Annotated in this window: 46 protein-coding genes and 2 pseudogenes (2 of these 48 only partly in view); 26 read left to right on the plus strand and 22 right to left on the minus strand. The window is 69.9% G+C overall.

Going from position 1 to position 57671, the window contains the following annotated elements; genetic code table 11:
- Positions 1 to 1915, plus strand: partial view of an AfsR/SARP family transcriptional regulator gene (locus PV679_RS04460; RefSeq protein WP_319678589.1) — the 3' portion only. The gene continues 1496 nt to the left of window position 1, outside the view; the window shows 1915 of its 3411 coding nt (coding positions 1497-3411); the start codon falls outside the window, past its left edge; the stop codon is at positions 1913 to 1915.
- A 74-nt stretch (positions 1916 to 1989) separates the two neighbouring features.
- On the opposite strand, the gene PV679_RS04465 is transcribed toward PV679_RS04460, so the two are convergent.
- The 3 genes from PV679_RS04465 to panB all read right to left on the minus strand — a co-directional run bounded on the left by PV679_RS04465 (position 1990) and on the right by panB (position 4997).
- The gene (locus PV679_RS04465) at positions 1990 to 2844 is read right to left on the minus strand and encodes an ABC transporter permease (RefSeq protein WP_319678588.1); all 855 of its coding nucleotides are present in this window, start codon (positions 2842 to 2844) and stop codon (positions 1990 to 1992) included.
- Positions 2841 to 3869 (minus strand): ATP-binding cassette domain-containing protein, encoded by a 1029-nt coding sequence (locus tag PV679_RS04470; protein WP_319678587.1) that lies wholly within the window; start codon positions 3867 to 3869, stop codon positions 2841 to 2843. The genes PV679_RS04465 and PV679_RS04470 overlap by 4 nt, the downstream gene beginning before the upstream one ends.
- A gap of 252 nt (positions 3870 to 4121) precedes the next feature.
- Complete coding sequence (panB, locus tag PV679_RS04475; RefSeq protein ID WP_319678586.1) at positions 4122 to 4997, minus strand: 3-methyl-2-oxobutanoate hydroxymethyltransferase; 876 nt, start codon at positions 4995 to 4997, stop codon at positions 4122 to 4124.
- Positions 4998 to 5181: 184 nt separating this feature from the next.
- On the opposite strand from panB, the gene PV679_RS04480 reads away from it, so the two are divergent.
- The 4 genes from PV679_RS04480 to PV679_RS04495 all read left to right on the plus strand — a co-directional run bounded on the left by PV679_RS04480 (position 5182) and on the right by PV679_RS04495 (position 10283).
- The gene (locus PV679_RS04480) at positions 5182 to 6789 is read left to right on the plus strand and encodes an MFS transporter (RefSeq protein WP_319678585.1); all 1608 of its coding nucleotides are present in this window, start codon (positions 5182 to 5184) and stop codon (positions 6787 to 6789) included.
- A 153-nt stretch (positions 6790 to 6942) separates the two neighbouring features.
- Entirely contained in the window at positions 6943 to 7551 is a 609-nt protein-coding gene (locus PV679_RS04485; RefSeq protein WP_319678584.1) for a TetR/AcrR family transcriptional regulator, read from the plus strand.
- A 279-nt stretch (positions 7552 to 7830) separates the two neighbouring features.
- On the plus strand, positions 7831 to 8856 hold the full coding sequence (locus PV679_RS04490) for an endonuclease/exonuclease/phosphatase family protein (protein WP_319678583.1): 1026 nt from the start codon (positions 7831 to 7833) through the stop codon (positions 8854 to 8856).
- Positions 8857 to 9026: 170 nt separating this feature from the next.
- Positions 9027 to 10283 carry an MFS transporter gene (locus tag PV679_RS04495; RefSeq protein ID WP_319678582.1) on the plus strand — a complete coding sequence of 419 codons (1257 nt, stop codon included), beginning with the start codon at positions 9027 to 9029 and terminating at the stop codon, positions 10281 to 10283.
- Here PV679_RS04495 and PV679_RS04500 read toward each other — a convergent pair.
- The 5 genes from PV679_RS04500 to PV679_RS04520 form a co-directional block, all read right to left on the minus strand.
- Positions 10249 to 12009 (minus strand): NAD+ synthase, encoded by a 1761-nt coding sequence (locus PV679_RS04500; protein ID WP_319678581.1) that lies wholly within the window; start codon positions 12007 to 12009, stop codon positions 10249 to 10251. The genes PV679_RS04495 and PV679_RS04500 overlap by 35 nt on opposite strands.
- Before the next feature lie 202 nt (positions 12010 to 12211).
- On the minus strand, positions 12212 to 12631 hold the full coding sequence (locus PV679_RS04505) for a CBS domain-containing protein (RefSeq protein WP_319678580.1): 420 nt from the start codon (positions 12629 to 12631) through the stop codon (positions 12212 to 12214).
- Positions 12632 to 12775: 144 nt separating this feature from the next.
- Entirely contained in the window at positions 12776 to 13465 is a 690-nt protein-coding gene (locus tag PV679_RS04510) for a DUF305 domain-containing protein (RefSeq protein ID WP_319678740.1), read from the minus strand.
- 5 nt (positions 13466 to 13470) lie between these two features.
- Positions 13471 to 14118 (minus strand): DUF3105 domain-containing protein, encoded by a 648-nt coding sequence (locus PV679_RS04515; RefSeq protein ID WP_319678579.1) that lies wholly within the window; start codon positions 14116 to 14118, stop codon positions 13471 to 13473.
- 91 nt (positions 14119 to 14209) lie between these two features.
- Complete coding sequence (locus tag PV679_RS04520) at positions 14210 to 14590, minus strand: hypothetical protein (RefSeq protein WP_319678578.1); 381 nt, start codon at positions 14588 to 14590, stop codon at positions 14210 to 14212.
- A 322-nt stretch (positions 14591 to 14912) separates the two neighbouring features.
- Between PV679_RS04520 and PV679_RS04525 the strand changes: the two genes are divergently transcribed.
- Together PV679_RS04525 and PV679_RS04530 are read left to right on the plus strand one after the other, a co-directional pair.
- A complete protein-coding gene (locus PV679_RS04525; RefSeq protein ID WP_319678577.1) occupies positions 14913 to 15473 on the plus strand; it encodes a MarR family transcriptional regulator in 561 nt (186 codons plus the stop codon).
- A 380-nt stretch (positions 15474 to 15853) separates the two neighbouring features.
- Positions 15854 to 17215 carry a glutamine synthetase family protein gene (locus PV679_RS04530; protein ID WP_319678576.1) on the plus strand — a complete coding sequence of 454 codons (1362 nt, stop codon included), beginning with the start codon at positions 15854 to 15856 and terminating at the stop codon, positions 17213 to 17215.
- Positions 17216 to 17453: 238 nt separating this feature from the next.
- Here the strand turns inward: PV679_RS04530 and PV679_RS04535 are convergent, their stop codons facing one another.
- Positions 17454 to 18503, minus strand: a complete 1050-nt coding sequence (locus PV679_RS04535; RefSeq protein WP_319678575.1) for a beta family protein — start codon at positions 18501 to 18503, stop codon at positions 17454 to 17456.
- Between the two features lie 297 nt (positions 18504 to 18800).
- Here PV679_RS04535 and PV679_RS04540 point away from each other — a divergent pair, with 297 nt between their 5' ends.
- Positions 18801 to 19994, plus strand: coding sequence for an esterase-like activity of phytase family protein (locus PV679_RS04540; RefSeq protein ID WP_319678574.1), 1194 nt, complete (start codon positions 18801 to 18803; stop codon positions 19992 to 19994).
- Between the two features lie 292 nt (positions 19995 to 20286).
- Here PV679_RS04540 and PV679_RS04545 read toward each other — a convergent pair whose 3' ends face one another.
- The 3 genes from PV679_RS04545 to PV679_RS04555 form a co-directional block, all read right to left on the minus strand.
- Positions 20287 to 21171, minus strand: a complete 885-nt coding sequence (locus PV679_RS04545; protein ID WP_319678573.1) for a GNAT family N-acetyltransferase — start codon at positions 21169 to 21171, stop codon at positions 20287 to 20289.
- A 110-nt stretch (positions 21172 to 21281) separates the two neighbouring features.
- Positions 21282 to 22079, minus strand: a complete 798-nt coding sequence (locus PV679_RS04550; RefSeq protein WP_319678572.1) for an SDR family oxidoreductase — start codon at positions 22077 to 22079, stop codon at positions 21282 to 21284.
- A 195-nt stretch (positions 22080 to 22274) separates the two neighbouring features.
- Entirely contained in the window at positions 22275 to 23294 is a 1020-nt protein-coding gene (locus PV679_RS04555) for an aldo/keto reductase (protein WP_319678571.1), read from the minus strand.
- Positions 23295 to 23488: 194 nt separating this feature from the next.
- Here PV679_RS04555 and PV679_RS04560 point away from each other — a divergent pair, with 194 nt between their 5' ends.
- Positions 23489 to 24085: a TetR/AcrR family transcriptional regulator gene (locus tag PV679_RS04560; RefSeq protein ID WP_319678570.1), complete on the plus strand. Its 597-nt coding sequence runs from the start codon at positions 23489 to 23491 to the stop codon at positions 24083 to 24085.
- Positions 24086 to 24208: 123 nt separating this feature from the next.
- On the opposite strand, the gene PV679_RS04565 is transcribed toward PV679_RS04560, so the two are convergent.
- Both PV679_RS04565 and PV679_RS04570 read right to left on the minus strand, forming a co-directional pair.
- On the minus strand, positions 24209 to 24820 hold the full coding sequence (locus tag PV679_RS04565; RefSeq protein ID WP_319678569.1) for a TetR/AcrR family transcriptional regulator: 612 nt from the start codon (positions 24818 to 24820) through the stop codon (positions 24209 to 24211).
- A 371-nt stretch (positions 24821 to 25191) separates the two neighbouring features.
- Positions 25192 to 28038 (minus strand): M4 family metallopeptidase, encoded by a 2847-nt coding sequence (locus PV679_RS04570; RefSeq protein ID WP_319678568.1) that lies wholly within the window; start codon positions 28036 to 28038, stop codon positions 25192 to 25194.
- Positions 28039 to 28382: 344 nt separating this feature from the next.
- On the opposite strand from PV679_RS04570, the gene PV679_RS04575 reads away from it, so the two are divergent.
- The 5 genes and pseudogenes from PV679_RS04575 to PV679_RS04595 all read left to right on the plus strand — a co-directional run bounded on the left by PV679_RS04575 (position 28383) and on the right by PV679_RS04595 (position 34575).
- Positions 28383 to 29441, plus strand: coding sequence for a helix-turn-helix transcriptional regulator (locus tag PV679_RS04575; protein WP_319678567.1), 1059 nt, complete (start codon positions 28383 to 28385; stop codon positions 29439 to 29441).
- Positions 29442 to 29630: 189 nt separating this feature from the next.
- A complete protein-coding gene (locus PV679_RS04580; RefSeq protein WP_319678566.1) occupies positions 29631 to 30038 on the plus strand; it encodes a hypothetical protein in 408 nt (135 codons plus the stop codon).
- A gap of 256 nt (positions 30039 to 30294) precedes the next feature.
- On the plus strand, positions 30295 to 33297 hold the full coding sequence (locus PV679_RS04585) for a bifunctional [glutamine synthetase] adenylyltransferase/[glutamine synthetase]-adenylyl-L-tyrosine phosphorylase (RefSeq protein ID WP_319678565.1): 3003 nt from the start codon (positions 30295 to 30297) through the stop codon (positions 33295 to 33297).
- A pseudogene (locus PV679_RS04590) lies at positions 33290 to 34207 on the plus strand (transcriptional regulator); the annotation flags it as partial. The gene PV679_RS04585 and the pseudogene PV679_RS04590, both read left to right, overlap by 8 nt.
- A gap of 2 nt (positions 34208 to 34209) precedes the next feature.
- Positions 34210 to 34575, plus strand: a complete 366-nt coding sequence (locus PV679_RS04595; RefSeq protein ID WP_319678564.1) for a hypothetical protein — start codon at positions 34210 to 34212, stop codon at positions 34573 to 34575.
- A gap of 77 nt (positions 34576 to 34652) precedes the next feature.
- Here PV679_RS04595 and PV679_RS04600 read toward each other — a convergent pair whose 3' ends face one another.
- Both PV679_RS04600 and PV679_RS04605 read right to left on the minus strand, forming a co-directional pair.
- Positions 34653 to 35471 carry a phosphatase PAP2 family protein gene (locus PV679_RS04600; RefSeq protein WP_416069647.1) on the minus strand — a complete coding sequence of 273 codons (819 nt, stop codon included), beginning with the start codon at positions 35469 to 35471 and terminating at the stop codon, positions 34653 to 34655.
- 289 nt (positions 35472 to 35760) lie between these two features.
- On the minus strand, positions 35761 to 36816 hold the full coding sequence (locus PV679_RS04605; RefSeq protein WP_319678562.1) for a LacI family DNA-binding transcriptional regulator: 1056 nt from the start codon (positions 36814 to 36816) through the stop codon (positions 35761 to 35763).
- 325 nt (positions 36817 to 37141) lie between these two features.
- On the opposite strand from PV679_RS04605, the gene PV679_RS04610 reads away from it, so the two are divergent.
- The 8 genes and pseudogenes from PV679_RS04610 to PV679_RS04645 all read left to right on the plus strand — a co-directional run bounded on the left by PV679_RS04610 (position 37142) and on the right by PV679_RS04645 (position 47060).
- Positions 37142 to 38416: an extracellular solute-binding protein gene (locus tag PV679_RS04610; protein WP_319678561.1), complete on the plus strand. Its 1275-nt coding sequence runs from the start codon at positions 37142 to 37144 to the stop codon at positions 38414 to 38416.
- Between the two features lie 19 nt (positions 38417 to 38435).
- Positions 38436 to 39446: a sugar ABC transporter permease gene (locus tag PV679_RS04615; protein ID WP_319678560.1), complete on the plus strand. Its 1011-nt coding sequence runs from the start codon at positions 38436 to 38438 to the stop codon at positions 39444 to 39446.
- Positions 39440 to 40321, plus strand: a complete 882-nt coding sequence (locus PV679_RS04620) for a sugar ABC transporter permease (protein WP_416069638.1) — start codon at positions 39440 to 39442, stop codon at positions 40319 to 40321. The genes PV679_RS04615 and PV679_RS04620 overlap by 7 nt, the downstream gene beginning before the upstream one ends.
- A gap of 114 nt (positions 40322 to 40435) precedes the next feature.
- Positions 40436 to 42127 (plus strand): glycoside hydrolase family 13 protein, encoded by a 1692-nt coding sequence (locus tag PV679_RS04625; protein ID WP_319678558.1) that lies wholly within the window; start codon positions 40436 to 40438, stop codon positions 42125 to 42127.
- Between the two features lie 139 nt (positions 42128 to 42266).
- Positions 42267 to 43643 (plus strand): annotated as a pseudogene (locus PV679_RS04630) (alpha-amylase); the annotation flags it as partial.
- Positions 43644 to 43778: 135 nt separating this feature from the next.
- Complete coding sequence (locus tag PV679_RS04635; RefSeq protein WP_319678739.1) at positions 43779 to 45875, plus strand: regulator; 2097 nt, start codon at positions 43779 to 43781, stop codon at positions 45873 to 45875.
- Between the two features lie 52 nt (positions 45876 to 45927).
- Positions 45928 to 46611, plus strand: coding sequence for a DUF4230 domain-containing protein (locus PV679_RS04640; protein WP_319678557.1), 684 nt, complete (start codon positions 45928 to 45930; stop codon positions 46609 to 46611).
- A 131-nt stretch (positions 46612 to 46742) separates the two neighbouring features.
- Positions 46743 to 47060, plus strand: coding sequence for a hypothetical protein (locus PV679_RS04645; protein ID WP_416069637.1), 318 nt, complete (start codon positions 46743 to 46745; stop codon positions 47058 to 47060).
- A 41-nt stretch (positions 47061 to 47101) separates the two neighbouring features.
- On the opposite strand, the gene PV679_RS04650 is transcribed toward PV679_RS04645, so the two are convergent.
- A complete protein-coding gene (locus tag PV679_RS04650) occupies positions 47102 to 49036 on the minus strand; it encodes a hypothetical protein (protein WP_416069636.1) in 1935 nt (644 codons plus the stop codon).
- An 87-nt stretch (positions 49037 to 49123) separates the two neighbouring features.
- Between PV679_RS04650 and PV679_RS04655 the strand changes: the two genes are divergently transcribed.
- Entirely contained in the window at positions 49124 to 49564 is a 441-nt protein-coding gene (locus tag PV679_RS04655; protein WP_319678556.1) for a hypothetical protein, read from the plus strand.
- Positions 49565 to 49580: 16 nt separating this feature from the next.
- Here PV679_RS04655 and PV679_RS04660 read toward each other — a convergent pair whose 3' ends face one another.
- Together PV679_RS04660 and PV679_RS04665 are read right to left on the minus strand one after the other, a co-directional pair.
- Positions 49581 to 51050 (minus strand): DUF1996 domain-containing protein, encoded by a 1470-nt coding sequence (locus PV679_RS04660; RefSeq protein ID WP_319678555.1) that lies wholly within the window; start codon positions 51048 to 51050, stop codon positions 49581 to 49583.
- A gap of 175 nt (positions 51051 to 51225) precedes the next feature.
- Entirely contained in the window at positions 51226 to 51876 is a 651-nt protein-coding gene (locus PV679_RS04665; protein WP_319678554.1) for a response regulator transcription factor, read from the minus strand.
- Between the two features lie 181 nt (positions 51877 to 52057).
- Between PV679_RS04665 and PV679_RS04670 the strand changes: the two genes are divergently transcribed.
- Positions 52058 to 52507: a DUF4259 domain-containing protein gene (locus PV679_RS04670; protein ID WP_319678553.1), complete on the plus strand. Its 450-nt coding sequence runs from the start codon at positions 52058 to 52060 to the stop codon at positions 52505 to 52507.
- An 87-nt stretch (positions 52508 to 52594) separates the two neighbouring features.
- Here PV679_RS04670 and PV679_RS04675 read toward each other — a convergent pair whose 3' ends face one another.
- Positions 52595 to 53581, minus strand: coding sequence for an NAD-dependent epimerase/dehydratase family protein (locus PV679_RS04675; RefSeq protein ID WP_319678552.1), 987 nt, complete (start codon positions 53579 to 53581; stop codon positions 52595 to 52597).
- Positions 53582 to 53696: 115 nt separating this feature from the next.
- Between PV679_RS04675 and PV679_RS04680 the strand changes: the two genes are divergently transcribed.
- Both PV679_RS04680 and PV679_RS04685 read left to right on the plus strand, forming a co-directional pair.
- Entirely contained in the window at positions 53697 to 54389 is a 693-nt protein-coding gene (locus tag PV679_RS04680) for a hypothetical protein (RefSeq protein WP_319678551.1), read from the plus strand.
- A 56-nt stretch (positions 54390 to 54445) separates the two neighbouring features.
- Positions 54446 to 55924, plus strand: a complete 1479-nt coding sequence (locus PV679_RS04685; RefSeq protein WP_319678550.1) for a PepSY domain-containing protein — start codon at positions 54446 to 54448, stop codon at positions 55922 to 55924.
- 73 nt (positions 55925 to 55997) lie between these two features.
- Here PV679_RS04685 and PV679_RS04690 read toward each other — a convergent pair whose 3' ends face one another.
- Positions 55998 to 56609 carry a winged helix-turn-helix domain-containing protein gene (locus PV679_RS04690; protein ID WP_319678549.1) on the minus strand — a complete coding sequence of 204 codons (612 nt, stop codon included), beginning with the start codon at positions 56607 to 56609 and terminating at the stop codon, positions 55998 to 56000.
- A 367-nt stretch (positions 56610 to 56976) separates the two neighbouring features.
- On the minus strand, positions 56977 to 57671 hold the 3' portion of the coding sequence (glnII, locus tag PV679_RS04695; protein WP_319678548.1) for a glutamine synthetase. The gene runs 325 nt beyond the window's last position; the window shows 695 of its 1020 coding nt (coding positions 326-1020); the start codon falls outside the window, past its right edge — the gene reads right to left on this strand; the stop codon is at positions 56977 to 56979.

Below are 57671 nucleotides of genomic sequence, written 5' to 3' on the forward strand. Positions count from 1 at the left end.
CGAACTGGCCGCGGCCCGGCTGCGTATGCTCACGCCGCGCCGGATCGCCGACCGCCTGGACGACCGCTTCCGCCTGCTGACCAGCGGCAGCAGGACCGTACTGCCACGCCAGCAGACCCTGCGCGCCGTCGTCGACTGGTCCTGGGACCTGCTCGACGCGCCGGAACGCGCCGTGCTGCGCCGGCTGTCCGTCTTCGCCGGCGGCTGTGATCTGACGGCCGCCGAGTCGGTGTGCGGAGACGGCACGGCGGACGCCGCCGTCGGCCCTCGCGAGGTCGCCGGGCTCCTCGGCGCACTCATCGACAAGTCTCTGGTCGTCGCGGCGCCGTCGCCGGACGGCGACATGCGTTACCGGCTGCTCGAAACCGTCGCGGAGTACGCCGCGGAGCGGCTCGACGAGGCCGGCGACCGTGCCGCCGCCGAGCGCCGGCACCTTGTCCACTACCGGGAGCTGGCCCGCACCACCGACCCGGTGCTCCGCGGCGCCGGCCAGCGCGCCGGGATGGCCCTGCTCCGGCTGGAGCAGGAGAACCTGCGCACCGCGCTGCGCCGCGCCGTCGCCGCCCGCGACGAGGACGAGGCGCTCGTACTCGTGCTCTCGCTGGCGTGGTTCTGGCAGATGATCGATCTGCTCGCCGACGCGCGGCAGTGGTCGAAAGCCGCCGCGGCTCTCGGTCCCGATCCATTCGCACCGCCGGCGCGGCCCGCGCCGCCGCTGCCCGAGCGGTGCACGGACGCGCCGCCGCCGCTGGCCCCGGAGATGCTTCAGGAGGCCCGGCGCCAGGTGCGGCTGATCGAAATGGTCTCCCTGGAGCGTGAGGCGCACGACTGGACCTCGCCGGAGCGGCTCGCCTGGCTGAGCGCGGTGGCCACGGTCTACCGGCCGGGTCTGCCGCAGACCTGCCGCTTTCCCGGCACGCTGTGGTTCTTCGTGCTCATGTTCACCGGAGAGGCCGAGCAGCTCAGAGGCGTCCTGGACGAGACCGTGCGGGCCTGTGAGGAGTTCGGTTACGACTGGGAGCTCGCCGGAGCGCTGCAGATGCGGGCCAATATCCTGGCCAACCGCGTCGCGTCGGCGGGCGACGCGAGCCGTGACGCAGACCGGAGCCTGGCCATCTACGACCGGCTCGGCGACGCCTGGGGCACGGCGGAGGCGCTGGCGGCCCGGGGCGAGGCACGGGAGAAGCGCGGCGATTACGCTCTCGCCGCGGAGGACTACACGGCGGCCATCGGTCATGCCGAGGGGCTCGGCGCGCAGTCCCAGGTCGCGGTGCTGCGGTCCCGGCTGGCGTCGGCGCTGATCGAGACGGACCGGGGTGACGAGGGCGAGCGGATCCTCCGTGAGGTGCTGGCCGAGGGCCGGGACGGGGCCCATGAGGCGCTGGCCGCCGCCCGGCTCTTTCTCGCGGTGCGGCTGGGCCGTACCGGGCGCGGGGACGAGGCCCGGGAGCAACTGGAGGTGCTGATGGAGGTGTTCCGCTCCGAGACACTGGCCGTCTTCGGTGGCTTCGTGCGGGGCATCCTGGCCTGGCTGGACTGCGAGGACGGCCGGTACGCGGAGGGGCTGGAGGGAGCGCGCGCCGCGCTGGAGACATCGCTTTCGCCGCTGTCGCGGATGATGGCGCCGGAGATGGCCGCGCTCGATCTGGTGACGGCCGCCTGGGCGCTGAGCGGCCTGGCAGGCGAGGACCGGGAGCGCGCGGCCGGCCGGCCGGACCGGGCGCGGGACGCGGCGCGACTGCTCGGTGCCTACGAGGTACTCCTGCCCGAGGGACACTTCCGGGCCTCCATGGAGCGGGAGTTGCTGACGAAGGCGCGGAAGAGCGTGATCGCCGCGCTCGGCGAGGCCGCGTACGAGGCGGGACGCGCCGAGGGCGGCGGCCTCACGATGGAGGAGGCCGCCGCCCTCGTCTGAGCCGCCGGGCCGTCGGCGTACGCCGGAGCACCTCGCATCCGCTGTCCGGCCGGCCGCGTCCGTGCCCGCCGCTCTCAGGACTTCTTACGGAACCTGGCGACGGCCAGCGGGGCCGTCACCACCGTGATCGCCGCGGCCCACGCCAGCGTCACCCATATCGAGTGCGCGACCGGACCGCCGTTGATCAGATTCCGTGCCGCGTCCGCGAGGTTGGACAGCGGGTTGTAGTCCGTGAAGGTCTGCAGCCAGCCGGGCATGGTGGCCGGCGGAGCGAAGATCGACGAACCGAACTGCAAGGGCATCAGCACCAGCATGGCCACGCCCTGGACGGCCTGCGCCGTCTTCATGGTGAGACCCAGCAGGATGAAGATCCACATCAGTGAGGCGCCGAACACCAGCGAGAGACCGACGGCGCCGAACAGCTCCAGCACCGATGTCCTGATCTCCATGCCGAGCAGAAAGCCCATGCCGAGCAGGATCGCCGTGGCGACCAGCATCCGGCCGATCTCGACGACGATCTTGGCGATCAGTACGGAGGACCGGGCTATCGGCATCGTACGGAACCGGTCCATGACGCCCTTGCGGAAGTCGTCGTTCACACCGGTGCCGACCGCCATGGCGATGTTCATGCCCATCATCGCCATCAGACCGGGGACCACGTAGTTCACATAGGCGTCGCGGCTGCCGCCGAGGCTCGCGCCGACGGAACCGCCGAAGACGTACACGAACAGCAGCGTGAAGACGATCGGCATCAGCAGGACGTCGAACATCGACTCCGGGTCCTGCTTGATCTGGAGGACGTTGCGGCGCGCCAGCGCGCCGATGTGGCGCAGATTGGCGCGCACTCCGATCCGTGCGTCGTCGTCGGCGGCCGAAGCGGGACCGGGCGTCCGCGTGGGAGCGGAGGTGGGCAGTGTGGTCGTGCTCATGCCGCGATCTCCTCGGAGGTGGTGTCGGACGCGTGGCTGGTCTTCTGGCCGGTGACGGCCAGGAACACCTCGTCCAGGCTGGGCAGATGGGTGCCGATATGGGCGATGCCGAAGCCGCGTTCGCCGAGCAGGCCGATGACGGCGGTCAGTTGCTCGTCGCTGAGGATCGGTACGTACAGCAGACCCTCGTCCGGCACGGCCTGGGTGCCGGACACTCCGTCGAGTCCGGTCTCGGCGATCGCCCGTGCCATCGCCGGCAGTTGCGCCGGATCGGCCGGCCGGATCTGCAGCGTGCGTCCGCCGACCTTCGCCTTCAGCTCGTCCACACCGCCGTTGGCGATGACCTTGCCGCGGTCGATGACCGTCAGCTCGCTCGCCAGTTGCTCGGCCTCTTCCATGTACTGGGTGGTGAGCAGGACGGTGGCGCCCTCGGCGACCATGCGCTGCACCTCGTCCCAGACCTCGTTACGGGTACGGGGGTCGAGGCCCGTCGTCGGCTCGTCCAGATACAGCACGGACGGGCGGCCTATCATCGAGGCGGCCAGGTCGAGACGGCGCCGCATACCGCCGGAGTACTGCATCGCCGGCTTCTTCGCCGCTTCGGTGAGCGAGAAACGCTCCAGCAGCTCGTCGGAGCGGCGGCGGGCGTCCTTGCGGGACAGATCGAGGAGCCGTCCGATCATGTAGAGGTTCTCCCAGCCGGAGAGCTTCTCGTCGACCGAGGCGTACTGGCCGGTGAGGCCGATGGTGCGGCGCAACTGCCGGGGCTGGCGCAGCACGTCGTATCCGGCGACCATCGCGGTGCCGGCGTCCGGCTGGACGAGCGTGGACAGAATGCGTACGAGCGTTGTCTTGCCGGCGCCGTTGGGTCCGAGCACACCGAGGACGGTGCCTTCGCGCACATCGAGGTCTATTCCGTCGAGGGCCCGGGTGCCCTGGGGTCCGCCGTACTGCTTGACCAGTCCCCGCACCTCGACGGCGTTGCCCGAGCGGCTGCCGTTGGGGTTCTTGTCGATTCGCGTCATGCCACCATTTGACACGCCGCCACCGACAATCCGCCGACAATCCGCCGACAGCGGCCAACGACTCCCGACACTCCACCGACAGGCGCGCACAGGCACCGCACGAGCACCGGCCGGCGGGCCCGGGACGCGCGACAGCCCGCCGACGGGGGAAGATCGGCGGGCTGTCGTTCGTGCGGGCAGTGGCTCTGGGGGAGGCCGCCGCGCGGCGGCCTCCGGGCGTACGGCGCTGTCCGGCGCCGCGCCGGACACGACCTAGTGGAAGGTGTGCTCCTCCTGCGGGAACGTTCCGCCGACGACCTCGTCGGCGAACGCCTTCGCCGCGTCGCCGAGCGTCTGCCGGAGGTTCGCGTACTGCTTCGTGAAGCGCGGCACCTTGCCGCCGGTCAGTCCCACCATGTCGGTGTAGACGAGCACTTGGGCGTCCGTCTCGGGACCGGCGCCGATACCGACGGTCGGGATCTGCAGGACCCTGGTGACCTCGGCGGCCAGCTCGGCCGGTACCAGTTCGAGCACCACCGCGAAGGCGCCCGCGTCCTGCACCGCCTTGGCGTCGCGGAGGAGCTGCTGAGCCGCCTCCTCACCGCGGCCCTGCACGCGGTAGCCCATGGCGTTGACGGACTGCGGAGTGAGGCCTATGTGCGCCATCACCGGGATACCGGCCTGCACCAGCAGCTCTATCTGGGTGTGCGAGCGCTCGCCGCCCTCCAGCTTGACCGCGCCGACGCCGGCCTCCTTCACCAGGCGCGTGGCGCTGCGCAGGGCCTGCACCGGGCCTTCCTGGTACGAGCCGAACGGCAGGTCGCCGACGATCAGAGCGCGCCTTGTGCCCCGGACGACCGCGGCGGAGAGCATCGTCATCTCGTCCAGCGTGACGGGGACGGTGGTCTCGTAGCCGAGATGGCAGTTGCCCATGGAGTCACCGACGAGCATGACCGGGATGCCCGCCTCGTCGAAGACGGAGGCCGTCATCGCGTCATAGGCGGTGAGCATGGGCCACTTCTCGCCGCGCTCCTTGGCGGCGGCGATGTCGTGGATCGTGATGCGACGGGAGCTCTTGCCGCCGTAGAGCGCCTTGGCGCTGTCGGCGGGACCGCCGGTGGCCGGCGTCCGCTCAGCCTGAAGAGTCATGGCCAATGGCCCTTTCGTCATCTCGAGGCACCCTGACGGTGTCCCCGGACCGTATCCATGGTGGCATCCCGAGGCCGTCCACGGGAAGTGGGCCCGGCGCCGGACCCGGCGCCGCGGTCGCCGCACGGTAAAGACTTTCCAATACGAGACGGTCTCGTATCGGAATGCACCTAGTCTGTACGCCATGTCCACACCGTCCGGCGCCCCTGCCGCCGCACCTCGAATACCCGAAGCCGTCCACCGTCGCCGCTGGGCCATCCTGGGCGTCCTCATGTTCAGCCTGCTCATCGTCGTGCTGGACAACTCGATACTGAATGTGGCGGTCAAGACGATCGCCGCTCCCGCACCGACCGGCATCGGCGCCACGCAGAGCGAGCTGGAGTGGGCGATCAACTCCTACACGCTCGTCTTCGCCGGGCTGCTCTTCACCTCGGGCCTCCTCGGTGACCGCATAGGCCGCAAGAAGGTGCTGCTCTTCGGCATACTCGTGTTCGGCCTCGGCTCGGCGCTCGCCGCGATGTCCGGATCGCCCGCCGAACTCATCGGTTACCGCGCCCTGATGGGCTTCGGCGCCGCCTTTGTGATGCCCGCCACTCTCGCCGTCCTGATGAATGTCTTCGAACGCGACGAGCAGCCCAAGGCCATCGGTATCTGGGCCGGCAGCGTGGGCCTCGGCATCGCCATCGGCCCGATCACCGGCGGACTGCTGCTGGAGCACTTCTGGTGGGGCTCGATCTTCCTGGTCAATGTCCCCGTGGTCGTCGTCGCACTGGTCGCGATGGTGCTGCTGGTCCCGGACTCCAGGGATCCCAGGCCGGGCCGGCTCGACCCGCTCGGTGTCGCGCTCTCCGTCGTCGGACTCGTCCTGCTGGTGTACGGCATCATCCGGGGCGGCGAGCTGGCCGACTTCACCGAGCCGACGGTGCTGCTCCCGCTGCTGGGCGGGCTGGCCGTGCTGGCGGTCTTCGTCTGGCACGAGAAGCGCAGCACCCATCCGGCCATCGACGTCAGCTACTTCAAGAAGCCGGCCTTCGCCGCCGCGGTCGCCGCCATCGCGCTGGTCTTCTTCGCGCTGATGGGTGTGACCTTCTTCTCGGCCTTCTATCTGCAGAGCGTGCGCGGCTACAGCGCGCTCCAGTCCGGCCTGCTGATCCTGCCGCTGGCGGCGGCCCAGATGATCTTCGCGCCGCGCGCCCGGCTGGTCGTGGACCGGTTCGGCGCCCGCGTGGTCTGTACGGTCGGCATGCTGCTGGTCGCGGCCGGCCTCGCGGCGTTCGCGCTCTTCGACACCGGCACACCGGTCTGGGTCCTGTGCCTGGTCTTCTTCGTCCAGGGCACCGGAATGGCCCACATCATGCCGCCGGTGACCGTCGCCGTGATGCAGGCCCTGCCCCGCGAGAAGGCCGGTTCCGGCTCGGCGATCAACAACACCTTCCGCCAGGTCGGCGGCGCACTCGGGGTCGCGGTCCTCGGTTCGGTGCTGTCCGCGACGTACCGGGGAGAGATCGAGGGACACCTCGGTGCCGTCCCGGCCGCCGCGCGTGACGCGGCGGGCGAGTCGATCGAGGCGACCCTCGGTGTCGCGGCGAAGCTCGGCCCGGCGGGCAAGCCGCTGATCGGCTCGGCGTACGACGCGTTCCTCGACGCCATGCATGTCACCGCGCTCGGTTCGGCGGCCGTCGCGCTGATCGGCGCCGTGGTGGTCGCGGTGTTCCTGCCGGGACGGCCGCCGGCGGCGAAGCCGGCCGAGGCCAGTGAGGCGCCCGCACCGGCGGAGGCCGCCAGCCACTGAGGCCCGCTCACCGGCGCCGCCGTTCCCGGCCGTCCGTCCCGTGGCAGGGCCGGGACGGACCGGCCGGGACCGGACACCGCCGCTGTGTAAGAGAATCGTCGCAGCGAGTAGTGCGGCGAACGGGCGCGGTGGACGGCAGCGAGAGGGAAACACGTGCAGGAGCATGATCACGAGAAGGAGCACCGCCGCGGCAGGCCACGCAGTGAGGCGGCCGAGCGGGCGATCCTGGACGCCGTCGTGACCCTGCTGGAGGACGGCGTACCGCTGGGCACTCTCTCCATAGAGCGCATCGCCCGCACCGCGGGCGTCGGCAAGGCCACCATCTACCGCCGCTGGCAGGGCAAGGAAGAGCTCTTCGTCGATGTCCTGCGGGAGATCGAGCCGCCCGAGCCCGAGCTGCCCGGCACCTCCGCTCTGGACGATCTGACCGTCATCCTGGAATCACTGCGCAGGCGCGGACTGGCCCAGCGCTCCTCCGTGCTGCTGCACAACGTCTTCGCGGAGATGAAGAGCCGGCCCAAGCTGTGGGGCGAGTACCACAGGATGGTCATAGAGCCACGGCGTATGGCCACGCTGGCCGCCATCCGCCGAGGAGTGGCCACCGGGGAGCTGCGCGACGACCTCGGCGTGGACCTGATGAGCGACATGATCGTCGGTCCGATGCTCGTCCGCACCCTGCACCGGCCCGAGGCGCCGCTCGACGACGATCTGGCCGAACGCATGATCGATGCCGTGCTTCAGGGCCTGACACCGCGGAAGTGAGGCATCCGGGGCCTCCGGCACATACGGGCGTGAAAACGGCGGAACCGGCTTCGTACGGACGGCGAAACGCCCGGCCGGTGCGGCCGATCGTGCCGGAACCGGGCCCGTCCACGCCGTACGCGTTGTGTCACAGCCGCCGGTCATTCATCCTTGATCGGAACCCAGGGCCCCGTCGCTCTCGTCTGTGGCGGTACGGCCGTCCCCCCGACGGCGGAGAAGCGCCCGTACATCGCCTAGGGTCGGTGGCGGGCGTGCACGGCAAGGCAGTGAGGGCAACAGATGACGCAGGAGTACACGGCGCAGTCGGTGACGGCCGGCGGAGAAGACAACCGCTCCGGATCCCGCGTCAGAGCCCTGCTCGGCCGCTGGCGCCGTGATCCGGGAATCTGGCGGCGCGGCGTCGTCCTGGCGGTCCTCGCGGTGCTGGTCGCGCTGCTGATGACCCTGCACGCCCAGATCCCGAACAAGATCGGCAACCTGGGCAGTCTGACCGAGACCTTCCTGCCGTGGCTCGGGCTGTTCGTCCCGCTGCTCCTGGTCCTGGCCCTCGTGCGGCGCTCGGCCACCGCGCTGATCGCGCTGCTGCTGCCGGCCGTGGTCTGGGTCAATCTCTTCGGCGGGCTCCTCACCGACAAGTCCGGCGGCGGCGGCGATCTCATGGTCGCCACGCACAATGTCAACGCCGAGAACCCGGACCCGGAAGGCACCGCACGCGCCATCGCGGACTCCGGAGCGGATGTCGTGGCGCTGGAGGAGCTGAAGGACAGTGCCGTACCGGTGTACGAGAAGGCGCTGACCGGGAAGTACCCGTACCACTCCGTACAGGGCACGGTCGGACTGTGGAGCAGGTATCCGATGACCGCCGCCCGGTCCGTCGACATCCGGCTGGGCTGGGTGCGCGCGATGCGCGCCACGGTCAGCACGCCGCACGGTCAGATCGCCGTGTATGTGGCGCATCTGCCGTCCGTACGGGTCAAGCTGCACGCCGGATTCACCGCCAACCAGCGTGACGACAGCGCGGACGCGCTCGGTGAGGCGATCGCCGACGAACCGCTCGACGAGGTGATCCTGCTCGGCGACCTCAATGGCACGATGAACGACCGGTCGCTCAACGCCGTCACGTCCCAGATGCGCTCGACGCAGGGCGCGGCCGGAGACGGCTACGGTTTCAGCTGGCCCGCGTCGTTCCCGCTGGCACGGATCGACCAGATCATGGTGAGAGGCGTCGAGCCCACGTCGTCGTGGAGCCTGCCGGCGACGGACAGCGACCATCTGCCGCTCGCGGCCCGGGTCGAGCTGCGCTGAGCCTGTCTGGCCGCCAGGCAGGCCTGGCCGCCGGCCTGTCCTCGCGGCGGGTGTTCCCGGAGCGTCCGCCAGTCGCGGAGGTTTGACGCAATCCGGTGTTCATCTGCCGGAACAAACGGCCTGAGAGACTTTGTTCCGTGGAGGTACTTACTACGGAGAGGTCTGTTTCCATGCCCCTGGCCCTGCTGGCCCTAGCTGTGAGTGCCTTTGGCATCGGGACCACCGAGTTCGTGATGATGGGCCTGCTGCCCAATGTCGCCGACGATCTGGGCACATCCGTCCCGACGGCCGGTTATCTCGTCTCGGCGTACGCGATCGGCGTCGTCATCGGCGCCCCGCTGCTCACCGCCGTCGGCTCCCGCATCCCGCGCAAGCGGATGCTTCTGCTGCTGATGGGTTTCTTCGTCGTCGGCAATCTCGCCTCCGCGCTCGCGCCCGGCTTCGGCTGGCTGCTGGCGGGCCGGCTGCTCGCCGGACTGCCGCACGGCGCGTTCTTCGGCGTGGGCGCCGTCGTCGCCGCCAGGCTGGTGAGCGAGGGCCGGCAGGCGCGGGCCGTCGCGACCATGTTCCTCGGGCTGACCGTCGCGAACATCGTCGGTGTCCCGGCCGCCACTCTGCTCGGCCAGCATCTCGGCTGGCGGGCCACCTTCCTGGTCGTCACGGTCATCGGCCTGGTCTCGATGCTGGCGCTCGCCCGGCTCGTCCCGTACGTGCCCGTCGACGCGCGCCAGAGCGTGGGCCGGGAGCTGCGGGCCCTCGGCAACCGCCAGGTGCTGCTCGGACTGGCGACGGCGGTCTTCGGCTTCGGCGGTGTCTTCGCCGTGTACTCCTATCTCGCCTCGATGACGACCGAGGTCATGGGCTTCGGTGAGTCCTCCGTGACGCTGGTCCTCGCGCTCTTCGGCATCGGTATGACACTGGGCGCGCTCGCGGCGGGACCGCTCACGGACCGCGCGCTGCGGCCCACGCTGTACGGCTCGCTCGGCACGCTCGCCGTGGTGCTGGTCGCCTTCCGTTTCACCGCGCAGGTGCAGTGGGCGGCGCTGGTGACGGTGGTGGTGCTCGGCGCGGTCGGCTTCATGACGACCACTCCGCTCCAGATGCTGGTCATGCGGAAGGCCAAGGACGCTCCGACGCTCGCCTCCGCCTCCAACCACTCGGCCTTCAACCTCGCCAACGCGGGCGGCGCCTGGCTCGGCGGCGCGGCCATCGCGGCGGGCTGGGGCTGGATGTCTCCGACGCTGGTCGGCGCGGTGCTGGCGGTCGTCGGGCTGGCCATCGCGGTGACGGCCGGGCTGCTGGACCGAGGTGGCGCGGGCGAGCGGGAGACGACGGCGGGGGCCTCCCGCGTGGTCGCGGAAGGCCCCCGGCCGCAGGAGCGGGAGAGCGGGATCAGCTCGTTGTCGACTCCCGCCAGTGGTTCGTGATCGGCAGTCGCCGGTCCTTGCCGAAGCCCTTCGCCGAGATCTTGGTGCCCGGCGGGTACTGGCGCCGCTTGTACTCCGCCGTGTCCACCATCCGGAGCGTCTTCGTGACCATCTCTTCGTCGAAGCCCGCCGCGACGATCGCGTCCTTGCCCTGGTCGCGGTCGACGTACAGCTCCAGGATCCGGTCCAGTACGTCGTAGTCCGGCAGCGAGTCCGTGTCGACCTGGCCGGGCCGCAGCTCGGCGCTCGGCGGCTTCGTGATGGAGCTCTCCGGGATCGGCGGGATCTGGCCGCGCTCCTCGGCGGCGCGGTTGCGCCACCGGGCGAGCCGGAAGACCGCCGTCTTGTAGACGTCCTTGATCGGGCCGTACGCGCCGACGGAGTCTCCGTACAGCGTCGAATAACCCACCGCCAGCTCGGACTTGTTGCCCGGCGCGAGCACGATCTGACCCTCCTGGTTGGAGAGCGCCATCAGCGTCGTACCGCGCAGCCGTGACTGGAGGTTCTCCTCCGCGAGTCCGGTGAGCGCCAGCGAGTCCATGTACGCGTCGAACATCGGCTCGATCGGCACCGTACGGAAGTTGAGCCCGGTACGGCGGGCCAGCTCGGCGGCGTCACCCTTGGAATGGTCCGAGGAGTACTTGGACGGCATGGACACGCCGTACACGTTCCGCGCACCGAGCGCGTCGCAGGCGATGGCGGCGACGAGCGCCGAGTCGATACCGCCGGAGAGGCCGATCAGGACGGACCGGAAGCCGTTCTTCGCGGCGTACGCGCGCAGCCCCACGACGAGCGCGGAGTAGATCTCCTCGTCGTCGTCGAGACGGTCCGCGTAGCCACCGGTCAGCTCGGGCTCGTAGGCCGGCACGGGATCCTCGGAGAGGACGACCCGGTCGATCCGGAGACCGTCGTCCACCACGCCGGACGGCGGCTCGGCGGCGGCCGCCGGCAGATCGAGATCCAGGACGACACAGCCCTCGGCGAACTGCGGCGCACGGGCGATGACTTCGCCGTCCTTGTCGACGACGATCGAGTCGCCGTCGAAGACCAGCTCGTCCTGGCCGCCGATCATCGCGAGATAGGCGGTGGTGCAGCCGGCCTCCTGAGCCCGCTTGCGCACCAGCTCAAGGCGGGTGTCGTCCTTCTCCTTCTCGTACGGCGAGGCGTTGATGGAGAGCAGCAGCCCGGCCCCGGCGGACCTGGCGGCCGGCACCCGGCCGCCGTCCTGCCAGAGGTCCTCACAGATCGCGAGCGCGATATCGACACCATGGACCCGGATCACCGGCATGGTGTCGCCCGGCACGAAGTACCGGAACTCGTCGAAGACGCCGTAGTTCGGCAGATGGTGCTTGGCGAAGTTCAGCACGACGGCGCCGCGGTGCAGTACGGCGGCGGCGTTCCGCGGGGCACCGGCCGGCTGGCCGTACCGCGGCTGGGCCGTCTCGGAGCGGTCGAGGTAGCCGAGGACGACGGGGATCTCTCCGAAGCCCTCCTCGTCCAGCCGCGCCGCGAGCGCGCTCACGGCGGCCCGGGACGCCTCGACGAACGACGACCGCAGGGCCAGATCCTCGACGGGGTAGCCGGTCAGCACCATCTCGGGGAACGCGATGACATGCGCTCCCTGCTCGGCGGCGTGCCGGGTCCAGTGCACGATCGCCTCGGCGTTCGCGGCGAGATCGCCGACGGTCGAGTCGATCTGATTCAGAGCGAGGCGTAGTTGAGGCACGCGCTCCAGTGTAATCGTCTGTCTGACGCGATCTTCCGGCCCGGCGATGTGGTCCGTCCCACTCGCCGGCGGTCACGGACACAGCGGCCCGGAGCCGTGACCGCCGTGCCCGTGACCGCCGTGCCCGTGACCGCCGGGTCCGCGGACGGCCACGGACGGTCAGTCACGGGCCCCGGGCCGTACCGCGCCGAGGTGGCGGCGGTCAGTCGTTCGAGTAGACCCGCTCCGCCCACCCGGCGATCTGGATCTCGGTGAGATGGCGAGCGAGATCGGCCTCGCTGATGATCCCGACGAGACGCTTGTCCTCGATCACCGGAAGCCGGCGGATCTGATGGCTCTGCATTTCCATCAGTACTTCGTCCACGTCCGCGTTCGAGTCGATCCAGCGCGGTGTGCCCTGCGCCATCTCGCCCGCGGTGATCTTCGACGGATCGTGGCCCTGGGCCACACAGCCGACGACGATGTCGCGATCCGTGAGGATGCCGGTCAGCCGCTCGTCCGAGTCGGCTATCGGCAGCGCGCCCACATCCAGCTCGCGCATGAGCTGAGCGGCGCGGTCGAGGGTCTCGTGCGCGGGGATCCACTGGGCCCCGGGATGCATCATGTCTTTGGCGGTGGTCATGGGTCCGTACCTCCAGAGTGGCGTCACCCCCGAGCCAAATCCATCATCGTAGGGCCGTTCGGGTGACGCGACTCGTGGCGACCGAACGGGTGAGCGATCCGGGACGGAGGCCGCCGGTTCTCTCGAACCGGCGGCCTCGCCTGGTCAGCCCTCGCGCGGCTTCGCGCCCCGCTCCTTCAGCAGGTCGGCCATCAGACCGAGCTCCGCCTGCTGAGCCGCGACCATGCCCTCGGCCAGATTCCGCTCCGTACCGACCGTGCACATCCGGGCACAGCCCTGCGCCATCGAGACGCCGCCCTTGTGGTGGTCGGTCATCAACTGGAGATAGAGGATCTCGGCCTGCTTGCCACGGGCCCCGCGGAGCCGCTCCAGCTCCGTGTTGGTGGCCATGCCCGGCATCAGTGAGCCGTCGTGGGCCTGGTGCCCGGCCTGTCCATGGTCCATCCCGGCGCCGTCACCCGGCCCCATGTCCATGTCCATCGGCATCCGCATCCAGGCCATCGGCTCCTGGTCCGCCTGGACCTTCGGCAGTCCCCACATGTCCAGCCAGCCCAGCAGCATGCCGCGCTGGTTGGCCTGGGTGTTGGCGATGTCGTACGCCAGCCGGCGCACATCCTCGTCGTCCGTGCTGTCCCGCACGATGAAGGACATCTCCACCGCCTGCTGGTGATGGACCGCCATGTCACGGGCGAAGCCCGCTTCCACGGAGTCCGCCGCCGGGTCACGGGGCGCCGCCGGGCCGTCGTCACGTCCGGCGCCGACCACTGTCGCCGTACCGGCGAAGAGCAGCGCCAGCACGACGGCGGTGATCGCGGCCCACTGCGTGCGCGTCACGGCGGTCACTGCGCGCCCATTCCACCCGTGCAGGCGGCGCCCGGCTCAGGAGTCCCGGGGCCCTGGACATGCTTCGTGAGGAACTGGTCCACTCGCGGGTCCGAGGCGCTGTCCACCGAGACCTGCTTGCCCCACGCGCTCAGCATGATCACACCGGACTGGTCCTTCACCGGGCTCATCAGCGAATACGGGGTCTTCTCGACCTTCGAGCCGAGGGCCTTCACATCGGCGTCGCCGGCCTTGTCGTTGTACGTGACCCAGACGGCGCCGTGCTCCAGCGAGTGAACCGCGTTCACCTCGGGGATCGCGTCCTTGTAGACGTCACCGTCGCAGTTCATCCAGACCTGGTTGTGGTCACCGCCCACCGGGGGCGTCATCGGGTACTTGACCGCCTCGGTGACATGGTTGCGGCTGAGCTTCTTGGCGTCCCAGGACTTCTCGTCCTTTATGGGCGCCTTGGCCGCCGCCTGCTCCTGCTCCTTCTTGTCGGACTCCTTGTTGAGGACGAAGGCGCCGAAGCTGACGAGGCCCGCGACCACCACGGCGCTCACCGTGATCGTGATGATGCGATTGCGCCGCTCGCGGGCCTGCTCGGCGCGGCGCATCTGCTCTATTCGGGCCTTGCGCTCGGCCGACTGGGACTTGGAAGCCATGGTGTGTGTCCTTCTGCGATAACTGCGGAACGCGGATGACCGCGGAACGGAAATCTGGAGATTCGGGAACCCGGTGCGGGTGCGGGCCCGGCTACGTCCGCAGTACTTGAAGGACGTGGAGGTCCGGCGCGCGGATGAGCGGGCCGGAGCGGGGCACCTGGCCGGTGCGGTACGGCGGTTCACGGTGCGGAAGCGGGACATCGGTGGCCGCCGGAGCGGCCGGCGGCGGTACGGTGAGCACGGCCGGGCTGAGATGCGGGAAGAGCCCGCAGTCGCCGTTGTCGTACGGGCAACTGAACTCGGCCTCCGCCTGCGCGGGAGCGACCGAGACGAGGCGGGAACGCTCCTGGTGATGGGCCTCTCCGGTACCGGTGTCGGGGCCCAGACAGACAAAGAGCGCGGCGAACAGCGTCGCCACGGCACTCACCAGTGCCATGGGACGCGTGATGCCTGTGCGACGCGGTCTCCCCATGAGCGCAGATCGTAGTGGGCGCATCCCTGTCGGCAGCAGGGAGGAGCCGCCTCACCGGCTGGATCCGGCCTCCGGGCCGCCCGCAATCCGGTATAAACCGGACGCAGGTGCGATCCGAACCGGACACCGGCGCGGCACGGTCCTGGCACCGCCGTCGTACGGACCCGTCGACTCGCGTCCTGAGGACGGGCGCCGACGGGGTGCGGACCGGGCGCCGACGAGGTACGGACCGGACGCCGACGAGGTACGGACCGGTCGCCGACGAGGTACGGACCGGACGCCGACGGGGTACGGACCGGTCGCCGGCACGGTACAAAGAGGCATGGCCGATCATCCGGAGTCACCACCGACGCACTCCCCGGCGCCCGCACAGGGAAGCACGGACGACGTCGACGCGGTGACCCATGCCCTGCTGACCGCCTCCCGGCTGCTGGTCACGGTCTCCGCCCGCTCGCTCTCGGCGGTGGCGGACCGGGTCACTCTGCCGCAGTTCCGGCTGCTGGCGGTGCTCGCACGCCATGGCGACGCCAAGCTGGTGGAGGTCGCCGAGCGGCTGGGCGTCAACCCTTCCACCGCCATGCGCATGCTGGACCGGCTGATCGTCGCGGGCCTGGCGACCCGGCAGAGCAACCCGGACAACCGCCGCGAGACGATGCTGCGACTGACTCCGGACGGCCGAAGGCTGGTAGAGGACGTCTCGGAAGCCCGCCACCGCGAGATCTCGGCGATCGTCGAGCGGCTGGATCCCGGGCAGCGCGCGGCTCTGGTCGGAGCGCTGACCGCGTTCACCGAGGCGGGCGGCGCGCCGGCCGTCCCGGACGACGACGCGGAACCGTACCCGCTGGGCTGGTCGGACACTCACGCACGCCACCACGACGGCTGACGGCGACCGGCGAGAAACGACCGGCGAGGCGGCTGGCAGGAAATGACCGGCGAGAGCAATCGGCGAGAGTGACCGGCGAGAGCAATCGGCGAGAGCGGCCGACGAGGCGGCCGGCGGGAAACGACCGGCGAGAGCGGCCGATATGTGGACGGAAGCCTTCCACGCGCCGGGTTCAGGACCATGGATTGCGGTCACCTGTTACATGGGCAGCGGACGTACAGGCACTATGGGCAGAGACTCGTACACGCGCGCGACGCGAAGCGTTGGACGAGGGTTCGCAACGCGCCGGAAATCGTGTGGTGGGATGCTCGTGTGCCCCAGGGTGCCCCGCGGCATGGGAGCAGGTGGCCTGACCAGCAAGGATGGGTAGGACAGCAGATATGGACAAGCAGCAGGAATTCGTGCTTCGTACGCTTGAGGAGCGCGACATCCGCTTCGTGCGCCTCTGGTTCACCGATGTGCTTGGCTTCCTGAAGTCGGTCGCCGTGGCGCCCGCCGAGCTGGAGCAGGCCTTCGACGAGGGCATGGGCTTCGACGGCTCCGCGATCGAGGGATTCGCGCGAGTGTACGAATCCGACATGATCGCCAAGCCTGATCCGGGCACCTTCCAGATCCTGCCCTGGCGCGCCGAGGCTCCCGGTACGGCCCGGATGTTCTGCGACATCCTGATGCCCGACGGCTCGCCGTCCTTCGCGGACCCGCGCTATGTGCTCAAGCGGATGCTCGCCAAGACCTCGGACCTCGGCTTCACCTTCTACACCCACCCCGAGATCGAGTTCTTCCTCCTGAAGGACAAGCCGGTCGACGGCACCCGGCCCACACCTGCCGACAGCTCCGGCTACTTCGACCACACTCCGCAGAACGTGGGCATGGACTTCCGGCGCCAGGCGATCACGATGCTGGAATCCATGGGAATCTCCGTGGAGTTCAGCCACCACGAGGGCGCGCCGGGCCAGCAGGAGATCGATCTGCGATACGCGGACGCGCTCTCCACCGCGGACAACATCATGACCTTCCGCCTGGTCATGAAGCAGGTGGCGCTGGAGCAGGGCGTGCAGGCCACCTTTATGCCGAAGCCGTTCTCGGAGTACCCGGGCTCGGGCATGCACACCCACCTCTCGCTCTTCGAGGGCGACCGCAACGCCTTCTACGAGTCGGGCGCGGAGTACCAACTCTCCAAGGTCGGCCGGTCCTTCATCGCCGGTCTGCTCAAGCACGCCGCCGAGATCTCGGCCGTCACCAACCAGTGGGTCAACTCGTACAAGCGCATCTGGGGCGGCTCCAGCCGCACCGCCGGCTCGGGCGGCGAGGCTCCGTCGTACATCTGCTGGGGCCACAACAACCGCTCCGCGCTGATCCGCGTCCCGATGTACAAGCCCGGCAAGACCGGCTCCGCACGCGTCGAGGTCCGCTCCATCGACTCCGGCGCCAATCCCTATCTGACCTACGCGGTGCTGCTCGCCGCGGGCCTCAAGGGCATCGAGGAGGGCTACGAACTCCCGGCGGGCGCCGACGACGACGTCTGGGCCCTCACCGACGCCGAACGCCGCGCGATGGGCATCGAGCCCCTCCCGCAGAACCTCGGCGAGGCGATCTCCCTGATGGAGCGCAGCGAACTGGTCGCCGAGACGCTTGGCGAGCATGTCTTCGACTTCTTCCTGCGCAACAAGAAGCAGGAGTGGGAGGAGTACCGGAGCGAGGTCACGGCCTTCGAACTCCGCAAGAACCTCCCGGTGTTGTAGCCGCCCGGCCACAACACACCGGCGTTGCTCCGGGCCGGCGGTCGTGCACCGTCGGCCCGCAGTCGTATCGTTCCCGACGTCACGCGGCCACGTTGTCCTGGGATCCGGGAAGCCAAGTGCGGCAGCGGCTCATCAGCCGATAACTCGTCGGCGACCCGCACCCGTCGCGGGGCCGAAGGGCTGCGACCTCGCACTGGCGTCTTTGCTCTCCCAGTTCCCTACACGGTCCTCGCGTTGTTCAGGGTGTCCCCAGGGAAGCGAGTGAATTGGCCACCACCGCCAGGTGGTGCGACGTGGCCCATGCGCGCCACTCTGAGGCGGCTCCTGCCTTGGCACGGTGGCCATGGGCGCAGAGAGCGAACTGTTGATCTCCCCAAGACGTGGCTTCGCCCTGAGCGGCCCAGTGATCGGACTCCAGTAGGTGCGCGCAGAGGGCGAAGAAGTCGTCATTGCCCGGCCGACGTTGGGACGCCACGTAGACCTGCCAGTCTTCGCCCACCGTGTACCGAAGATTCGGAGAACCTCGCCAGCCTTTCGCCGGCATCGCCGGATGGCTGACGCCGTAGTCCCCGAAGACCGGGGGAGTGCCCTCGAAGCTACGGGCGACCTTGTGCCACAAGGCGGTCTCCCAGCGATGAAGCCGATTTGGGCGGTCGCGGGGCAGCCGAGCGAGAGTCTGAGGGAAGGACCCGCCGGCCGTCACCACCTGGCGCCAGGGCGCGGTGCGCGCCCAGTCCAAGGCATGCAGCATGGCGGGCACTGCCTGGGCGACCGCGACGTCGGAAGGGACATAACCCGCGTCCAGCACAAGGTCCACCTGTTCGGGAGTGATCCCGAGCGCGTGCAGTGCGCGGCGCACTTCGTGTGAGATGGCGGACGAATCCGCCGGGAGCGCGACGATGTCGAGCCGCAGCATGGCTCCTAGGCCGTGGGCGCGGTGGACGTCTCGCACTTCCCTCAAGGCTCCCGGAGGATCAAAAACACGGAAGACAGGCACCATGGGAAGAAGCCATGCGCCGAATGCCTCGCTGAGCCAGTTCATCGAGTGCCCGGTGAAGAATCCTCCGACCGGACCAGCATGCCAAAGAGCCCCGCAATCCACGGCGACTTCGAGTCCCTTCGGTAACTCTTTCCAGGCATGTTTTCGAAACGTCTCCAGGACATCTCGCCGACCTTCGTCCGGAACGACTTCGAGCACGGGACGGATCTGTGCCTGAACCTCCGGTGCCACCTTGCCAAGTGCGGTGAACTCGCCTCGCTTGCCTTTCAGGATCGGTACGTACGTCATCGGCCGCCCCCCACCGAGCCGCTGCGCCTACCCCTGCCGGGGTTCTCTCTCAGCGTGACTTCGGAAGTGAGCACTGAACAGAGCGCGAACCAGACAGACCGTCATCAGACGGCGGAAGGCGAGGCCGACGTCGCGTAGCGGCGCGTTTCTCCGCCTCGTGCTTCAGATCGCGCGGCCACGCGTCCAGTGGGCACGCCGGACTTGGGGCCCGCCGAGGACGGAGGGGCCGTATGCCGGTCGTACTCGGGTCGCCTCCTGTTGGGTCGTCCGTCATGCGCCACCTCTACCGTCCGCCGCATGAAGAAGCTTCTGATCACGCTGAGCGCTGCCGCGCTGACCATGGGTCTCGCCGCTCCGGCGATGGCCGACCGCGGCCACGCGGACTTCGGCCAGGCCACGCTGACCGGATTCGCGTCGCTTCCGGCCGAGACGTTCGTGCCCGGCAGCGCGCCGTCCGGTTCCGCTCTCGGAACCGCACCGAACAACGGGATCACGGCACCGTTCGCCGGCCAGCCCGTGCAGGGATTCAGCGGGATCCTCAACAGGCACGACGGCACCTTCGACGTGCTGTCCGACAACGGCTACGGCAACAAGGCCAACAGCGCCGACTTCCTGCTCCGCGTCCACCACATCAAGCCGGACGCGCGGAGCGGAAAGGTCAAGGTGCTGGGCGGTTTCAACCTGAGCGACCCGCACCGCCGTGTGCCGTTCGCGCTCACACGGGCCGACCGGGTGCTGACCGGCGCCGACTTCGACGTCGAGTCCATCGTGCGGGCCTCAGACGGTACGTACTGGATGGGCGAGGAGTTCGGCCCGTTCCTGCTGCACTTCTCGTCGAAGGGACAGCTCCTCCAGGCCCCGATCCCGCTCAAGGGCGTGCGGGCGCCGGAGAATCCGTATCTGAACGGCGACAAGCCCAACCTGGCGAGCAGCAAGGGCTTCGAGGGCATGGCCCGCTCGGTCGACGGCCGCCACCTCTACCCGCTGCTTGAGGGCACGGTGGACGGAGACGAGCCCGGCGACCTGCGCCTGAACGACTTCGACCTCCGCAAGGAGCGTTACACGGGCAAGCACTGGGTCTACCGCCTCGACTCGCCTTCGAACGCCATTGGCGACGCCATCGCCGTGGACAGCCACCGCTTCCTGATCATCGAGCGTGACGGCGGTGAAGGCGATGCCGCCGCGTTCAAGCGCATCTACCTGGCTGACAACCGCGACCGCGACCACGACGGCGTCATGGACAAGACGCTGGTGGTCGATCTGCTGAACGTGGCGAACCCGAAGGGGCTCGGCGGCTTCGGAAAGACCTTCCGCTTCCCGTTCACCACGATCGAGGACGTGGTTCTGCTCGACGACCAGACGCTGGCCGTCATGAACGACAACAACTTCCCGTTCTCCAACGGCCGTACGCCGGGCAAGCCGGACAACAACGAGTTCATCACCGTGCGGCTCGCACACCGCCTGGACGCCGACAGGCGCGCGTTCAACTGATACGCGTTGTCCGGCCGTCGGCGGCCACCGTGCGGTCTTGGCGAGGCGAGAGGATCGTCGCCTCAGGATCGCGCGGTGGCCGCGTGTCATTGCGCGGGCGGCAGCCGACTCCCGGCCGGGGGCCGGGAGTCGGCCCACTGGGCGGCGTGGCGTGATGCTGTGGTGCAACAAGACGGTCTGGGCCGAGGTTGATCTTGGCTGTTGAGCCCGTCCCACCGGATCGAGGTCTCCGCGACCCGGCGCTCCAGGACCCGGACCGGCCCGACCTCAGAAGCTTCAAGAAGCGGACCGGTCACTCCTCCGGCCGCGCCTCCATGAATGTGGCGGCATGGCGGAAGCCCAGCCGGGCGTAGATCCGCGCCACTGTCTCGTCCGTCGCGCACAGAAACACCGTCTTCACGCCGAGGCCGCGCGCCTCGGCCGCCAGCGCCGCGGTGACCGCGAGCGCCAGGCCCCGGCGGCGGGCGGCCGGGAGTGTGGCGACGGCACACAGCTCGGTGACGCCTCCGACGGGCCTTGGGAACAGGCCCGAGCAGAGCGCGAGTCCGTCCTCGATCGCCGCCACCACCGTGGTGCGGCCCGCGCGGATACGGTCCGCCGTCCTGGTGATTTCGGCGGTGTACGCGGGAATCGCCTCGGCCAGTTCGGCGGCGCCCGTCTCGCCGATGTGCGTACCCAGCTCGGCGAAGGCCAGCCATGGAGTGGTGACGGCGCTCGGGAGGCAGGGGTCGTCCGGTGTCAGCGTCCGGACGGCTGTCCCGGTCGGTACGGTACGGGCCGCCGGCACCGGCGCGGCCTCGGGAAGCACCAGCAGCGGGCGCGCCTCGACCCGGAGTCCGGCCTCCTCGGCGGCTTTCCGCAGGCCGGGCGTGGTCTGCGCGACCCATTCGAAGGTTTCCGGTAGGGACAGCTCGCGCTGGCGGGCGCGCACCCGCCGGACATCGGCGGCGGTGACCGGGCTGCCCGGCCGACCACGGGTCGGCCGGGCATGGAGCGGCGGGCCCGAGCCGTCGCGGACAAAGAGAGTCAGCGGCCCGAAGTCCTCGGCCCGCGCGTCCGGCCGGTGGAGAGCGTCCTGATAGTGGTCGATACGGTCCAGCAGAGCGTGGTCGTGGGCGAGGTCACGGCCGCTGCCGCTGTTCGTATCGCTGTTGCTCGTGCGGTTCGCGGTGGTCACGCGGGCAGACAATCACCTTGTGCACATCGCGACCACTGAGTTACGCGACCACTGAGTTATGGGAGCCCTGAGCTACGGGAGCCCTGAGTTACGCGACCACTCACTCCGGCTCAGGCGTCGTACCAACCGCCGTCGATCCGCAGGGTGGTGCCTGTGATGTATTCCGACATGGGGCTGGCCAGATAGGCGACAAGGCCGGCGAAGTCGCGCGGTCGGCCGATGCGTCCGACGTCGTTGGGCGAGAGCGCTTCGACCAGGTTGGGCTCGATCTGCTCCCAGGTGTCGCCCCAGCCGTTCTGCTTGCCCATATGGGTCAGGGCCTCCCGCACCGCGGGGACGAGGATGCCTCCCGCCGCCACCGCGTTCGATGTCACTCCGGAATGCTTCACATCACGCGCGAGAGACTTGGCCAGGTTGTTCCGGGCGGCATTGGAAGCCGCGTAATGCGGCTGGCTCGACTGCGGCAGATGGCCCGTGACACTGCTGATCTGGATCACTCGGCCCCAGTGCCGATCACGCATTCCGGGAACGATGCGCTGAATCATCCGGACACTGGAGACAACATTGATGTTGTAAATGTCAGCCCATTCTCCGGGTGAGGTGCTCTCCCATACCGCGGTGGGTTTGTAGACGCCGACATTGTTCACAAGAATGTCGATGGGACCGGCCTTGAGCGCCGCGGCGGCGACCGTGTCGGCGCCTTCGTCCGTGCCGAGATCACCGATCGCGACGGTTGCCTCGCCGGCTGCCTCGCGGATGGCCTTGGCCACCGCCGCGGTTCTCGCCTCGTCCCGTCCGTGCACGACGACGGAAGCGCCCTCGGCCGCCAGCAGCCTGGCGATTTCCTCGCCGAGACCGCTGCTCGATCCTGTGACCAATGCCCTCTTGCCGGCGAGCTGAAGATCCATCTGCTTCTTCCTTCCTTCGGCGCACCACGCGCGCGGTGCTCCACGGCATGGGCCCGAAGGGGTTTCCCGCAGGTGGGATGCCTCTGTTCGGCGGGGCCGTGCCTCGCGTCCAAAGTGCACTCCAAAAAATAGACCCGCAAGTCCAAAAATCAGGATCCGGCCCGTGTCACCAGTTCCAGCGGCGACTCGACGCGCTCAGCGGCGCCGCAGTGACGGGTCCAGCAGCGCGGGCGGAGTGTCGTGCTTCTCGTGTGCGGCGAGATCGGTACCCGGAGGGACGATCGCGTCGATCGCGTCCAGTACGTCGGCGGAGAGCACGGTGTCCGCGGCGGCGAGCTGTGAACGCAGGTGGTCCAGCGTGCGCGGACCGATGATCGCGGCGGTCACGGCGGGATGCGCGGTCACGAAGCCGAGCGCGAGCTGGATCATGGTCAGCCCGGCCTCGTCGGCGACCTCGGCCAACCGCTCGACGGCATCGAGCCTGGCCCGGTTGGAGGGAATGGCGGTGTCGAAGCGCTGCGGCATGAACGTTGAGCGGCTGGTGGTGATCTCCTGGCCCGCGCGGATCGCGCCCGACAGCCAGCCCGAAGCCAACGGGCTCCACGCCAGCACACCGAGCCCGTACTGCTCGGTCACGGGCAGAACATGGGTCTCGATACCGCGCTGCAGGATCGAGTAGCTGGGCTGCTCGGTGACATAACGGCTCAGGTGATGCTCGCGGGCGGCCCACTGCGCCTGCACGAGGCGGTAGGCCGGGAAAGTCGAGGAGCCGAAGTAACGGATCTTTCCCGCGCGCCGCAGGTCGGTCAGCGCCGACAGAGTCTCCTCGTCGCTGGTGCTCGGGTCCCATCGGTGGATCTGGTAGAGATCGACGTGGTCGACACCGAGGCGGCGCAGGCTGTTGTCCAGCTCGGTGACCAGCCAGCGGCGCGAACTGCCCTGGTGGTTGCGCTCCTCGCCCATGGGCATGTTCGCCTTCGTGGCCAGCACGATGTCGTCGCGGCGGCCGGAGATGGCTTTGCCGACCATCTCCTCCGACTCGCCGTCGCCGTATATGTCGGCGGTGTCGATGACATTGATCCCGGCCTCAAGAGCGGCATCGACGATGGCGGTGGCCTCGTCCTGGGTGGTGCGCCCGATCTTGCCGAAGTTCATCGCGCCGAGCGCGAGAGAGCTGACCTGCACGCCGGTGCGGCCCAAAGTGCGGTACTGCATGACTGTGTTCCTCCGTCGCGGATGAAGCCTGGTGGCATCGCGTGGTGGCAATGCGAGGCTTGGTTACCGGGCCCGTGCTCTGACATCATGGGCAAGCGGAACCTTGTTCCGGTAACGATACGGAACGTCGTTCCGTTTGGCTAGCCCGGCAGCGGAACCCGGCAGCGGAACCCGGCAGCGGAAGGAGTGGCGCGGTGAACGACAGCGACGAGGGCGCGGGGCAGGCGGCCCGGTCCAAGCGGGCGGACGCCCGGCGTAACAAGGAGACGCTGCTCGACGCGGCCGCCGCGGTGTTCGTCACGTCAGGCGTGGAAGCGCCGGTACGTGACATCGCGGCCAAGGCCGGTGTCGGGATGGGCACGATCTACCGCCACTTTCCGACGCGAGCGGATCTCATCATCGCCGTCTACCGGCATCAGGTGGAGGCATGCGCCGAGGCCGGTCCAGCCCTGCTGGCGACCAGCGCGACTCCGCACGCGGCACTGGGACGATGGATCAACCTCTTCGTTGATTTCCTGGTCACCAAGCACGGACTCGCGGCCGTGCTGCAGTCCGACAACGCCGGCTTCGACGCGCTGCACACCTACTTCCTCGACCGCCTCGTGCCCGTGTGCACTCAGTTGCTCGGCGCCGCGGTCGCCGCCGGCGACATCCGCTCCGACACGGACGCCTACGAACTCATGCGCGGCGTCGGGAACCTCTGCATCGGCGGGGACAACGATTCCCGCTACGACCCACGCCACATGGTCGAGCTGCTTGTCGCGGGACTGCTTCAACCGCGCTCGGCCTGATCTGATGCCCGTGGACGCGGCCGCGCCCATGGCGCCGAATCGGCCGACCGCCGGTCATGACCGACGAACAGGTGCGTCCGGACGGACGCAGCGTTCCGTCCGCGTCGGCGACCGGTGCGGCGATCAGTCCGCGACGGGCCGGCCGGTCGCCTGAAGCTGCCTGATGCCCCAGTCGAGCGCGGCCTTGAGATGGGTCGGCTCTCCGGTGGACAGCATGATCGACACTCCGCCCTGGATGCCGGCGAGAAGCGCCGCGGCGGCCTCGTCCACGTCGAGCGACGCCGACAGATGACCCTGACGCCGCAACGACCGGATCCCGGTGGCGAGATACTCCTGCCACTCCCGCATGAGCTGGATGACGATCGCACGGGCCCCGGGCGTGGAGCGTCCGACGTGCGCGAACAGCGAGCCCAGCGGGCAGGTGTCGCCCTGTGCCGTGTACCTCTCGACGACGACGTCACGCCACCGGTACCACGCCTCCCAGGAGTCGAGCGCTCCCAGGTGCGGCTGCTGGTCGTCCAGCACCCGGTCCGCCTCGTACCGCGCGGCGGCGAGCAGCAGGTCCTCCCTGCCGCCGGGAAAGTAGTGAAAGAGCTGGCCCTTGCTCGTACCGGTGCGCAGACAGATGTCGTCCAGGGTCGCCGTGGCGACGCCTCTCTCCAGCAGGACCTCGGCGGCACCGGCGACGATACGCGCCCGTGTGGCCTCGCCCTTCGCCGTCAGAATCCGGCTCAACGACTCCACCTCACTTCCGGAAGAGCCCTCACTTCCCGATCACTTCCAGAAGGCTCCACTGGTTCAGCGTACTCGCGGCGCCGCGCCTGACACCGTCGTCCACCTGACCGCACGGATGCTCCCGGACCCTGCCTGAGCTGCTGAAACGCCGAGGAAGCCGACCGTATCCGCCACTATGCCGAAGCGAGCCGAAGCGAGCCGAAGCGAGCCGAAGCGAGCCGAACCGAGCCGAACCGAGCCGGGCCGAGCCGAACCGAACCGGGCCGAACCGAACCGGGCCGAACCGAGCCGGGCCGCGACTGGGCGAGCCGCCCTCCGCCACAGGGGAGGTGGCGGAGGGCGGCTCGGTCAGGGGCGTCGGTCCGGTGGTGTCAGCCGCAGCGGCCGGCCGGCCGGGCGCGGGTCACCAGGTCGGTGTCGCTGGTGGTGCCGTCGATCCACACCACGCGCCTCCCGGTGTCCGAGGCCGCGAACATCTGCAGGCCGCGGTTGCAGGAGACACGGCCCAGCGGCTCGCCGTCGAGGCCGTACTGCTGGAGCTTCGGCGACGTCTCGTTGCGGTAATCGGTGTCGGGCAGCAGGGTGGTGAGCGTGAGCGTGTCGTCCGAAGCGGTCATGTCCATCGCCCAGACCGCGTCCGCGGCGGACTCCGGAAGGACATCGACGACGTTCTTGCCCTTGAGGTCGGCCCTGCGCACCGCCGTGTGATTGTCGTCGTAGGCGGTCTCGTCGATGATCCAGTAGACGGACTTCGGAGTGAGGACGGGCTGGCCGATGCTGTACGGCGCGCCGGCCTCTCCGACCCGGGTCACCTTGCCGGTCTTCACATCGAGCAGCTCGACGCCGATGGTGGTCCATCCGTTGTCGTCCGCGTAGGACCTGGCGTAGGCGAGCTTGCCGTCCTTGAGCGTGGGCAGCCGGGAGTCGGTGATCCAGTGGGAGTTCGGGTCTTCGTCGACGGCCTTCGGGAGCTTGTCGCCGTCCCGGAGGTAGTTCACATGCCAGATGCCGTAGTCGTCGAGGAGTTCGAAGGCCACCGTGTCACCGGAGACGCGGAGATTCTGGATGTCGTAGTAGTAGGAGGTGAAGAGCGTCTTCGGAACGCCGCCGTTGATCGGGCGCGACATGATGCTGACGCCCATGGGTCCGTAGGCGGCCCACACCACACGCTTGCCGTCGGTGACCGGGTAGACGTTGTAGTAACCGTTGTTGTCACTGATCTGCTTGGCCGCGCCCTTGCCGTCGGTGCGGCCGGCGAAGACCGTGTACGGCGCGGAGCCGTCGTCGTTCGACTTGGACGTGGTCCACCAGCCGGCGTCGGCGTCAGCGCCCGTGCCGCTGATGTTCAGCTTGCCGAGCAGTGTGTCGGTGTCCATACCGAGCGCCTTCTCCCAGCCCGGCACGATGCCGTGGGCGTCGAAGGACTGCTTCACGGTCTTCAGTTGCGCGCTCTTGACGTCGAGGTCCTTGGCGGCCGCGATCACCGCGGCGCGTCCCTCGGTGAAACCGTCCAGCGGCGTCATGTACGAGGTGAGCGCACGGTAGATGATCTTGTCGGCGAGCTTGCCGCCCAGGTCCTCACGCATGTCCCAGAGCGCTCCGCCGAAGATGGTGGAGTTCAGGTGCACGGCGCCGCTGTCGATCTGGAACGACAGACCGAGGAAGTTCTTGGACGTGGTGGCACCGTCGTTGAGATCGCGCAGCGCGCAGTCGCGCGGCGCGGCGGTACGGCACAGGTCCTCACCGATCAGACCGGCGTTCGGGTCCGTCATCGCGACACCCGAGGCGGTGACGTCGATGGCGTTGCCGAAGTAGTCGGCCAGCGCCTCGTTCATCGCGCCCGACTGGCCGGCGTAGACGAGCGCGGCGGAGTTCTCGACGACGCCGTGAGTCATCTCATGACCGACGACGTCCGTGTCGGCCGCCATGGGCCGGTACTGCGAGTCGCCGCTGCCGTACACCATCTTCTGGCCGTCCCAGAAGGCGTTCACGAACGGGCTGCCGTACTCGGTCACGCCGACCAGGGAGTCGATGGCTCCGCCGCGGCCGTCCAGGCTGTCCCGGTCGTGCTGCTGACGGTAGTAGTCGTACACCTGGCCCGCGGCCCAGTGCGCGTCGACCGCTCCGGCCTCGGTCGCGTCCGCCGCGAAGGCGGGCGTGGGCGACGAGAAGAGCGCGATGCCCTCGGGCCAGACACCGGACGCCTGGGTGACATCGACATTCGACGCGTCCCAGGTCGAGATGGCCGCCTTGGAGGTGGCGCTCATCCGGCTGTAGTCCGTCATCACATACTGGCCGCTCGACGCGTCCTGCCGCAGGCCCAGCGTCACCTCACGGCCGTTGACGATCTTGCCGGAGCCGGTGACATCGGCGGGAGCGGCGCTGCCGCCGCTCTTCGGCGCCGCGCTCGCGGTGGCCTTGCCGGCCTTCTCGGCCGGGACGACACCCTGCGCCGCGAAGGTGCGCAGACCGCTGTACTGGAGGACCGGGAAGCCCGACTTGGCGTCGACGTACACCTCCTGCATCAGAGGCTCGCCGGTCGTCGGACTGGTCCCGGTGACCCGCACATGGCGGGTGAGCACACCGGCGCCGCGCGCGAGCACGACCAGGCCCTTGTCCACGCCCTGGAAGGTGCTCGCGGCCTTCGCCGCGCCGTTCTTGCGTACCGCGGTGCCCTTGGTCAGCGTGGCCGAGGAGCCGCGCCTGACGGCCTCGACGGCGCGGCTGACGGCGGTCTTCTCGGAGACGCTGGGCGTGGTGCCGACCGTGAGATCCGTGAAGTACTTGCCGGAAGTGCCGGTGACGGTGCGATTGCCGTTCTTCCGCTCCATGCGGACGACATACTGGCCGCCGAGGACCTCCACACCGCGGTGGCTCTGCTGGAAGCGGACGGTCTCCTGACCGCCGCTCTCCTCGGCCACCTCGGCGGTGCTCAGGTCCTGGTCCGGGTGCGGGATGGCGTACCGCGCGCGGCGGTCCACCAGATGTTCACGCGCGGCGTCGTCGGCGTCGGCGGACGCCTCGGCGGGCTCCGCGATCCCCTCGACGAGCGCGGGCGTCCGGGTGTCCGTGCCCGGTACGACCTCGATGGCGGGCGGCTGTTCGGTGCCGGCCGCCTGGGCGGGCAGCGCGGGAACAGCCATGGCGGCGGCGCCGGCGAGCGCGATCGCGAGGGAAACGCGTCTCTGTCTGGATATCCGGGCGTCGAGTCGTGGCACAGGGGCCTCCAACGAGCCGAAGTGACTTCGGCTCACGATGAGTTGACCAGGGGGAGTGGCGCGTCATTGCGCTGCGGCTCGGGCTCACCTTCGCCGCCGCGTATGGCGCCGGGCAAGGCCCGAGGGAGGGCGGGTCCGCGCACTTGCGCAGATGAGAAGCGCCAGCCGAGGCGCACTCCGGTCGTACGGCACAAGTCCCTCCGGCGGAACGGCGGATGTCTCCCGGACGCGGCGGCGATCGGCTGTAACAGGCCGCGGTTACGCTTCCTCGACGCTGGAGATCACTCATCGACGGCTGTCGGTTTACGTACCATCAGCCCCACGTTCACCAGGGGGGAGACGTCGTGGATTCGTCATCCGACGCGGCATGGGGAGCGGTCGGTCTGGCTCCGCTCACGGGCCGGATCCTGGAGCATCTCATCGGCCGTCCCGTACTGACCGAGGACGAGATAGCGTCCGCCGTGGAGTACCCGGCGGAGGAGATCGGCGAGGCGCTGCGCGCGCTGGAGAGCGAACACCTCGTGGTGCGGACGGGTATCCGGCCGACCCGCTGGGCCGCGGGCCCGCCGCGCTCGACGCTCGGAGCGCTGCTGGCCCGGCGGCGGCAGGAACTGGCCAGGACCGAGCTGTACATGGAGCGGCTGCAGGAGGCGTACCGCTCGGTGCCGTCCCGGCGCGTCACCTCCGACCTCTTCGAAGTCGTCGAGAGCGCGGATCAAGTCGCCGCGCGTTACGCGCAGTTGCTGGCGTCCAGCAAGCGCGAGGTGCTGCATCTGGCCAAGCCTCCGTATCTGCAGCGGTCACCGTCGCCGGTCCGCGCCGCCGGCACGGAGCCGGTCGCGGGCCCGCAGCCGAAGCCGGATCCCGACCCGCAGCCGCCGGAAGGCGTACGGCTCCGGTCCGTGTACGACAGCGACGGATTCACGGACGCGGTGTCCCTCAAGACCGCCGTACGCGGCACGGCCCGGGGCGGCCGGCTCCGGCTGCTGCCCGGACTTCCCATGAAGCTCGTGGTGTTCGACGACACCGCGGGCATGATCCCGCTGAGCAAGGCGGACCCGGCGGCCGGGTCCGTCATCGTGCACGCGTCGCCGCTGCTGGACGCGCTGACGGCACTGTTCGAAAGCCTGTGGGAGCGAGCGACTCCGGTGTCCATGGCGGGCACCGCGGAAAAGCTCCAGGACCGTGCACGAAGCGAGGAAGGCGGGCTGAGTGGACGCGCGCGGGACATCCTGGACCTCATGGCCGCGGGCCTGACCGACGACGCGATCGCCCGCGCGCTCGGGCTCAGCCGACGGACCATCCAGAAACACATCAGCGGCACGGCGGACGCGCTGGGCGCCCGCACCCGCTTCCAGATCGCGCTGCTGGCGCGGGAGCGCGGCTGGATCGGCCGGCGCTGAACCGGCCGGTGCGGCGGCGCGACCGCAGGAGGTGCTGGGCGCCGCGAGGACGGGGCCGTCGCTTGATTACCATGACCCGCGGTCGCATACGGTCGTGGGAGGACGAACATGGGCGAGAGAACTGATGGTCCGTCGGCCGGGCGGCGAAGCGCCGGGTCTTCGCGTCCCGCGCTGCGCCACCTTGGCGCCATGCATCTGAGCGGAGCCGTACTCCTGCTCACATTCTTGGTGCCGCCGTCGTGGATGCTGGACGCCGTCGACGCGACGCCGCCAGGTAATCCCACCGCGGACGCTCCCTTCTTCCTCCTCTTCGCCGTGCCGCTGACATGCGTGAGCTTCCACGTGATGGTGCAAATCCCGGCCGGGCTTCTGGGCACCTGGCTGGGCAGAAGCCGCACAACACCGCTCAAGTACGGGAGCGCGGTCGTCGTGGCAGGCGCACTGAGCTGGCTCCTCCTCTGGAGTCTGGAGCGGAACGCCTGGGACGGCATCGTGCCCGTGTGGGCTGACGCCATGGTGCGCGGATCACTGGGGCTGGCCGCGTACATGTGGGTCATGCGGACGCGGTCCGGATCCGTGCGGCCCGGACAAGCCTGAACGCCAGGCGCCGTGCTCCGTCCCGTGCGTCAGGTGTCAGGCTCGCTTCCTCCTCGTTGTCTCCGCCATGGGCCGGTGACCTGACGATTGACGAGCGCGCGCGGCTGAAGACCAAAACGTCCCGGCCGTCCGCGTGCCCTCAAGATGCGCGACCCCATGATCTGTGCGTGTACGCGGCCGGTCCCGCGCCTCTTCCTGGGGCTACGCTCGATCTCTGGGCTTTGGTCGGACGGGGACGCGGACAGGAGACGGCGATATGACGCTGCCGGGACGCAGGAGCAGTACGTTCATCCGCCTGCTGCGGCACGGTTTCACCGATCCTTCCGCCGCCGAGCGGCTGCTCGACCTTCCCGAGATGTGCGCCGTACGGTCCGATCCGCTGCTTCTCGACGCGCTCGGCGCGACCGCCGATCCCGATCTGGCCCTGCGCGGGCTCGTCCGGCTCGCCGAGGCGGCGCGGCCCGAGGAGCGCCGGATCCTGCTGGACACGCTGGTCACGGCGAAGCCGCTGCGGGACCGGCTGCTCGGCGTACTCGGCGCGTCCGAGGCGCTCGCCGACCATCTCGCCAGACATCCCGAGGACTGGCGCGTTCTGGTCACCTATGAGCTGGCGGACCTGCATCCCGGCGTCGAGGAGTTCGAGCGCGGTCTCGCCGGCGCCAATGATCCCGTCTCGCTGCGGATCTCCTACCGCCGCTGTCTGCTGGCCATAGCGGCCAGGGACGTCTGCGGCACGACCGATGTCGCCCAGACCGCCGCCGAACTCGCCGATCTCGCGACCGCGACGCTGCGCGCCGCGCTGGCGATCGCCAAGGCCGCCGCCCCGGAGGACGCCGTCGCCTGCCGGCTCGCGGTCATCGCGATGGGCAAGTGCGGCGGCCATGAGCTGAACTACGTCTCGGACGTCGACGTGATCTTCGTCGGCGCGACACCGGAGACCGCGGAAGAGGGCACCGACGAGGGAAAAGCCATCCAGGCCGCGACCCGTCTCGCCTCCCATCTCATGCGGATCTGTTCCGAGTCGAACAGCGAAGGAGCCATCTGGCCCGTCGACGCCAACCTGCGGCCCGAGGGCCGCAACGGGCCACTCGTACGGACCCTGAGCAGCCATCTCGCCTACTACCAGCGCTGGGCCAAGACCTGGGAGTTCCAGGCACTGCTCAAGGCCAGAGTGGTGGCCGGAGACCCGGCGCTCGGCGCGGAGTACATCGACGCCGTGTCGCCGCTGGTGTGGCAGGCCGCCGAGCGCGACCACTTCGTGTCCGACGTCCAGAAGATGCGCCGCCGGGTCATCGACAACATCCCGGCCGGACAGGCGGAGCGTGAGCTGAAGCTCGGGCCCGGCGGACTGCGGGACGTCGAATTCGCCGTACAGCTCCTCCAGTTGGTCCACGGCCGCAGTGACGCGACACTGCACAGCGGTTCGACACTCGAAGCGCTGGAGGCGCTGGCGGCGGGCGGCTATGTGGGAAGGGCCGACGCGGCGCAGCTCGACGAGTCGTACCGCTTTCTGCGCGCGATGGAGCACCGCCTCCAGCTCCACCGGCTGCGGCGCACACACCTCGTGCCGGAGGACGAGGACGACCTGCGCCGCCTCGGCCGCTCGCTCGGGCTGCGCAACGACCCCGTCGCCGAACTGACCAGGGCCTGGAAACGCCATACCGCGGTGGTACGGCGGCTGCACGAGAAGCTCTTCTACCGGCCGCTGCTCAACGCCGTCGCGCAGCTCGCACCCGGTGAGATCCGGCTCAGCACGAGAGCGGCGGGACAGCGCCTCGAAGCACTCGGCTACGCCGACCCGGTGGCGGCGCTGCGGCACCTGGAGGCACTGTCGTCAGGAGTGAGCCGCAAGGCGGCGATCCAGCGGACGCTGCTGCCGGTGCTGCTCGGCTGGTTCGCGGACTCGGCCGATCCGGACGCCGGGCTGCTCAACTTCCGCCGGGTCTCGGACGCGCTCGGCAAGACACCCTGGTATCTGCGGCTGCTGCGGGACGAAGGAGCAGCGGCGGAGAATCTGGCGAGGGTGCTGTCGGCCGGGCGGCTCGCGCCCGACCTGCTGCTGCGCGCGCCCGAAGCGGTCTCGATCCTCGGCGACCCGTACGGACTGACACCGCGCGGCCGTGCCGCGCTGGAGCAGGAGGTGCTCGCCGCGGTCGGACGCGCGGAGACGGCGGAGGGCGCGGTCGCCTCGGCGCGCGGAGTGCGCAGACGGGAGCTGTTCCGTACGACGGCCGAGGACATCATCGGCTCCTACGGCACGGAGGACAGCCCGGCCGAGCAGGACCACGGCGCGCTGGTCGACCGGGTCGGGAACGCCGTCACCGATCTGAACGCGGCGACGCTGGCGGGCGCGCTCCGGGCCGTCGTACGCGAGCGGTGGGGCGACACGCTCCCGACCCGGTTCGCGGTCATCGGCATGGGCCGCTTCGGCGGCCATGAGCTGAGCTACGGCTCCGACGCGGATGTGCTCTTCGTGCACGAGCCGCGCGCGGGCGTCGACGAACACGAGGCGGCGCGCGCGGCGAACGAGGTGGTCGCCGAGATGCGGCGGCTGCTGCAAGTCCCTTCCTCCGAGCCGCCGTTGCTGATCGACGCGGATCTGCGGCCGGAGGGCAAGAGCGGCCCGATGGTCCGTACGCTCGCCTCCTACGAGGCGTACTACCGGCGCTGGTCGCTGGTCTGGGAGAGCCAGGCGCTGCTGCGGGCCGAGCCCATGGCGGGCGACGCGGATCTCGGCCGCCGCTTCATCGAGCTGATCGATCCGCTGCGCTATCCGGCGGAGGGACTGGGCGAGGACGCGGTGCGGGAGATCCGCCGCCTCAAGGCGCGGATGGAATCGGAGCGGCTGCCGCGCGGCGCCGATCCGACGCTCCACACCAAGCTGGGCCGGGGTGGTCTCTCGGACGTCGAGTGGACCGTCCAGCTCCTTCAGCTTCAGCACGGCTGGGCGGAGCCGGGACTGCGCACCACGAGCACCCGCGAGGCTCTCGCGGCGGCCCACGCGGCGGGTCTGCTCTCGGCCGAGAACGCACAGATCCTGGACGACGCCTGGGTCCTCGCGAGCCGGGTGCGCAACGGTGTGATGCTGGTCCGGGGCAGGCAGGCCGACACCTTCCCGTCGGACGGCCGTGAGCTGGGCGCGATGGGCCGCTATCTCGGATACGGCCCCGGCCACATCGGCGACATGATCGACGACTACCGCCGGACGACGCGCAGGGCGCGCGCGGTGGTGGAGGAGCTGTTCTACGGCGCGGCGTGATCCCGTAGCCGACTTCCTGCGCATGAACAGCCACCTCTGGCAGGTCTACCAGCTCGCCCGCGCGAAGGGCTCCGTGTACCCGATCGTTCGGGAGCAGCTCGTGGCCCTGAGCAAGGCGCTGGACGGGCGCTCGGACACGCAAGTTCAAGCTCTGTGCGGCGCGGCGGGCGACCTCTTCCAGCTCGCCGGAGAGCTGGCCTTCGACAGCAACCGTTACACAGACGCCGCGGCGTCCTACACGCTCGCCGCGGCGGCGAGTAAAGACGCGGGCTCGTTCGACCTCTGGGCCTGCTCGCTGGTGCGGCACGCGTACATCGACATGTACGAGCGCAGATACAAGGAAGCCGCAGGCATCCTGTCGGCTGCCGAGAGGCTCGCCGGACGAGGAGACAGCTCGCTGTCCACACGCCATTGGGTCGCCTCGGTCCAGGCCGAGGCGCATGCCGGTCTGGGTGACCTGGCCGCCTGCGAGCGTGCCCTGGACGAAGCGGAGAAAGTGCGGGACCTGACGTCTCCCGGTCACAACGGGGGATGGCTGCGCTTCGACGGCTCGCGGCCGGCCGAGGAGCGGGGTGCCCGATACGTACAGCTCGGCTGTCTCGACCTGGCCGAAGAGGCGCTCAAGAGCGCGCTGGACCAAGGTTCACTCGCGAGAGAAGGATCCTCGTTGCGACGCCGTGGGGCCGCGTTGACGGACCTGGCCGCGATCGGAGCCAAGCGGCGCGACCCGGACCAACTTCTCGTCTACGGCCGTGAGGCACTGCGACTCGCCAGGGAAACATCCTCCGGGTACGTCGCCCGTAGACTCCGCAACCTGCGAACCGAGTTCGGCCCCTTGGTCCGCGACCACCGCGTCGCTGAGCTGGACGCCGAGATCGGCGCACTGAGCATCACGCGACGAGAGGGGTAAGCATGCCGCAGACCGAGGACGGCCGCCTGTTCCGGGAGACGTGGATCGCCGGCGTACGAGCGCACTTTCCCGGTGAGCCGAAGCCCGGCTACGTGACTCCTTGGGAGGACACCCCGGAGTGGGAACGCCAGGCGGCCGCCGCCGTCCAGGGACAGGTGCGACAGTTCCTCCTCGTCAGCGAGGGGCATGCTTCGCGGCTGTCACGCGAGCAGAAGGGCTGGTTCGTCGCGACGTGCTGGACCGCCCAGATGTTCAAGCACTTCGAAGCCCCCAAGCCGGGCTACGTGGCTGACTGGCCGGACCTCCCCGACTGGCAGAAAGAGACCGACTCGGACATTTTCGAGGCGGTCGAGAAGTCCATCGAGTGAGTTTGCCGACCGGCGCGGCGTGATCCCGCCGCCGGCCGCGCGGGCCGTGTATCCCAGGTCCCGGCGCGTCCACGGCGTCAGGCCGTCAGCGGCCGGCGTCCGTGCTCTCGTCGTCGGCCGGGACCGACCTGGCGCGGGAGCCGGTACGGCAGCTCGCCGTACCAGGCGTACGAGATGCCGAAACCGAACGCCAGGCAGACCATGCCGCCCACGGCGTCCAGCCAGAAGTGGTTCGCGGTGGAGACGATCACGAGCAGGGTGACCGCCGGATAGAGCAGCCCGAGTATCTTCGCCCAGGGCGCCGAGGCGAGCGCGAAGACGGTCACGCCGCACCACAGGGACCAGCCGATGTGCATCGACGGCATGGCCGCGTACTGGTTCGACATGTTCTTCAGGTCGCCCGAGGCCATCGAGCCCCAGGTGTGGTGGAAGGCGACCGTGTCGACGAAGTGTCCTCCGGTCATCAGACGCGGCGGTGCCAGCGGATACAGGTAGTAGCCGAGCAGTGCGACGACCGTGGTCGCGAAGAGCACCAGCCGGGCGGCGGCGTAGCGGCCGGGATGGCGGCGGAAGAGCCAGATCAGCACACTGATGGTGACGATGAAGTGCAACGTCGCGTAGTAGTAGTTCATGGCCACGATCAGCCAGGTCACCGAATTGACGGCGTGGTTGACGGACTGCTCGACCGCGATCCCCAGGGCCTGCTCCGTCTGCCAGATCCAGTTGGCGTTGTGCAGCGCCTTGACGCGCTGCTCCGGTACGGCGTTACGGACCAGGGAGTACGTCCAGTAACTGACCGCGATCAACAGGATTTCGAACCAGATCCGCGGGCGGCGAGGTGACCGGAGGCGCCACAGCCGGACCCGGCCGCGGTTCTCCTCCTCGGCGCTCACCACGAGGGTCGCGCCGGCCGGCGGCGCGTCAGTCTCCTCGTCGGTGATGAGTGACGGGGCGGCCGTCCGGCCTTCCCGTGTCTTCACGGTCGATTCACCCGTCTCTCCCGGTGCAGTACTCTGCCTCCCCGCCCTTGGGCGGCGTCAGGGCCCGGCCGTCACGAGGCCTTGCCGAGCCAAGTGAGAAGCCACCCCATTCATGAGGTGGAGGAGTCACAGCGAGAGAGTCTGCCAGATTCCCCGCCACCGACCGATCATCCCCCGGTCGGGTTCGTGCCGCATTCGGTACACCCTAAAGTCGACCGCGCCGCTCCGTCGACCCGAGGGGTCCCGGAGCCGGCCCGGAAGCGGTTGAACCACGAACCACCAGCTCCGGCATGAACACGAACTCGCTGTGCGGAGCGGGTGTGCCACCGATCTCCTCCAGGAGCGTGCGTACCGCCGCCTGGCCCATCGACGGCACCGGCTTGCGGATCGTCGTCAGCGGAGGATCGGTGAACGCTATGAGCGGTGAGTCGTCGAAGCCGACCACCGACAGATCCCTGGGCACCTCCAGACCGAGCCGTCTGGCCGCTCTGATCGCGCCGAGCGCCATCATGTCGCTCGCGCACACCACCGCCGTACAGCCGCGCTCGATCAGCGCGGTGGCGGCCGCCTGGCCGCCCTCCAGAGTGAACAGCGACTGCTGGATCAGCTCCTCCGTCTCCTGCGCGGAGAGGCCGAGCAGCTCCTGGACCGTGGCCCGGAAGCCCTCGATCTTGCGGAGCACCGGCACAAAGCGCTTCGGGCCGACGGCGAGCCCGATCCGCTGGTGGCCCAGCGAGACGAGATGGGTCACCGCGAGCCTGACGGCCGCCCGGTCGTCCGGCGATATGAAGGGCGCCCGGACCTTCGGCGAGAAACCGTCCACGAGGACATACGGCACGCCCTGGGTGCGGAGCTTCTCGTACCGGCTCATGTCCGCCGAGGTGTCGGCGTGCAGTCCGGAGACGAAGATGATGCCGGAGACGTCCCGCTCGACGAGCATCTCGGTCAGCTCGTCCTCGGTGGATCCGCCGGGCGTCTGGGTCGCCAGCACCGGCGTGTAGCCCTGCCGGGTCAGGGCCTGGCCTATCACCTGGGCCAGGGCCGGGAAGATGGGATTCTCCAGCTCCGGCGTGATCAGGCCGACCAGACCGGCGCTGCGGCGGCGCAGCCGTACGGGACGCTCGTAGCCGAGGACGTCGAGTGCGGCGAGAACGGATTCGCGGGTGGTCGCGGCAACCCCGGGCTTGCCGTTCAGTACGCGGCTGACCGTCGCTTCGCTGACCCCCGCCTGGGTTGCGATATCGGCAAGCCGTGCGGTCATGGGAGTGGACTGTACCGGGCGTCTGTCGGATTGCACACCGGCTGCGGAAACCGGCCGTCGCGGCAAGGCCCTGCAAGATCTTGCGAAACCTTCCTGCGGTGCTCGTGCCGGCTGCTGAGGCCCCGACAGCCTGCGTAAACCGTCTCTGCCAGGTGATGTGAGTTCCCGTCAAGAGTCTGGTCGGCGCGGGCAGGGCACGCAGGTGTAACGATCGGCAGCTCTTGCGGAAATATTCCGCAAGGTCTTTCGGCCTTCTTTCATCGCTGTTACCTTCACGTCCGACCCGGCGCCGCAATGGAGCGGTACGGCAGTTGAAGGAGTTCGGATGCGACGTGGCATAACGGCCACCGCCCTGGCCGCGACCCTGGTCCTCGCGGCGACCGCCTGTGGCACTGACGAGGAGTCAGGCGGCGGCAAGAGCTCGGGCGGCGAGCTCTCGGGAACGGTCACCTGGTGGGACACCTCGACCGTCGGCAGCGAGGACAAGGTCTTCAAGAAGCTCGCCGAGGACTTCGAGAAGGTCCACCCGAAGGTCGACGTCAAGTATGTGAACGTGCCCTTCGGCGACGCCCAGAACAAGTTCAAGAACGCGGCGCAGTCCGGCTCCGGCGCTCCCGACGTGATCCGCTCCGAGGTCGCGTGGACACCCGAGTTCGCCGATCTCGGCTATCTCGCGCCGCTGGACGGCACACCGGCGCTCAAGGACGAGAAGGACTTCCTCGGGCAGGCCGCCGCCTCCACGGAGTACGACGGCAAGACCTATGCCGTGCCGCAGGTCATCGACTCCATGGGCATCTTCTACAACAAGAGGATCCTGAAGGACGCCGGCGTCGAAGTCCCGGCCACCGTCGACGAGTTGAAGTCCGTGTCGAAGACCGTCAAGGAGAAGACCGGCAAGACCGGCCTGTATCTGCGCGGCGACGACGCCTACTGGTTCCTGTCGTTCCTGTACGGCGAGGGCGGCAACCTGGTCGACGCCGAGAGCAAGACCGTCACCGTCGACAACGCGGCCGGCGTGAAGGCCATGACCGTCGTCAAGGACCTGGTCGACTCCGGCGTCGCCAAGACCGATGCCACGGACGGTTTCGAGAACATGCAGACGGCCTTCAAGGAGGGCGAGGTCGCCATGATGATCAACGGCCCGTGGGCGATCGCCGACACCTACGGCGGCCCGCAGTTCAAGGACCGCGCGAACCTCGGCATCGCGCCCGTACCGGCCGGCTCCGCAGGACAGGGCGCGCCGCAGGGCGGTCACAATCTCGCGGTCTACGCCGGCTCCAAGAACCTCGACGCCTCCTACGCGTTCACCGAGTACATGACGTCGGCGGCGAGCCAGGCCAGGGTCGCCGAGGAACTGAACCTGCTGCCGACCCGTACCTCCGTCTACTCCCGGCCGGGCGTCGCCGACAACGAGATCGTCAGCTTCTTCAAGCCCGTCGTCGACAAGGCCGTAGAGCGTCCCTGGATCCCCGAGACCGGCAGCCTGTTCGCGCCGCTGGTGACCGAGTACACCAAGGTCCTCACCGGCCAGGCCACACCGGAGCAGGGCGTCACGGCCACCGGCGACGCCTACCGCAAGCTGCTCAAGGGCTGGAAGTAACAGGAAGGCGGGCCGGCTGATGGCTGTCCACACCAGCCAGTCGGTGGCGCGGGCCGCGGGCGACGACATCGTCCGCGGCTCCGGCCCCGGCTCTGGCAACCCACCCGGCAGGCTCCGGCGGGGCCTCTCGACGCACTGGTACGCCTGGACCATGGTCGCGCCGGTGGTGGCCGTGATCGGCGTGATCATCGGCTATCCGCTGGTCCGCGGCGTCTATCTGTCGCTGACCGACGCCAACGAGCGCAATGTCGAGCGCCATATCGGCGTCAACCATCTGCCCGCCACCTACGAGTTCATCGGCCTCGGCAACTACACCGAGGCACTGACGGGCGGCCAGTTCCTCGCCACCCTCGGCTGGACACTGGTGTGGACGTTCTCCTGCGTCAGCGTGACCTTCGCGCTGGGCCTCGCCCTGGCGAACATCCTCAACCGCCGGATCGCCGGCCGCTCCGTCTACCGGATGCTGCTGATCCTGCCCTGGGCCGTACCGGGCTTCGTCTCCGTCTTCGCCTGGCGCTTCCTCTACAACGAGGACCGCGGATTCCTCAACAAGCTGCTGGCCGGCGGCGGAATCGACGCCGTGCCCTGGCTCAACGACCCGGACTGGGCCAAGTTCTCCGTCATCGCCGTGAACATCTGGCTCGGCGTGCCGTTCATGATGGTCGCCCTGCTCGGCGGACTCCAGTCCATCCCCGGAGAGATGTACGAGGCCGCCGAGATGGACGGCGCCAGCGCCTGGCAGCGGTTCTGCCACATCACCATGCCGGGGCTGCGCTCGGTCAGCACGACGGTGATCCTGCTCTCCACCATCTGGACCTTCAACATGTTCCCGGTGATCTTCCTGCTGACGCGCGGCGGCCCCGGCGAGGCCACTCAGATCCTGGTCACACAGGCGTACAAGTTCTCCTTCGAGATCAGCCCGCGCGACTTCGCGCAGTCCTCCACCTGGGGCGTGCTGATCCTTGTCCTTCTGATGCTCTTCGCCGCGGTCTACCGGCGAGTCCTCCGTCAGCAGGGAGATACGTGGTGACCACCGCCGCACGCCGTCCCGTCTCCAAGGCCGCTCCCGGGATCCCGCGCCGCGGCCGGCGCTCGCCGCTGGCCTCGGCCGCGCTGCACGCCACCCTCGTCGTGGCGTCCGTGACAGCCGTCTTCCCGGTGCTGTGGGTCTTCCTGACCTCACTCAAGCCGCCGAGCTACGCGACGACCACGGACTTCTTCAAAGAGACGACCTTCGAGAACTACACCAAGCTGCTGCGGGACACGCCGTTCCTCACCTGGTTCGGCAACTCACTGCTCATCGCGGGCCTCACCACCGTGCTCGGTGTGTTCGTGGCGGCCACCACCGGCTACGCCGTCAGCCGCTTCCGCTTTCCCGGCAAGCGCGGTCTGATGTGGACCCTGCTCATCACCCAGATGTTCCCGGTCGCCGTCCTCATCGTGCCGATCTACAACATCATGGCGGGCCTCGGACTGCTCAACAATCCGGCCGGTCTGGTGATCACGTACCTCACCATCGCCGTGCCCTTCTGCGCCTGGATGATGAAGGGCTTCTTCGACACCATTCCGATGGAGATCGACGAATCCGGCCAGGTCGACGGGCTGACGCCGTTCGGCACCTTCTTCCGGCTGATCCTGCCGCTGGCGAAACCGGGCCTCGCGGTGACCGCGTTCTACTCCTTCATCACCGCCTGGGGCGAAGTGGCCTACGCCTCGGCCTTCATGGTCGGCGACGAGAACCTCACTCTCGCCGGCGGCCTCCAGAAATTCGTCAACCAGTACGGCGCCCAGTGGGGCCCGATGACCGCCGCGTCCGTACTCATCGCCGTTCCCGCCGCTCTCGTCTTCCTCTTCGCCCAGCGCCATCTCGTCACCGGTATGTCGGCCGGCGCCGTCAAGGGCTGACCGGCGCCGGCCCGCGCGCCGGAATGTCCCACCGCATCACCGCGCACCACGACGGCGGCCCGTGGCCCATCGGGTCCCGGCGCCGCTTCCCATCGCAGACACTCCAGGGATGACATGACCCAGCACCTCGCCGCCCCTCTCACCGGCCCGTCCGACGACGCCCCGGGCGACCGCTCGGGCTGGTGGCGGGACGCGGTCATCTACCAGGTCTATCCACGCAGCTTCGCCGACGGCAACGGCGACGGAATGGGCGATCTCGACGGCGCGCGCCGCCGTCTGCCGTATCTCAAGGAGCTCGGCGTCGACGCCGTCTGGCTCAGTCCCTTCTACGCCTCTCCGCAGGCCGACGCCGGCTATGACGTCGCCGACTACCGGGCCATCGACCCGATGTTCGGCACCCTGCTGGACGCCGACGCGCTGATCCGCGACGCCCATGAGCTGGGCCTGCGCGTCATCGTCGACCTCGTACCGAACCACTCCTCCGAGGACCACGAATGGTTCAGGCGCGCGAAGCGGGAGGGCCCGGGATCCGCGCTGCGCGAGCGCTACCACTTCCGGCCCGGCAAGGGAGCCGCCGGTGAACTCCCGCCCAACGACTGGGAGTCCATCTTCGGCGGTCCCGCCTGGACCCGTACCACCGACCCGGACGGAACGCCCGGCGAGTGGTATCTGCACCTCTTCGCTCCCGAGCAGCCCGACTTCAACTGGGACAACCCGGCCGTCGCCGACGAGTTCCGCTCGATCCTGCGCTTCTGGCTGGACATGGGCGTGGACGGCTTCCGCGTCGATGTCGCCCACGGGCTGGTCAAGGCGGCGGGACTGCCCGACATCGGCGGTCGCGGACAGCTCAGGCTGCTCGGCAGCAGTGACGAGGGCCTGCCGTTCTTCGACCAGGACGGAGTGCACGAGATCTACCGGAGCTGGCGCACGATCCTCGACGAATACCCCGGCGACCGGATCGCCGTCGCCGAGGCATGGACCCCGACCGTCGAGCGCACCGCGAACTACGTGCGTCCGGACGAGCTGCACCAGGCGTTCAACTTCCAGTATCTGAGCACCTCGTGGGTCGGTCCGGCGCTGCGCGAGGTCATCGATGTCTCACTCGCCGCGATGCGCCCGGTCGGCGCTCCCGCCACCTGGGTGCTGTCGAACCACGACGTGACCCGGCACGCCACCCGGTTCGCCGGCCCGCCCGGCGGCGGCACCCAGACACGCGAGCCCGGCGACCGGACGCTCGGACTGCGGCGGGCCCGCGCGGCGACGCTGCTGATGCTCGCCCTGCCCGGCTCCGCGTACATCTACCAGGGCGAGGAACTCGGGCTGCCCGATGTCACCGATCTGCCCGACGAGGCCAGGCAGGACCCGTCGTACTTCCGCGCGAGCGGCCAGGACGGCTTCCGCGACGGCTGCCGGGTCCCGATCCCCTGGACACGCACGGGCAGTTCATACGGTTTCGGCACCGGCGGAAGCTGGCTGCCGCAGCCGGAGAGCTGGGCCGCGCTCAGCGTCGAGGCACAGACCGGCGACCCCGGCTCGACCCTGGAGCTGTACCGGTCGGCGCTGGCCGTACGCCGGGAGCATCCGGGACTGGGCGCGGGCACCTCGGTGCGGTGGCTGGACGCACCCGACGGTGTGCTCGTCTTCGCCCGGCCCGGCTTCGTCTGCACGGTCAACACGACGGACAGGGCCGTACGGATCCCGGTGCGCGGGGGCCTGCTGCTGGCGAGCGGCCCCATGCCGGCCGGTCCCGGTACGCCCGGCGAGACCGAGCTGCCGGCGGACACCACGGCGTGGTGGACGGTGTGACGGCGCCGCTCCGCCGGAGCGACGCCCGCCGCCGGCCCGACGACGCCGTCCGCGGGCGGCCTTGAGGGCGGAGCGCGTCGCGACGAGAGACCGCACCATCCGTCATCCGCACATCCCCCACCTCAGTGCAGGAGGAACCATGGTCCGCAGATATCTCGCCGCCGCGCTCGCCCTGGTGGCCGGCGCCACCGCCCTCGCGGTGCCCGCCGGGACCGCCCAGGCGGCGCCGCCCGGCGGCAAGGACGTCACCGCCGTACTCTTCGAGTGGAGATTCGACTCCATAGCCAGCGCGTGCACGGACACGCTCGGCCCGGCCGGTTACGGCTACGTCCAGGTCTCGCCGCCCCAGGAGCACATCCAGGGCGGCCAGTGGTGGACCTCGTACCAGCCCGTCAGCTACCGGATCGCCGGCCGGCTCGGTGACCGCGCCGCCTTCACGGACATGGTGAACACCTGCCACGCGGCGGGCGTCAAGGTCGTCGCCGACAGCGTCATCAACCACATGGCGGCCGGTGACGGCACCGGTACGGGCGGCTCGCCGTACACCAAGTACAACTACCCCGGCATCTACTCGGGCGCCGACCTGGACGACTGCCGCGCGCAGATCACCAACTACTCCGACCGCGCGAACGTACAGAACTGCGAGCTGGTCGGGCTCGCCGACCTGGACACCGGCGAGGAGTACGTACGCGGCCGGATCGCGGCCTATCTGAACGACCTCCTCTCGCTCGGCGTCGACGGCTTCCGGATCGACGGCGCCAAGCACATGCCGGCCACCGACCTCGCCGCGATCAGAAGCCGGCTGAGCGACCCCGGCGCCTACTGGAAACAGGAAGTCATCTACGGCGCCGGCGAGGCGGTCTCGCCGACCGAGTACCTCGGCACCGGAGACGTACAGGAGTTCCGGTACGCGCGAAGCCTCAAGCAGGTGTTCACCAACGAGAACCTCGCCTACCTGAAGAACTACGGCGAGGGCTGGGGCTTCATGGCGAGCGGCGAGTCGGCCGTCTTCGTGGACAACCACGACACGGAGCGCGGCGGCGACACCCTGAGCTACCGGGACGGCGCGAACTACACGCTCGCCAATGTCTTCATGCTGGCCTGGCCCTACGGATCGCCGGATGTGCACTCCGGCTACGAGTTCACCGACCGCGACGCGGGACCGCCCAACGGCGGCACCGTCAACGCCTGTTACAGCGACGGCTGGAAGTGCCAGCACGCCTGGCGCGAGATCTCGTCCATGGTCGGCTTCCGCAACACCGTGAGCGGCACGGCGGTGACGAACTGGTGGGACAACGGCGGCGACCAGATCGCCTTCGGACGCGGCGACAAGGGCTATGTCGCCGTCAACCACGAGAACTCCACGCTCACCCGCACCTTCCAGACCTCGCTGCCCGGCGGCGACTACTGCGACGTGCAGAGCGGCCGGCGGCTGACGGTGAACGGCTCCGGACAGTTCACCGCGACGCTCGGCACGAACACCGCGGTCGCGCTGCACACGGGCGCGCGCGACTGCTGAGAACCCGTCCGGGCCCTGAGGATCCGGTCAAGAGCTGATCTCGACCGGAAAGGATGAACCCTCGGTCGCTTCTGTGTGTTTCCCGCCATGGGTACCGGCTCTGGTTCCCAACTGGGCCAGAATGTACCCGTGGTGGGGAACCTTCCCGAAGAGACGACCAGCTTCGTAGGTCGCAGGGCCGAACTGGTCCTCCTGGAGCACGCACTCGAAGAGCACCGGCTGATCACTCTGACCGGCAGCGGCGGTGTGGGCAAGAGCCGGCTGGCGCTGCGCGCTGCCGAGGTCGCGGCCGGACTCACGAACGCACCTCGCACCGAGCGCCCGGACGGACCGGCCACCGAGCGGGCCAGGGGCCGCCATCCCGACGGAGTGTGGTGGGCGGACCTCTCACCGCTCTACGACGACCGGCTGCTGCTCGCCACCGTCTCCGACGCCGTCGGGCTCTCCGACTACTCGCTGCGGATGCCCATCGAGGCGCTCTGCGAATGGCTCGCGGACCGGCGGCTCCTGCTCGTCCTCGACTCGTGCGAACGCATAGTGCCCGCCTGCGCCCATCTCGTCGGCGAACTGCTCACCGCCGCGCCCGGCCTCACCGTCCTCACCACCAGCAGACAGCCTCTCGGCGCCAAGGGCGAGTACTGCCTTGAAGTACCGCCACTGCCGCTGGAGGGCGACGACGAGGTCCTCCAGCTCTTCCGCGACCGCGCCGCCGACGCCGCGCCCCAGGTGTCCCTCGACGATCCCGGGACCGCGGCCGCCGCCGTGCAGATCTGCCGCCGGCTCGAAGGCATCCCGCTCGCCGTCGAACTCGCCTGCGCCCGGCTCGACGAGAACTCCGTCGAGCAGATCGCCGACCTGCTCACCTCCCGGCTCGACATACTCACCAACGAGAACGTATGGCCCCAGCGCCACCGCGCCCTGCGCACCGCCATCGGCTGGAGCCACGAACTGTGCGCACCGCTGGAACGCCTGCTCTGGGCACGGCTCTCCGTCTTCCGCGGCGACATCGAAGCGGTGGACGCGCAGGCGGTCTGCGCCGGCGGTCCGCTCTCCGCCGAGGCCATCACCACGGCCCTGACCGGACTGATCGCCAAATCCGTGGTCCGGCAGGACGGCACCCGCTACCGGATGCTCGACACCATTCGTGAGTACGGCTTCATGTGGCTGGCCGAACTCGGCGAGGAGCGGCTGCTCACCGACCGGCACGCCGCACACTTCGCCGAGCTCGCCCGGCAGGCCCACGACGGATGGTTCGGAGCCGAACAGGTCGCCTGGTACCAGCGGATGGCCGACACCCACGCCGACCTGTGCGCCGCACTCAACCACCTGCTCGCCGTCGATCCGGAGGCGGCCGTCGGCATGGCGGGACGGGTCTGCTTCTTCTGGTTCTGCTGCGGCCATCTGCACGAGGCCCGGATCTATCTGGAACGCGCGCTGGCCGCCGACGACACCGTCGGGCCGCACCGCACCCGCGCCCTGTGGGCCCTCGGTATGACGGTCGTGCTCCAGGGCGACCACGAGACCGCGCACCGGCTCGGCGAGCAGTGCAGCATGGCCGCGTGGCGTGACCAGGACCCCGAGTCGATGCTCTCCGCGGCCTACCTCCTCGGCATCACGTACATGATGATGAGCCGTCCGCAGGCCGCCTACACCGTGGCCGACCGCGCCCTGCGCGCGCTGCCCGGCGAACCCTTCGACTCCCGCTCGCGACTGCGCTGCCGGCTGATCCGGATCTTCGCGCTCACCGCGACGGGACGGCTCGACGAGGCGGGCGAGGAGGCGGCCGATCTGCGGCGGCTGTGTCTGGAGCACGAGGAGTACTGGACCCGCTCCTACGCCGACTACCAACTCGCGCTGGTACGCCTGCTCCAGGGCCGGCCGCACGAGGCGGAGGGCCACGCGCGCTCGATGGTCAACGCCAAGCGCCTGCTGGGCGACAGCTTCGGTATCGCGCTCGGCCTCGATCTGATGGCCGCCGCGTTCGCCGCGCAGGGCGACGGTGAACGGGCCGCGCACGCGTACGGCACCGGCCAGGCCTACTGGCGCATGGTCGGTCATCCGCAGCGCGGCACACCGGAACTGGCGCCGGTGCGCGCCGAGTGCGAACGGCAGGCCCGCGCGGCGGCCGGGAATCTCGCGTACGAGGACGCGTTCCACCGGGGTCTGGTCGACGACGGCGAGAGCGGACTCGCCCGCGCGCTGCTGGGCCATCTGCCGTCGGAGAGCTGAACGGGCCCGGCTGTTTCCGTGTGAACCGCGCCGTGCTGGAAATCTGGTAGGTATGACGTCCACCGAGGTGAAACCGGAAGAGCCCAGGAGCCGGACGCGCGCCTCGCGGCTGTCCCGCTGGGGCAAGCTGCCCATCGCACTCGTCGTCGTGGCCGCGCTGCTGTTTCTCGGCAGCCGGCTCGATCTGCTGCCCGGGTTCGGGGACCTGTTCGGCGAAGAGACCCAGGACCGCACCGGGCCCACGCTGCTGCGGTCCATCCAGGACCTGGACCGGTACGAGGCGGCCTCGGGCAACTTCCAGGTCGTCGTCGACCTGGAGAAGGACGCCACATACCTGCCGGACGCGATCCGCGGCACCCGGACCCTCTATGTCGGAGCCGGCACGGTCGGCGCGTATGTCGACTTCGGCGGGATCGGCGAGGACAGCGTCCAGGTCAACGAGGCCCGTACGGCCGCGACGATCCGGCTGCCGCACGCCCGGCTCGGCAAGCCCGCGCTGGACCCGGACCGTTCGTACGCCGTCTCCAAGGAGCGGGGACTCCTCGACCGGCTCGGTGACCTCTTCTCCGACAATCCGGCCGACGAGCGCGCCGTGAACCGGCTGGCCGCACAGCACATCGGCGACGCGGCCAAGGACAGCGAACTCACCGCCCGCGCCGAGAAGAACACCACCGGCATGCTGGAGGGCCTGCTGCGGTCTCTCGGCTTCACCGAGGTCAAGGTGGTCTACGCCTGACCGGCGGCCACCGCTTCCGGACGGCCGTCCCGCGGCGTGTCTCCGGTGTCCTGTCCGGCTCGCCATGTCCGGTCGTCGGACGCACGGCCTGACGGGCGGCCTTCGCGGAGTGTCCGTTACGCTCCCGGTCCATGAGCGCATCTGACCACGAGGCCATGGACACGCCGATACCCGAGCCGGAACAGGAAAGAGCGGGCCTGACGCCACGTCAGGCCCGCGCCGTCCGCGTCGCGCTCGCGTCGGTGCTGCTGGTGGCGATGGCGGTGCTGCTCGCGGTGCGGCTGGCGCAGCGGACGTCCGTGCTGGTGGTCGGTGTGTACGGGCTGGCGATGATCCTGTGCGGTGTGGTCATCGAGCTGAGCCGGCACGGGCGTACGCGGCTGGCCAGCTGGCTGCTGGGCGTGGGCCTGGTGGCGGCGCTGGGCGCGGACTGGCTGCTGCTGCCGTGAGGTGAGGGCGCGCGGTGCCGCGCGCCACCGACTCGTGACGCTCAGCGCAGTGACTCCACTCTGGTGCCGTCCGACACATGGCCGTACAGCTCCGCGCCGGCGCCTCGGGCCGCGCGTACCGCCAGCAGAGCGCCCTTCGCGCTGCCTCGCACGCCGCCCTCCGTGGCCACTGAGCGGAACTGTCCGCTGCCCGCCGCCAGTACGTACCAATGGCCGCCGCGCGACTTCCACAGGACACCCGCCAGCACCCGGGGATCCCGGACGCCGCACGCCGGTGTGTCCTCGGCGCGCGCCGCGACCGCGCCCGGCGCCGCCGGCTCGCGGGACGGCGCCTGGAACTGTGCCATCACCCGGCTCCCGGTGCCGCGCCAGGTCTCCGCGCGCGTGCACAGCCAGGCCGCGGCGCCGTTGGCCTCCGGCAGCGGCTGGCGGGCGTACTGCCAGGAGTTCACGGACCGTACGCCGTGCGAGCGCACCGCCGGCAGCAGACAGGCCGTCCGGGCCCAGGCCGCGCGGTCCGCCGGGGCCGAGATGTCCTTCGGCGCGGACGGCGGCCCGGACGTCAGCCGCGCCGGTGTCAGCTCGCCGAGGTCGGTCAGCAGCCGGTCGGTGGTCCTGTCGCGTACATCGAGCGTGTCCCAGGACCGGCAGTCCCGGGCCGTCGCCGGGCTCGGCAGCGGATCGGTCACGCCGTCCCGGTCGCGGCGCAGCGGCCGCGCGGAGCCGTCGGGGTCGAGCAGATCCCGTACGGAGGTGCGCCGCAGCCACGGCGCCGTCAGATAGCGGACGTTGCCGTCCGAGCGGCCGACGACCAGCGCGCCGGAGACGGTGGCGTCCGCGCCGTCGACCCGGGCGAAGTCCAGAGCCGCGGCCTCGCCGCCGCGCGCGGACTCCGCGTACCGGACGATCCGCATCCCGTCGTGGAAGAGCACCACCCGCGCGCTGTCGACCCTGCCCGCGTACAGAAGCTGCGGCGAGCCCATCGGAGGTCCGGAGGGAGTGGCCGGGGTCGCGGAGACCTGGACGGCGGCGCCGGGCCGGGCCCAGACGGCCAGCGCCCGGCGCAGCAGGCCGTGATCCCGGGCCAGCGGGCCGCGGGTGGGCCAGACGGAGAAGTCGGTACGGGCGGAGATCTCCCATGCGGCGGGCGCGATCCGGCGCACCTTGGCCGGGTCCAGGGCCGATTCGGCCGCGGGGTTGCGGGCGTACGGCGGCGCCGCGGCGCCGTCAGGGCCCCATCCGTCACCGGGCAGAGCGAGAAGCGCTCCGCAGACCAGCGCGGCCGCGGTGGCGGCGGCAGCGGCCCTGGCGTACCGGCGGCGGCGCAGCAGATCGGTGGGCCGGGCCTGGAGCGAGCACGGGTCGAACTCGGGGGAGAGCAGCAGAGCGGCGGCCTCCGGCGCGTCGACGCCGTCCGCTCCGGCGAGCGCCGCGTCCGGATCCTCGGTCCCGGCCGCGGCGAGCACGCGCCGTACCTCCGGATCCGGCAGATCCTCCAGGGCGCGCAGCACGAACGCCGCGCGGGCCGGGCACGAGAGGCCGGACAGCCGCTGGTCCAGAGCGAGTTCGTCGGCGCCGCCGGCGCGCGGAAACAGCCGCAGGCCCCAGACGTGCGGCAGCAGCGGCGGCAGTTGGGCCCGCTTGGGCCAGACCGGCCGGCGCAGTGGACGTCCGGCGTCCAGGGCCTGGCGCAGCACCCGGCCGCGTACATAGGCGAAGCCGGGCTCGCGCGCCGGGACTTCGGAGCCGTCGCCGGCCGTACGGCCGTGCGGCAGTGAGCGCTGCACCAGCGCGTGCGCGGTCAGTACGCGCCGGTTGCGGCCCAGTGACGGCGGCAGGACGAGATAGGCGATCCGTACGAGACGGGTGTAGTGCTCGACGAGGGCCGCCTCGGCCTGTTCGATACCGACGGAAGTGGCGTACGGGCCTGAGGAGTCGGCGGGCTCTGGAGTGGTGACGGCTTCGTGTGGGCGCACGCTGAGGGAACGAGTGGATGGTCCGATGGTCACTCCGGTGCGGACGTTTCTCCACGCGACACGGTGCGCACGAGGCACGATGGGCGCATGCGTACGGAACGACCCCGAGTGGTACTGGCAGTCCTGGCCCTGGTTCTGGCGGCGGGCTGTGGCGCGAACGACGACGAGGCTCCCAAGGTGCCGAAGACGGCGACCGGGAGCCTCGAACAGATCGCCTCGAAGGCGGAGTGCGAGCCGGACATCCAGACCGACGCGACCGAGCTGCGGCAGGCCAACTGCGTCACCGGCGACGGGAAGTACGTGCTGGCCACCTTCGCCACCGACCGCGGCCAGCGGGAGTGGCTCAACGAGGCCAACGACTACGGCGGTTCCTACCTGGTCGGCAGGAAGTGGGTCGCGGTCGGGGACGCGAAGGTGGTCGCGACGCTGCGCGGCCGGCTCGGCGGGACGGTGGAGACCGGCTCGTCCCACCACCGCCCGGCGGGCGGAGGCGGGCACGAGGGGCACTCCGGTCATCGCATGAACTGAGCCGCGCCGGTCCGGATCAGCGGCATGCGCGCCCGCTGTTCAGGCAGCTCACCACCCTGTTCATCAGGCGCTCGTCGAAGACATTGATGAAGTCGCCGTGGTCGGTGACGGGCTTGTGGAGCTGCTCGGGAAAGGAGTCCACGGCGAAGCCGGGCCCCGGCGGCACGTTGTAGACAATGCGCTGCTGGAGCTGTGGAATCGCCTGGAATCCGTTCTGGCAGCGGCCGTTCCGATCGGCGAAGGCGACATGGGTGCGGTGGTTGGCGCTGTCGGTGTTCTGGCCGTCCCAGCAGCTCTGGAACTTGAATGTACGGACCACCTTGCTGCCTCTGGGACAGATCGGGTATTTGTCCTTGAGCTGGCGGTTCTCGAATCCGGTGCAGCTCCAGGAGGCATTGGCGTTGGCGTCGCCGTTGACAAACGCCTTCGCGTCACCGGTGATGATCCGCAGAAAACGCGGCATGGCGGTGACCCGGGAGACCGGGCTGCCGACGAATTTCAGGGTGACTTGAGCCGGAGTCTGGATCTCTCCGACATTGCCTTCCTTGCCGCCGCCGTCCGCATTGACATCGGCTTCGTCCTGACCGTTCTGGAGACGGAGCACAGGCCAGTAGTAGGTCGACTTGTCACCTTGATTACGGCAACTGCTCTCGCCGGCGGCGAGAGCGTCGTCGCTCGCGAAGGCGTCATTGGCCTGATTACCCACGTAATCATGCATATGGTGAGCGCCATTGCTCACACCTGGGGCGACGATGACATTGTCCGAATTGAACTTGCCGGCCTCGTTCCGCCCGCATTCGGTGGTGAAAGCACCTCTCGAAGCTCCGCGGCGCGGCCGGGGCTGCTGGACGTTCGGCCGGACGGACTTGATGTCGACGAAGTCGGACGCCTCCGGGCCGTTGCCGGCCGGTGCGCCGTCATCCTCACCGGGTGCCTCCTGGCCGGGGGTTTCCTGGCCGCTGCCCGGGCCGGGCGGCTGCCCGCCGTCACCGGCCGGCGCGCCCGCGTTGTCGTCGGCCCGCAGCGTGCAGGGCGCGAGGGCCTCCAGGCCCTGCGGGCGCTCCGCGACCCGGCTGATCGCGACGGCGATCCGGTCCAGACCGGCCAGACGCTTTTCCTTCAGCGGATCCAGGATCGCGTTGTAGGCCAATGCGGGATCCTGTTCGATCCGGGCCTTCTGGTCGGCGAACTGCCGGTAGGCGTCCGTGATCTGGCTGTCGATCGCCGCCAGTTCCCGGTCGACCTCCGGGCGCGCCGGTTCAGGAACATCCGTGACCTCGTTCGCGACATCCGGACAGTCGATGGTCGACATCGCCTGTCCGGCATTCTCGGTCTGCTGCTGTGCCGGTGGCTTGTCGGACCATCCTTCACCCGCGGACGCGTAGACATTGACCGCCACCAGCCCACCCCCGCCCAGGAGCAAGGCGGCGGAAGCGACAATCGCCCGCTTTGCCAGGGTGGAGCGTTTTCTCGATGTGCGTCCCATGGAACTCCTCAAGCTTCGTTGCCGTTTACAGGGAAATCTTGGCAGGGGGGAAGCGAAGCGCTCCGTTCCATACGGACGGCAATGGCGGCGTGTTCAGCCGCTCGATGAATTCATATGAATCTCCGTCAGCAAACCGGGCGGATACGCCTCATTGCGGTGCGAGCCGCGCGGGAGATCACCGGCCGTGGTCCAGATAGGCGAGGACCGCCAGGACCCGGCGGTTGTCGTCGTCCGACACCGGCAGGCCCAGCTTTCCGAAGATGTTCGAGGTGTGCTTGGCCACCGCCCTTTCGGTGACGACGAGTTGGGCGGCGATGGCGGCGTTGGACCTGCCCTGCGCCACCAGTTCCATGACCTCGCGCTCGCGAGGCGTCAGACGCCCGATCGGCCTGTCCTGCCCACGGCGGGAGAGGAGTTGCGAGATCACCTGCGGATCCATCGCCGTACCGCCGCTCGCCACTCTGCGTATCGCGTCGACGAACTGATCCGCGTCGAAGACCCGGTCCTTCAGCAGATAGCCGATCCCGCCGTCGCCGTCCGCCAGCAGCTCACGCGCGTACAACTGCTCGACATGCTGGGACAGGACGAGCACCGGAAGGCCCGGACGGGCGCGGCGCGCGGCGAGGGCGCACTGCAGGCCCTCGTCCGTGTGGGACGGCGGAAGCCGGACGTCGACGACGGCGACGTCCGGCTCCAGCTCGGCGAGGGCCCTGGTCAGTTCGGGCCCGCTCTCCACCGCCGCCAGGATCTCGAAGTCGTACGCCTCCAGCATCCGGACCAGACCGTCACGCAGCAGGAAGAGATCTTCGGCCAGCACAACTCGCAAGGCATCTCCAGGAGCACCGTGGCGGGGCCGCCGGCGTGACAGCCCTCGGGATGCCGTCGAATGTACCGAGCCGGCCGGCCCGGAGCCCTCGCGCGCTGAGCGCGGGGTATTGGCGGCGGATTGTCAGTGCCTCGTGGCACGATCGGGACGTCCGGATGAAGACCGACCAGGGGGCGGACCGATGGGTACGTGGGACACGGGGCATTTCGACAACGACAGCGCGGCGGACTTCGCCGGAGAGCTGGACGGATCCGCCGCCGGAGAGCGGACGGACCTCGTGCGCGAGGCGTTGCTGCGCGCGATCGGCGCCGGCCGACTGGACGACGAGGACGGGGCGGTGGCCGTCGCCGCGGCGGCGCTCGTCGCGGCGCAGTGCCCCGGCGGCCCGCCCGTGGAGACGGTCTACGGCCCCGACGAGCCCCTGCCGCTCTTCCCTGCGGAGCTGGGCGGACTCGCGGCCAGGGCCCTGGACCGGGTCCTCGCGGACGGCTCCGAGCTGCGTGGCCTGTGGGCCGACGCGGAAGGTGAGAGCGGCCCCTGGCTGCGCGGTGTCACCGCGCTTCGAACGGCGCTGACGGCAGCGGCGTCCGGGATACCGGGAGCGCCGGAGATGGCCCGGGAAGCGCACTGACCCGGAGCCGTCGGCTCGGTCCCGCCGGTCCGGTCGTCCCGGACCCGGCGGCCGGGGCCCGCGGCCGGTCCGGGCCGCGGGCCCGGGTCAGAGGTTCAGCGCCTTGGCCTCCAGCTCGGGAGCGAGACCGAGCTGCGGACGGTCCGGGCGCTGGGGCGCCTCGCCACCGATCGAGGTGAGCCAGGTCCAGGTGTCCGACACGGTCTCGGCCAGCGGTCGGTACCGCAGGCCGGCCGCCAGGGCCTTGGAGACATTGCCACCGAGCAGGGTGTCGTGCAGAGGGCCCGGCGGCACCCAGATCGGCAGGTCCGACCAGGACTTGATGCCCGCGGCGGTGATCACCTCCGGATCGGTCCAGCGCAGTTCCGCGTCGGAGCCGGTGACCCGCACACAGGTGTCGAGCAGTTCGCCCATGGTGGTGTATCCGGGCGGACTGGCCAGGTTGTACGCACCGCCCAGACCCTGCCGCAAGGCGTCCAGGGTCCACTCGGCGAAGTCGCGTACGTCGATGTACTGAAGCGGGTTGTCGCGAGGGCCGGGCGCCAGGACGGGACCGCCTCTGGAGATCCGTCCCAGCCACCACGGCAGCCGGCCGATGTTCTCCCAGGGACCGATGATCAGGCCCGGGCGCAGCAGCAGGGCCCGGTCGCCGAAGACCGCCTCGGCGGCCAGCTCGCCGCCGCGCTTGTCCTGCGGATAGCGGGTCTGTCCGGCGTCCGGCGACGCGCCCTCCACCACCGGACCGTCCTCGGAAAGCCCGGCCGCGGCGGGATACGCGTACACCGAGCGGCTGGAGACATACGCGAACCGGCCGACGCGGTCCGCCAGCAGCCGCGCCGCCTCGTGCACCGCGGACGGCGCCGCCGACCAGGTGTCGACGACCGCGTCCCACTCGCCCTCGGCGAGGGCCGCCAGACCGTCCGGGGCCGTACGGTCGCCGACCAGCCTGGTCGCACCGGCCGGGGCCGTGTGCCGTCCGAGATGGAAGACGGTCACCTGCCATCCACGGGCGAGCGCCTCCTCCGTGACCGCCCGTCCCACGAATTCCGTACCACCGAGAATCAGGAGTCTCATGAAAATGACTCTGCCCGCCGCGCGGCGGCGGGGCCATACGATTCCGCCGCAAGTGGAATCGTGGGCTTTTGGGATCTGCCCCAGGTGCCCACCGGGATGGCAGCATGTGCGGACCATGACAGATGCCCGGTCGCCGATGCGCGCCTTGCGGGCCGCGGTCTTCGCGGCGGTGTGCGTGACGCTGGCGGCGGCGGGCCATTCGTTCACATCCGGGCATGAGATCCCGTTCGATGCGCTCTGGACCGCTTTCGGAGTGACCGGAGTCGGGGCCTGGCTCGCCGGCGGACGCCGCCGCGGTGTGCGCGCCATCGGAGCCGCGCTCCTCACCGTCCAGGGGGCGCTGCACCTGATCTTCGCCGGGAAGCTGCCGTACGGCCTGTCCTCGCCGCCGCACGGTCCTCATGGCGACGGCGCCACGGGCATGCGCATGGACCCCGCCATGAACATGGACGCGGGCACCGGCGCGGACCCGGCGGTCCCGGTCGCGGTCCTCGACGGACCCGCCGGAATGATCGCCGCGCACCTTCTCGCCGCCGCCGTCTGCGCGCTCTGGCTCGCCCGGGGCGAGGCCGCGCTCTTCCGGCTCGCACGCGCCGCGGGCGCGCCGGCCTTCATCCCGCTCCGGCCGCCGCTCACCGCGGTCCGGCTGCCCGCGCCGCCGGAACCGGTACGCACCGGACCCGCGTCCCCGGCCCCGCACCGAACCGCCGGCGTCGTCCTCGCGCACACGCTGTCGCGACGCGGTCCGCCCGCGCCGCGGACATCTCGCGCCACGGCCCCGGAAGCCGCCGTCACCACCACTGTCTGACCTCTGGCAGGCCCGGGGCCCATGTCCCCATGCCGATGCCGACTCCTAGGACAGCCATGGCCATTGACGACCCCGTACAGGGCACCGAGACCGAACGGCCCACCGCCGTATCCGAGACCACGACGGACACTCCGTCCGCCTGGAGTTCCCTGCGCCCGCTCGTGCTGCGCCTGCACTTCTACGCGGGCCTGCTGATCGCGCCCCTCCTGCTGGTCGCCGCCACCAGCGGGCTCCTCTACGCCCTCTCCTTCCAGGCGGAGAAGGTGGTCTACCGGCATGAGCTGCGGGTCCCGGCCGGTGACCGTACCGTCCCGCTCTCCGCCCAGCTCGACGCCGCCCGAGCCACGCATCCGGAGGGCACGGTCACCTCGGTGCTTCCCTCGTCCGAGGACGGCGCGACCACCCGGGTCATGATGACCACGCCGACGACGGAGGAAGGCAAGTCCCTCGCCGTCTTCGTCGATCCGTACACCGCCGAGATACGGGGAGAGCTGACCAGTTACGGCAGCTCGGGCGCGCTGCCGCTGCGCACCTGGCTCTCCGAGCTGCACCGTCATCTCCACCTGGGCGAGCCGGGCCGTATCTACAGCGAACTCGCCGCGAGCTGGCTGTGGGTGGTGGCCCTCGGCGGACTGCTGCTGTGGACCGGCCGGAAGCGGGCCTCGAAGCGGGCGCTGCTCAGGCCCGAGCGGGGCGCCACCGGCCGCCGCAGGACTCTCTCGCTGCACGGTTCGCTCGGGCTGTGGGCCGTCACCGGGCTGGTGCTGCTCTCCGCGACGGGCCTGACCTGGTCGCGGTTCGCGGGCGAGAACATCGGCGCGGTGCAGGACCAGCTCGGCGGCGCCACACCCGTCGTCAGCGCCACGCTCGAAGGCGGCGGCGGGTCGGGCGGTGCCGGCCACGAGGGACACGGCAGCGGCGGCGGATCCCATGAGGGCATGGAAGGCATGGAGGGCATGGAAGGGATGGAGGGGATGTCTGGGAAGGAGATCAGCGTCGACCTGGCCGTCGTCGCCGCCCGCCAGGCCGGCCTCGACGGTCCGCTCGCGGTGACCCTGCCGGTCGAGGGCAGCGGTTATGTCGTGGCGGAGACGGACACCCAGTTCCCGGTCCGTCTCGACTCGGTCGCCGTCGATCCCGCCAACGGCATGATCATGGACGAACTGCGGTTCGCCGACTATCCGCTGCTCGCCCAGCTCACCCGCTTCGGTATCGACGCCCACATGGGAGTCTTCCTCGGGCTCGTCAATCAGCTCGCACTCGCGGCTCTGGCTCTGGCACTGATCCTGATCATTTTCTGGGGCTACCGGATGTGGTGGCAGCGCAGGCCCACCAGAGGCCGGAGGCTGAGCGCGGGCCGGGCGATACCGCGCGGTGCCTGGCGCAAGGTGCCACCGGCCCGGCTGGTGCCGGTCGTGCTGGCCGCGGCCCTGGCCGGCTGGTTCGTCCCGTTGCTGGGCATCAGCCTGGTGGCCTTCCTCGTCCTGGACGGAGCGCTGGGCCTGCTGTCCCGCGCCCGCGCCGCACGCGGCTAGGGCCTGTCCGGACCTCGCGGCTGTACGGAGCACTGCCGGTCGCCGGGCGGGGCTCCGTACAGCCGGGTACCGCTCAGGGCGCGTATTTGTATCCGACCCGCCGCACCGTCTGGATGGTGTGGCGATGCTCCGCTCCCAGCTTGCGGCGCAGCCGCGCCACATGGACATCGACGGTCCGCCCGTCGCCCACATGTCCGTAGCCCCAGACCGTGGTCACCAACTGATCGCGGGTGTGTACCCGGTGCGGATGCGCCACGAGATGGGAGAGCAGTTCGAATTCGAGATACGTCAGGTCGAGCTGCCGCCCGTCGACGCCGGCGGTCCGCTGGACGCTGTCGATCACCACAGGACCGCCACGGCTTCCGGTGTCGGCGGAGACATAGGGCGCTGAAGCCGCCAGCACGGCCGCCTGCTGATCGGCCGGCACGAGTACGAGATAGCCGATCATCGGCGGCTGTCCCGGCAGCGAGGGCAGGGTGTGCGGGGGAGCGGGCAGCCAGGTGGCGCCCGGCGGCAGGAAGTCCACGACCTGACCGGCCGGGAATCCGGCCGGCGGACCGGCGGAACCGCCGGCCGGGACGGTCTCGTCACGGTCGACGGCCCGGAGCCGGTGCCGGCCGGACGCGGCCGGCTGCTGGCCGAGTGCGGCGGCGCTCGCCGCGGAGAAGGAACGGGGGTTCGCCATGGAGGGTCAGCTCTTTCGCGCGAAGGAGTCGTCAAGTCGACAGGACGGACGGGACGTACGTCATGCGCGGCGGCCGAAGGCCAAGAAAGCTTTAGAGGGCCGGCGCGTTCCTTGCGCGGCAACACACCCGGTCGAAGTCGTGATGCTGCCGGGACGGCCAGAACGGCTCAAGGTCGGTGCGACCTGTCGCGGTTTGTTCGAAGCTGGCCATGGACCCATTGAAGCAGATACCGGAGGAGCGCAGCAGGCACCTTTCGGCTCTCCTGACGTCCGGACCGAGTGACGGGCAGCACAATGAGGGGGCGACCGCCGTACGGGCGGCCGCCCCCTCATGGAGCCGGTGCGACAAGCGCGCTGAGCCGGACGGTCAGACCTGGCCGGCCTTCTCCAGCGCGGTGCAGCAGGTGTCGACGATGAGCCGCGTCACCACGTACGGGTCGACGTTGGCGTTGGGACGGCGGTCCTCGATGTAGCCCTTGCCGTCCTGCTCGACCTGCCACGGGATACGGACCGAGGCACCGCGGTTGGAGACGCCGTAGCTGTACTCGTTCCACGGGGCGGTCTCGTGCAGGCCGGTCAGCCGGTCGTCGATGCCCGCGCCGTAGTTCTTGACGTGGTCGAGCGGCTTGGAGCCCTCGCCCAGCGACTCGCACGCGGTGATGATCGCCTCGTAACCCTCGCGCATCGCCTTGGTCGAGAAGTTGGTGTGCGCGCCCGCGCCGTTCCAGTCGCCCTTCACCGGCTTCGGGTCGAGCGTCGCGGAGACGTCGAAGTCCTCGGCGGTGCGGTAGAGCAGCCAGCGGGCGATCCAGAGCTGGTCCGCGACCTCCAGCGGCGCCAGCGGGCCGACCTGGAACTCCCACTGGCCCGGCATGACCTCGGCGTTGATACCGGAGATGCCCAGGCCCGCCTTGAGACAGTTGTCCAGGTGCGCCTCGACGATGTCACGGCCGAAGATCTCGTCCGAGCCGACACCGCAGTAGTAGCCGCCCTGAGCGGCCGGGAAGCCGCCTTCCGGGAAGCCGAGCGGGCGCGTGCCCTTGAAGAACGTGTACTCCTGCT

It is taken from the genome of Streptomyces sp. AK02-01A, from assembly GCF_033795305.1.
GTDB lineage: Bacteria > Actinomycetota > Actinomycetes > Streptomycetales > Streptomycetaceae > Streptomyces.

Bases quoted from the DNA above. Each gene is read 5' to 3' on its own strand.
- PV679_RS04465 (WP_319678588.1), bottom strand. From the start codon at position 2,844: ATGAGCACGACCACACTGCCCACCTCCGCTCCCACGCGGACGCCCGGT.
- PV679_RS04470 (WP_319678587.1), bottom strand. From the start codon at position 3,869: ATGACGCGAATCGACAAGAACCCCAACGGCAGCCGCTCGGGCAACGCC.
- panB (WP_319678586.1), bottom strand. From the start codon at position 4,997: ATGACTCTTCAGGCTGAGCGGACGCCGGCCACCGGCGGTCCCGCCGAC.
- PV679_RS04480 (WP_319678585.1), top strand. From the start codon at position 5,182: ATGTCCACACCGTCCGGCGCCCCTGCCGCCGCACCTCGAATACCCGAA.
- PV679_RS04490 (WP_319678583.1), top strand. From the start codon at position 7,831: ATGACGCAGGAGTACACGGCGCAGTCGGTGACGGCCGGCGGAGAAGAC.
- PV679_RS04495 (WP_319678582.1), top strand. From the start codon at position 9,027: ATGCCCCTGGCCCTGCTGGCCCTAGCTGTGAGTGCCTTTGGCATCGGG.
- PV679_RS04505 (WP_319678580.1), bottom strand. From the start codon at position 12,631: ATGACCACCGCCAAAGACATGATGCATCCCGGGGCCCAGTGGATCCCC.
- PV679_RS04515 (WP_319678579.1), bottom strand. From the start codon at position 14,118: ATGGCTTCCAAGTCCCAGTCGGCCGAGCGCAAGGCCCGAATAGAGCAG.
- PV679_RS04520 (WP_319678578.1), bottom strand. From the start codon at position 14,590: ATGGGGAGACCGCGTCGCACAGGCATCACGCGTCCCATGGCACTGGTG.
- PV679_RS04525 (WP_319678577.1), top strand. From the start codon at position 14,913: ATGGCCGATCATCCGGAGTCACCACCGACGCACTCCCCGGCGCCCGCA.
- PV679_RS04530 (WP_319678576.1), top strand. From the start codon at position 15,854: ATGGACAAGCAGCAGGAATTCGTGCTTCGTACGCTTGAGGAGCGCGAC.
- PV679_RS04535 (WP_319678575.1), bottom strand. From the start codon at position 18,503: ATGACGTACGTACCGATCCTGAAAGGCAAGCGAGGCGAGTTCACCGCA.
- PV679_RS04540 (WP_319678574.1), top strand. From the start codon at position 18,801: ATGAAGAAGCTTCTGATCACGCTGAGCGCTGCCGCGCTGACCATGGGT.
- PV679_RS04550 (WP_319678572.1), bottom strand. From the start codon at position 22,079: ATGGATCTTCAGCTCGCCGGCAAGAGGGCATTGGTCACAGGATCGAGC.
- PV679_RS04555 (WP_319678571.1), bottom strand. From the start codon at position 23,294: ATGCAGTACCGCACTTTGGGCCGCACCGGCGTGCAGGTCAGCTCTCTC.
- PV679_RS04580 (WP_319678566.1), top strand. From the start codon at position 29,631: ATGCATCTGAGCGGAGCCGTACTCCTGCTCACATTCTTGGTGCCGCCG.
- PV679_RS04585 (WP_319678565.1), top strand. From the start codon at position 30,295: ATGACGCTGCCGGGACGCAGGAGCAGTACGTTCATCCGCCTGCTGCGG.
- PV679_RS04595 (WP_319678564.1), top strand. From the start codon at position 34,210: ATGCCGCAGACCGAGGACGGCCGCCTGTTCCGGGAGACGTGGATCGCC.
- PV679_RS04605 (WP_319678562.1), bottom strand. From the start codon at position 36,816: ATGACCGCACGGCTTGCCGATATCGCAACCCAGGCGGGGGTCAGCGAA.
- PV679_RS04610 (WP_319678561.1), top strand. From the start codon at position 37,142: ATGCGACGTGGCATAACGGCCACCGCCCTGGCCGCGACCCTGGTCCTC.
- PV679_RS04615 (WP_319678560.1), top strand. From the start codon at position 38,436: ATGGCTGTCCACACCAGCCAGTCGGTGGCGCGGGCCGCGGGCGACGAC.
- PV679_RS04625 (WP_319678558.1), top strand. From the start codon at position 40,436: ATGACCCAGCACCTCGCCGCCCCTCTCACCGGCCCGTCCGACGACGCC.
- PV679_RS04640 (WP_319678557.1), top strand. From the start codon at position 45,928: ATGACGTCCACCGAGGTGAAACCGGAAGAGCCCAGGAGCCGGACGCGC.
- PV679_RS04645 (WP_416069637.1), top strand. From the start codon at position 46,743: ATGAGCGCATCTGACCACGAGGCCATGGACACGCCGATACCCGAGCCG.
- PV679_RS04655 (WP_319678556.1), top strand. From the start codon at position 49,124: ATGCGTACGGAACGACCCCGAGTGGTACTGGCAGTCCTGGCCCTGGTT.
- PV679_RS04660 (WP_319678555.1), bottom strand. From the start codon at position 51,050: ATGGGACGCACATCGAGAAAACGCTCCACCCTGGCAAAGCGGGCGATT.
- PV679_RS04670 (WP_319678553.1), top strand. From the start codon at position 52,058: ATGGGTACGTGGGACACGGGGCATTTCGACAACGACAGCGCGGCGGAC.
- PV679_RS04675 (WP_319678552.1), bottom strand. From the start codon at position 53,581: ATGAGACTCCTGATTCTCGGTGGTACGGAATTCGTGGGACGGGCGGTC.
- PV679_RS04680 (WP_319678551.1), top strand. From the start codon at position 53,697: ATGACAGATGCCCGGTCGCCGATGCGCGCCTTGCGGGCCGCGGTCTTC.
- PV679_RS04685 (WP_319678550.1), top strand. From the start codon at position 54,446: ATGGCCATTGACGACCCCGTACAGGGCACCGAGACCGAACGGCCCACC.
- PV679_RS04690 (WP_319678549.1), bottom strand. From the start codon at position 56,609: ATGGCGAACCCCCGTTCCTTCTCCGCGGCGAGCGCCGCCGCACTCGGC.